We start from the raw sequence: 57,671 nt of genomic DNA, 5'->3' as shown, positions 1-57,671 counted from the left end.
GACAGACTCCGGCCACGTCGTAACGACGCCGCATCACGGTGCCGGATCACCCGTTCGGGTGATCCGGCACCGTCGCGTTCGGGGGTGCTGTGACCCCGACGGGCGACAAGTATCCTCACGTCGACTATGCAGCGCGACCCTGCTCGTCGGACGTCGCTCCGTACCCGACTCGGCATCATCGCCGTGGTGTTCCTGGTGATGGTGCTCGTGGCCGTCGGCTTGTCGGCGTTGATGATCCGCCAATGGGATCGGACGCTCGACGCACGCGGAGAGGCGCGGGCGGCCGTGGCCGATGTTGCCGAGCTCAGCCTGTCGCTCAGCGACCAGGAGACCGGCATCCGTGGCTACCTCCTCACCGCCGACGACGGCTTTCTCGAGCCGTACTACGAGGGAGCGACGATCCAGACCGACATCGTCTCCCGGCTGCTCGAACGCGATCTCGACCTGCCCGACTTCGTGGCGCTGGTCGACATCGCCGTCGACACCGGTGAGCAATGGCGGAACGACGTCGCGGAGCCGATCCTCGCCGACATCGAGGCCGCACCCGACGACGAGTTCGCCCAACAGCGCTTCGACCAGGTGCGAGACGCACTCGACGCACTCGACGCCGCAGTCGTCATCCATGTCGACGAGCTCGCCGAACGCGCTCGACAGATCCAACGCAACGTCATCGGCGTGCTGTTCCTCAGCGCCCTCGCCGCGATCCTCGGCACTGCGCTCGCCGCATCGCTGTTCCGACGCTGGGTGCTCCGGCCCCTCACCCGGATCGGCGATGCCGCACGGGCGCTGAGCCATGACGACACCGCGCCGCTGCCGGCCTTCGACGCTCCCGAACTGCAAGACGTCAGCGACGCCGTCGGGCAGCTGCAGCGCTCGCTGCGCTCGGCACGCGACGACGCCGTAGCGGCACTACGCGGCATCGAGCAGAGCGCCGTGTTGGCGATTCAGGTGCGCTCCGAACTCGCCGACGAGATCGGTGAGATGCCCGACGGCTGGGCGGCGCACACCTTGCTCGTCCCGGCCGAGGGCGTCGTCGCCGGCGATTGCTTCGACATCGGCCTCCTCGACGCCGCCCACCTCTACATCGTCCTGATCGACGTTACCGGCCACGGCGCGTCGGCGGCCCTCAACGCGCTGAAGGCCAAGTCGCAGCTCCGCGCCGCGCTCCGCACGCGGTTGTCGCCCGGTGCGTCGCTCGACTGGTTGTCACGAGAGATGTTGAAAGACGAGCGTGCCGATCTCCTCACGGCGTCGGTGGTCGTCATCGACCTCGACACCGGCCACCTCACGTACGCCAACGCCGGACATCCTGCTCCGATCCTGACCGACGGCGACGAGCGCCTGGTGCTCGACGGGTCGGGGCCGCTGGTCGGCGCCTTTGCGGCGACGTGGTCGACCTACGAGGCCGAGCTGCCGGCCGGCTGGACCCTGCTTACCCACACCGACGGCCTGACCGACACGATCGGTGCGGATCGAGAGCGGTTCGGAGACGAACGTCTGGCGACCTGTCTCTCCACGACCGATCCGGTCGAGTTGCTCGCGCAGATCCAGGACGCGACCGAAGCCTTCCGCGTCGGCGATCGATCCGACGATCTGACGGCGATCGCAGTTCGCCGCGCACCGGTCGCCGACACCACGAACAACCAGAATGACGACGCAGCAGCGTCCGACGACCACAGAAACGGTACGATCACGCCATGACCCAGCCCGAGGACCTCTTGACGATCGAGACGTCCGACCACGGACTCCGTGCCGTGGGCGAGATCGACGCACACACCGCTCCCACCCTGGCCGCCGCCATCGACGCTGCGGCACCGACGGTGCGACTCGACCTGTCCGGTGTCGAGTTCGTCGACTCGAGCGGGCTCCGGGTGCTCATCGACGCGCACCAGCGGCTGCAGGAAGCCGGCGGTTCGTTGACGCTCGCCACGCCCTCGGCAGCCGTTCGTCGACTCCTCGAGATCAGCGGCGTCGACGACTATCTCGTCGTCGAAGCCTGATCGTTCGCCGGCGACTCCGCCGGCGCGTCACGACGACAGCTGCGCCTGCAGTTCGGTGAGCGCCGCCACGAACGCGTCGGCCATCGTCGGGAACGGGAACATCGATTCGAGCAACCGGGCCACCGGCACCTCACCGTCGATCGCCACGACGATCGCGTGGACCAACTCGTCGAACGAGGGCCCGATGCCGTGCGCGGCGACGAGGCGACCGGTCGAACGCCGCGCCGCCACGGCCAGCGTGCCGCACCCTTCATCCGTCGCCGCCCGAGGTGCCCGTTCGGCGACGTCGACCACCGACCACACGACGTCTCGGTCGTCGGTGGTGTCGGCGTAGCTCGGTCCGACCGTCATCAGCGGTGGGTCGATGAACATGCACGCCGCGTCGACCACGTCGTCGAAGCGACGCCCACCGGCACCGGTGATCTGATCGGCGACGACACGCCCGTGATGGTTCGCCGCATGGGTGTACTGCGCCTCACCGACGACATCGCCCATCGCCCAGATCGAACCTGCACATCGGACGCGGCCGGTTCGGTCGACCGGGAGCTTCAGCTGCGGGTCGAGCCCGAGCGACTGGAGTCCGAGTCCGTCCAGACGAGGACGTTTGCCGGCGGCGAGCACGAACCGGTCGGCCCGCACCTCGCTGCCGTCGGCGACCGCGATCGCCACGCCGTCGCCGTGACGGGCGATCGACACCGGGCGCGCTCGGAGCCTGAGGTCGACGCCCGGGTCGCGGACGGTCTGCTCGACCGCGGCGATCACGTCGGGGTGCAGCGTCTCCATCAGGTGCTCGTTCGGTTCGAGGACGGTCACGGCACTCCCGAACGACGCGAACAGACGCGACAACTCGCAGCCGATGACGCCACCGCCGGCGATGACGAGTCGATCAGGGCGTTCACTCGCGCGGAGCGCGTCGGCGCTCGTCCACACACGGTCACCCACCTCGTCGAGGCATTCGATGTCGGGCGCGATGGGAACGGCGCCCGTCGCGATCACGACATGGGCGGCGTCGACCACGATCGACTCGGATTCGACACGGTGCTCGTCGACGAACGCAGCGTGTTCTCGGACGAGTTCGACGTCGCCGGACTCGAGGAGCGCCTCGGCGTGAGCGTCGTCGTCCCGGTGGGCGACCAACGATCGTCGGCGGTCTGACGCAGTGGCCCACGACCGGCCTCGCGAGCCGTCGTGGAGCAATCCCTTGCTCGGAATACAGGCGTCGAACGGGCACTCACCGCCGACGAGGGCGGGTTCGAACACGACGACCGATGGGTCGCCCACCAGTGCGTCGACGAAGGCGGTCGTCGCCGACCCGGCGCCGATGACCGCGATGTCGACGCTCCGTCGACGCCGCGACATCAGTCGGGTTCGACGTCGAGCGCCGCCACGACCAGGGCGTCGTCAGCCGACGCCTCGGGTCCGAAGCCCAGGACGACCGAGCCGTGCGCGCCACAGTTCGGGCACGCTGCGGCGACGACCCAGAGTTCGTCGGCGGGGTCGGACGCGCCTTCGAGGCGGCGGGTCTGCGACGGCTCGATGCGGGACGCAGGGGTGACCTCACGGCAGGTCGTGCACATCAGGTTCGCGTCGGGGCGGACGACGAACGAGCTGGTGAAGCCGTCGGCCTCCAGCTCGTCGAGCACGGCGGTCAGGGTGGTGTTGTCGGACGGAACACCGGCACCGGTGGGGGCGCTCGGCGTGTCGTCGACGATGGTTCGGTCGGGATCGGACATCGTGTCCTCCTGGAGATTGGGCCGCTGCCGACTCAGGCAGCGGTGACGGTGGTCTCGTGCGGGCCGATCGGGCCGAGCAGTTCCTCGACGGCGTCGCGACCCGCCCAGTCGTCGTGGGCGGCGAACTCGTACCGGTCGGCTCGGACCCACAGGGTCTTCAACGCCTCGGCGTTCGCGGTGCGTCGATCGTTGGCGATCGCCCACAACCCTTGGGCGAGATACCGGAGCCGCTCGGGGTCGAAACCGTTCTGCTGAATCTCGTCTCGCACCGAGCGGAACCACAGCATGAGTGTGTGACGGTTGAGCCAGACCAGCAGCGCGATCGCGGTGCGGCCCAGCGGGAAGATGAGCTTGCGAGCAGTGCGTGAGAACGCCGCCAATGTCGTGAACATGGTGATCGCGTACCCGGGTGACCGTGTCGACAAACCCAGCGGGCCGGTCGACGAACCCAGCGGGCCGGTCGACAATCCTCGGACGGCAACCGAAGCCGATCGTCCGGCGGCCGCCACGTACGCTTGACCGCATGACCCTCACGGTGAACGGCACCTGCCATCACGACTGTCCCGACTCGTGCGGCTGGACGGTCACGGTCGACGACACCGAGCCGACACCGGTCGCCGTGAAGATGCGCGGCAACCCCGATCACCCGTACTCGTACGGCGAGCTCTGCCCGAAGGTCAACCGCTTCCTCGACCGCGTCTACTCCCCCGATCGCGTGCTCCACCCGCTCCGGCGCACCGGCCCCAAGGGCAGCGGTGAGTTCGAGCAGATCTCGTGGGACGAGGCGCTCGCCGACATCGCCGACCGGCTGGGTCGCGTGGTCGCCGAGCACGGCGGTGACGCCGTGCTCCCGTTCAGCGACGCCGGCAACCAGAGCCTGCTCGCCACACAGGGCATCTCCGAACGGTTCTTCAACCAGCTCGGCGCCTGCCGTCTCGAGCGCAACATCTGCGGACCGACCGTCGGGGCCGGCATGTCGATGACGAACGGGACCGGCCACGGTGCCGACGCGCTCGACCTCGAGCACTCGAAACTGATCATCCTGTGGGCGACCAACACCCGGCTGACCAACCGACACCTGTGGCCCGTGATCGAGCGAGCTCGCGCGGCGGGCGCCGAACTCGTCGTCGTCGACCCGATCCGGACGCTGACCGCAGAGGCAGCCGATCGTTTCATCCAGCCGCTGCCGGGCACCGACATCGCCATGATGTTGGCGATGATGCACGTCATCATCCGCGACGACCTCGTCGACCGCGAGTGGGTCGACGCCCACACGACCGGTTTCGACGAGCTTGCGCTGGCCGTCGCCGATGCGACGCCCGCGTGGGCGGCCGGCCAGTGCGGCGTCGACGCCGCCGTCATCGAGCAACTCGCTCGCGACTACGCAACCGTCCGACCCGCCGCGATTCGCTCGTTGATCGGTGCCGAGCACCACGAGAACGGTGCGATGTTCTACCGCACGATCGCGTGTCTGCCGGCGCTGATCGGATCGTGGCGCGAGCGTGGCGGCGGGCTGATGCGGAGCGTCGGTTGCTTCCAGGACGATCTCGTCGACGAAGCCGCGCTCCACCGCCCCGATCTGCTCGCCGGCCGCGAGCCGCGCACGGTCAACATGAGTCGCCTGGGCGAAGCCTTACTCGACACCGACGACCCGGTGCGGGCGATGATCGTGTGGAACTCGAACCCGCTCGTGATCGTGCCCAACGCCGAGTCGGTACGCGCCGGGATGGAGCGCGACGACCTGTTCACCGTCGTGCACGAGCAGTTCGTCACCGACACGGCGCGCTACGCCGACATCGTGCTGCCCGCGACGACCCAGATCGAGTCGCTCGACGTGACGCTGGCATGGGGTCATCTCTGGATGGGATGGAACGAGCCGGCGATCGAGCCGCTCGGTGAGGCAGTCAGCAACACCGAGTGCTTCCGCCGGATCGCGGGTGCGATGGGTCTCGACGAACCGTCGCTGTTCGAGGACGACATCACCCTGCTCACACAGTCGCTCCCGTCGGTCGACCTCGACGCGCTCCGGCGCGACGGCTGGATGCGAGTGCCCTTCCCCGACGACGGTCGGCCGTGGGCGGAGGGCGGATTCCCCACCGAGTCCGGCAGGGTCGAGTTCGCGTCCGACCGGCTCGTCGAGATGGGCCAACCACGGGTGCCGACGTTCGTCCCGCCGACGGAGGGGCCGCAGGGCGAGGCGGCGCAACGCTTCCCGCTGCAGTTGATGACCCCGAAACACCACACCCGATTCCTGAACTCGGGCTACTCCCACCTCCCCAAGCACGGACCGGCGGAGGGCGCGCCGTTCGTCGAGCTCGACGCTGCCGACGCTGCGGCGCGAGGGCTGGCCGACGGCGACGCGGCACGCGTGTTCAACGACCGTGCGTCACTCGAACTGCCGGTGAAGATCACCGGACGACTTCGCCCGGGTCTCGCCTCGATCCCGTGGGGTTGGTGGCGCCATCAGCACCCCGATGGCAAGGTCGCGAACAGCTTGACGAACGACACGCTGACCGACTGGGGCGGTGGCGTGGCGTACAGCGACACGCTGGTCCAGGTCGAAGCGCTCTGACCCGCTCCGGCCCTTCGAAGCCCGGTCGTCGACGTCGGCGCCCGGGTTCGGACGCGAACGTGCCGGGCCCCGAAGAGCCCGGCACTCCCGCGTTCGTCGCGTCGGACCGCGACGCGAACGAGGTCAGCAGTCGTGGACGTCAGTCGCGATCGAGCTTGTCGCGGACGGCGTCGACGGCATCGTCGAACTTGTCCTTGATCTTGCCGCTCGTCTCGTCGGCCTGACCCTCGGCCTGCAGTTCCTTGTCGTCGGTGAGGTCACCGACGGCCTGCTTGGCACGGCCCTTCGCCTGGTCGAATTCTCCACTCATCAGCGTCGTTCCTTTCGTGGTGGACGGATGCCGTTTGGTACCCGCCGAGGCTCGAACGAAACTCGTTCGGGACTCGTTCGGGGCTGTCGTCGCCACGGTTCACCCGGTCGGGCGACACGGCCCGATGCACTCGCCGAGGCGCCGTGTCGGGGCAGCAGGGAGGTCACTTCGCACCCGCCAACACCCCCCTGCCGGGCGCGCTACAGTGCCGGTGCGCGTTGAGTGGGGCGGGATTCACACTGCGTGACAATTCGTGATCCTCGTGCTCGTTCCGTGAACCAACGCATGAACCAACGCATCCATCGCCTCGTCGAACCGCTGCGTCAGCCGGCGCCTCGCTCGCTCGCTGGCGCGCATCTGGTGTCGGGCCTCGGCGATTGGGCCGGACGGCTGGCACTCACCGTCGTCGTCTACGACCGATCGCAATCGGCCGCGTGGGCGGCCGCCGTCACCGTCGTTGCCCTCCTGCCATGGATCGGGCCGGGTCAGATGCTGGCGACCCTCGCCGACCGGTACGGCCGGACGACGGTCATGATCGTCTCCGATCTCGCGCGGGCCGTCCTCTTCTTCCTGATGGCGTTCACGACGTCGGTACCGATCCTGCTCGCCGCCGCGTTCGCCGCCGGTCTGTGCGTGCCACCGTTCGCCGGCGCACGCGCCGCCGCACTCGTCGACGTGTGCGACGACGAGACGTACCCCAAGGCACTGGCGCTGTTCGGCGTGTTGACCCAGGTCGAGGTGCTCGCCGGATACGCCGCCGGTGGCGTGCTCGTCGCAACGGTCGGAGCACGTCCGGCACTCGCCCTCAACGCCGTCACCTTCCTCGTGTCCGCCGTGTTCGTCGCCTCATTGAGGCGAACGGCTGCGGCGCAACCGAACTCGACCAGCCCGGTGGGCTGGGCGGGCGTGCGTTCCGGCCTGGCGATCTGGCGAACCGACCCCGTGTGCGGTCGTGCTCTGCTGCTGTTCGCCGGCACCAACATGTTCTCCGTCCTGCCCGAGACGCTCGTCGTCCCGTTCGCCGCCGACGTCGAGATCTCCGAGACCTGGATCGGCGCCCTCGCTGCGATCATCGCGATCGGGTCACTGATCGCCGTCGTGTTCGCACCGTCGGACGGCACGCACGAGGAGCTGCTTCGAGCGACGGCGTGGCGCGGCTTGGTCGTGGCCGCCGCGTCGGGCGCCCTGTTCACCGTTGCCTCGTGGCCGGTCGCCGCCTTCGCTGCCTACGCGGTCTCCGGCATGGTCGACGCGATCGCCGTGCCGACCAACCAGGTGGTCGGCGAACGACTACCCCAGGCGGGACGCTCCGCGGCGATGACCGTCGCCGCCGGCACGCAGAACATCACCCATGTCGTCGCCATCACCGTCGCCGGCATCACCGCCGACCGGTGGGGCACCCCGACGACCCTCGCCATCGCCATGGTCGCCGCCGGCTGCGTCTGTGTCTGGGCAGCCCTTCGGCCGGTCGCGCCGACGTCGACGAAGCCGGCCGCCGTCGCCGTTTCGGGCGCCGGCAACGAGGGAACACCCGGGTCATGACGACCCCCCCTGATCGCGCGCCCGTCGTGCTGGTGCTCGGTGCCACGGGTTACGTCGGCGGCCGCCTCGTCCCCGAACTCCTCGCACACGATCACACCGTTCGCTGTCTGGTGCGCACCCCGCCGACCGGCTTGCCGTGGACCGACGACGTCGAGCCCGTGCAAGGCGACCTCACCGATCCCGACTCGCTCGGAGACGCGTTCGATGGTGTCGACACCGTCGTCTACCTCGTCCACTCGCTCGACGAGGACGACTTCGAGCGCACCGAGTTGCGCTCTGCGTCGAACGTTCGTGAAGCCGCCGAGGCGGCTGGTGTCGATCACATCGTGTACATGAGCGGGCTCGGCGACGACCGAGAAGATCTCTCGCCGCACCTCCGTTCACGCCACGAGGTCGGTGTCGAACTCGCCCGAGGCGATGTCGCCGTCACCGAGCTTCGTGCCGCCATCATCCTCGGTGCCGGTTCGGCGTCGTTCGAGATGCTGCGCAGTCTGACCGAGGTGCTGCCGGCCATGATCGCGCCGACCTGGGTCACCACGACCGTGGTGCAGCCGATCGCGATCGGCGATGCGCTGCGCTATCTCCGCAAGGCGATCGAGCGTGGTCCGGGCGACGAGCCCCACGACATCGTCGAGATCGGCGGCCCCGACCAGCTCACCTACCGCGAGCTGATCGACCTGTACGCCAAGGTTGCCGGACTCCCCCGTCGCAGGATCATCCCGGTGCCGTTCGTGACGCCACGCCTGTCGACCCACTGGGTCAACCTCGTCAGCCCACTCCCCCGCCAGCTCGCGAAGTCGCTGATCGACAGCCTGCGCAACGACGTCGTCGTCACCGATGACAGCGCGTTCACGGTGAGCACGCACATCCCTCTCACGGCACGCGCCGCGATCGAGACGGCCATCTCGGCGATCCAGGACCTCGAGATCCCGACCCGCTGGTCGGGCGTCACCGCCGAGGAACGAGCGGGCCGGCCCCGACCGTGGGACCCCGACTGGGCGGGCGGCACGGTGTACGAGTACGTGACCCACACCGAGGTGCAGGCATCGCCCGCCACCGCACTGCGCACTGTGCAGGGCGTCGGTGGCGACCGGGGCTGGTACGGCTTTGCGTTCCTCTGGGCGATCCGAGGCGCACTCGACAAGATCGTCGGCGGCGTCGGGCTGCGCCGCGGCCGTCGACACCCCGACGACATCACCGTCGGCGAAGCGCTCGACTTCTGGCGCGTCGATGCCATGGAGCCCGAGCTGTTCCGGCTCCGAGCCGAGATGAAGGTGCCTGGCGAGGCCTGGCTCGAATGGACGATGCACGAGCGGCCCGGTGGCTGCACCTGCATCGAACAGAAGGCGCGATACGTGCCGCGCGGCTTGTTCGGTCGTCTCTACTGGTGGCCGCTGTGGCCGGTGCACGCCGTGCTGTTCCCGGTGATGCTGCGCCGGATCGGTCGCGAGGCCGAGCGCGTCGAAGCACTCGCCGCCGAGGGGCGACACGAACCCGACACGGCACTCGCCGGTTGACGTTTCGCTCCCTGCGTTGTGGGGAACCGGAATGAGCATGACGCCTGACGCCGGGAGCCGGAGCACCCCCTCGGACGACACCGCCGACCTGGCCGGGGGCAGCACGCCCAACCCGTGGAACCGGGTCCTCGGCATCCTCGTGCTCGGATCGTTCGCTGCTGCCGCCAAGACGGCGCGGCGTGGGAAGCGACCCCGATCTCACGTCGGGCCCGATCGGCGCGAGGTTGCGGCATGACGACGTTCACGAGCCGAGACGTGTCGACCGCGGTCGTACCCGCATCACGCGACGACATCTGGGCGATCGTCTCCGACCCGGCGGCACTCGCCGAACTCACGCCGCTGATCGACACGATCGAGCCGGCCGGCGACCTGTGGACCTGGCAGCTCAAGGGCATCTCGGCGCTCGGGGTCACCGTCGCCCCGTCGTTCACCGAACGGATGGTGCTCGACGCCCCGGCCCGGATGGAGTACGTGCACGAGCCACCGGCCGGCACCAACGAACTGGCCGGTGCGCACGGCACGTACGACCTGACCGAACTGTCACCCACGTCGACACGACTCGACATCGACATCACCCTGTGCGCCGACCTCCCGCTGCCCAAGTTCAGCCGACGCGCCGTCGAGAAGGTCATGGCGACCACGATGCGCCGGACCGGCGACGCGTTCGCCGAGCGACTCTACGAACGGTTGGGGATCGACGGCGCCGACTGGGTGGAGCATCGCGTCGACGGGGCCGAGGTCGTCGGATGACGACGCGCTTCGGTGCCGTGACCGTGCTCGGCTCGAACGGCTCGCCACCCCACACCACTCCCGTCGCGGCCGTCCGCATGGCCGGGCGATGGTGGTTCGCGACGTCCCGACACGCCGCCAAGGTCACGATGATGCGCCGCGACCCGGTCGCCTCGATCACCGTCGCCGCCGGACCCGGATGGACGACCGCCACCGGCGACGTCACCGTGCTCGATCCCACCGACCCGGCGTCGTTCGCTCGTCGGCCGGCCGCCTCACTGGCCGCGGCACCCGCCGCACTCCACCTCCTCACGAGCTACGCCCGCGACGTCGCCGGCTATCTCGGCAACGTGTCGGAGATCCCGAGCGCCTGGGCACCCCATCAACGCGTCATCGTCGCGATCGAGGAAACCATCGTCGAACGAGCGGTCGACCCCGACTCACGTCCGGTCGACGGAGTGCCGTGCATCGCCGGGTTCTCCGACGGCCGACGCCCCATTGCCGTGCCCGGATGGTTCGACGGCGATCGACTCGGGCTGGCTGCGACGTCCCGTCCGATCGATGCCGGAGCAGGCGTCGCCGTCATGCTCGACACCGCCCTGCTCGACCACGACCCCGGCAGTCCGGTCGACCAGCGCGGCGTCCTGATCCGCGGGCGAGTCGACCCCGGTCTCGAGCACGGCAACACCACCACCGACGTCGTTGCCGAGTCGATCACGACGTGGACGGGGTTCGAGACCGAGACGCGACGATTCGGTCACGCCGCAGCGAACGCCGCGTGACGACACAGTGACACCGGGCTCGTACGGGCGAGGCAGCCGGGTCGGCGGCACGGGCGACGAGTAGCCTGCGACGCATGGCCGCCGAGTTGATCTACGCCTATCGGATCATGCGGCTTCCCCTTCTCGACGCCGGCGGCTCCGAGATCGGCAAGGTCGCCGACATCGTCACCGTCGCCGGACGGCCCGGGCAACCGCCGCGCGTCGTCGGGTTCGTCGCGACGAGTCAGCGACGACGCATCTTCGTGCACTCGGCCCGGATCGCGGAGATGAACGTCGACGGCGTCCGGCTCCGCAGCTGGGACATCGACCTCAACCCGTTCAAGAAGCGGCCCGGCGAGACCCTGATCGGCGAACAGATCATCGACCATCCGCTGCCCGACCACGAGTACGTCAGCGACGTCGGTCTCGAAGAGGCCCACGACAGCCGGTCGCGTTGGTGGAACGTGTCGAAGGTGCGTGTCGCCAAGCGCAGCGTGCTGCGCCGGCGGCCGAGCTATCGCCTCGTCGACTGGCGCGACGTCGTCCAGTTGTTCGCCGGGTCGTCGGCGATGGCCGCCGAGGCCGCCCGCCTGCGCGACATGCACCCGTCCGACGTCGCCCACATCGTGCGGGCGATGCCGCTGACCCAACGCCGCCAGCTCGCTGCGTCGATGGACGACGAGCGACTCGCCGACGTGCTCGAGGAGCTGCCCGAGAAGGAACAGCTCCGACTCATCGAGGGCCTCGACCTCGAACGCATCGTCGGCGTGCTCGACGAGATGGAGTACGACGACCTCGCCGACCTGCTCGGTGAGATGCCGCAGCACCAGCGCGAAGCCGTGCTCGAGGCCATGGACGAAGAAGAGGTCGAGGTCCTGACCCGCCTCCTGTCGTACGAGGAGGGGACCGCGGGCGGCATGATGACGCCCGAGATCATCATCCTCGGCCCGACCGACACGGTCGCCCACGCGCTCGCCGAGATCCGCGACCCCGACTGGACGCCGAGCATCGCCGGTCAGGTCTTCATCACACAGCCACCGTTCAAGGCGCCGACCGGTCGTTTCCTCGGTGTCGTGTTCATGCAGCGTCTGTTGCGCGAGCAGCCGAGCACCGAGCTCCGACACTGCCTCGCCCGCGACGTCCCGACCGTGCGCCCCGACATCATCGACCGCGCCGTGTTCGAGGAGTTCGCCTCGTACGACATGATGGCGATCGCCGTCGTCGACGAGGCGCACCACCTGCTCGGCGCCGTGTCGGTCGACGACGTCGTCGACCGCATGCTCGGGTCGGGGTGGCGACTCCGGCACCGTCGTCAGGACGGCGCCGTCGCCGAACTGCAGGGTGTCGCCGACGCGCCGGCGGGAGACGCACCGTGAAGCGTCGGGGCGATCTCAGCCAGCCGCGCCAGCGGAGCCGGTTCGACGTCTCGTACGACCCGGAGACGTTCGGCCAGTTCAGCGAGTCGATCGCCCGGTATCTCGGCACCGCTCGGTTCCTGGTGTGGCAGACCGGCATCATCGTCGTCTGGCTGGCGCTCAACATCATCCCGCCCGAGGAGTACCAGTTCGACCCGTGGGATCGCGGCCTCGTGCTGCTCACCTTGGTGTTGTCGCTGCAGGCGTCGTATGCGGCTCCGCTGATCCTGTTGGCGCAGAACCGTCAGGAGCGGCGCGACCGGGTCGCCGCCGAGCACGACCGTGAGGTCGCCGAGCGGACCCAGGCCGACACCGAGTTCCTCGCCCGCGAGATCGCCGGCGTGCGGTTGGCACTTGCCGACGTGGTGACGGGTGAGGAGCTGCGCGACCAGCTCGAAGGCCTCACGAAAGCCATCGACGAACTCACCGCCCGCCTCGACGACCTCCAACCCGAATCCCCCTGACCCCCGCCCCACCGGACCAGCGGCCGGGCCCTCCGGGTCAGGTGTCACGCCACCCCCGACCACGCCCAGGCCACCCCGGATCAGCTGTCACACTCTCTCGGGTCAGGTGTCAGAGGTGACGGCGAGGAACGAGCCGTTACCGGCGATCACCTGACCCGGGATCGGTGCGCGAACGCACACGCAGCACCAACTTCTCGGCGGCTCACGTCCGGGGAACCGGACCACAGCCACCGAGAACCCCACCCGACAGGGTCAGATCGATGCGCGCTCGAGATGCCGTGCTCCGAAGCAACCAGCCGCCTCGGCGCACCGCTCCGGTGAACCCAGTCCGGCATCGAGAACCGACCCCACCCAGAACCCCGAACCCACCCCGACACCCGAGTTCTCGGGGGCTCTCGTTGCGCAGACCGCAACCAGATCAACCGAGAACCTCACCCGACAGGGTCAGACCGATGCGCGCTCGAGATGCCGTGCTCCGAAGCAACCAGCCGCCTCGGCGCACCGCTCCGGTGAACCCAGTCCGGCATCGAGAACCGACCCCACCCAGAACCCCGAACCCACCAGGACACCCACGATCTCGGCGGCTCACGTCCGACAAACCGGACCACAGCCACCCAGAACCCCGCCGACCTCAGACACCCACGATCTCGGGGGCTCTCGTTGCGCAGACCGCAACCAGATCAACCGAGAACCTCGGACTTCGCAGGACACCCGGGTTCTCGGGGGCTCACGTCCGGGGAACCGGACCACAGCCACCGAGAACCCCACCCGGATGGGTTCGGCTGGCACGATGGTGGGGTGAGCACGCTTCCGTACGGCACGTGGCCGTCGCCGATTTCGCCCGAGCATCTGACCAGTGGGGTCACCAAGCTGATCGACGTCTGGGTCGACGGCGATCGCACGGTGTGGCACGAGGGGCGGCCGAGCGAGGGTGGCCGCCAGACGCTCGTCGTCGCCGATGCCGACGGTACGACCCGTGATCTGCTCGACCCGCCGTTCAACGTGCGCAGCGGGGTGCACGAGTACGGCGGCGGCGCGGCGTGGGTCGAGTCGAACACGGCGTGGTTCGTCGATTGGGACGAGCAGCGGATCTGGTACGTCGACCTCGACGGCGGCGAACCGATTCCGCTCACCCCCGAACTCGAGCAGCCGCGCTCGGTGCGCTACGCCGACCTGCGGCCGTCGCCCGACGGTCATTGGCTCGTCGCTGTGCAGGAGGTGCACGACACCGACGACCCGCACCACGTCGTCAACCGGGTCGTCGCGCTCCCGGCTCGCACACCCGGCGTTCCGCACGTGATCCACGGCGAACACGACTTCGTGATGTCGCCCCGGTTCGTCGCGGCCGACCGGATCCGGTTCGTCGCCTGGAACCACCCGAACATGCCGTGGAACGACACCGACCTGATGGAGTGCTCGTTCGACCCGCAGCACGGCACGACCGGCACGCCGCGCCGGATCGCGACGGGATCATCGTTCATGCAACCCGACGGCGACGTCGTCATCGGTGACCGGGACGGGGTGTGGAACCTGTGGCGAGTCGACGCCGACGGAGAACACGCCGTGTCGTCCGGTCCCGACGAGGTCGGCGGGCCGGCATGGATCTTCGGGCTCCGCGACCACGCGGTGCTGCCGGACGGGCGGCGCGTGTGGGCGACCGGTGGCCGCCTCGTCGTCGACGGCGAACCGATCGACACCGGAGCGGCAGCCCTCGAGCAACTCGCGCCCGGCGACGGCACGTTGACGGCCATCGTCCGGTGGTCGGATCGACCGTCGACCATCACCCGCTTCGACGTCACGTCGGGTGAGTCGGTCGACGTGGTCGCAGCACCCGACACCCCGCTGCGCGACGGCGATGCGTCGACGCCCGAGCAGATCGCGTTCCCGACCGCCGGCGGGGCGACGGCGTACGGCTGGTTCTACGCGCCGGCGAACGCCGACACCGACGCACCCGTCGACGACCGTCCGCCGCTCGTGGTGATGATCCACGGCGGACCGACCTCGTGTGCCCGCCCGTGGTTCTCGCTCGCAACCCAGTTCTGGACGACGCGGGGGTTCGCCGTCGTCGACGTCGATCATCGCGGCTCGACCGGGTACGGCACCGAGTTCCGCAACATGCTCGACGGGAACTGGGGGGTGGTCGACGTCGAGGACTGCATCGCCGCGGCGACCTTCCTCGCCGACCAGGGCCGGGTCGACGGCGACCGGGTCGTCATCCGCGGTGGTTCGGCCGGCGGCTTCACGGTGCTCGCGTGTCTCGCCACGAGCGACGTGTTCGCAGCAGGCGCCTGCTCGTACGGCATCGCCGACCTGTCGGTGCTCGCCGCCGACACCCACAAGTTCGAGGCCCGCTACACCGACCGACTCATCGGACCGTGGCCGGAGGCACGTGACGTGTACGAGGAGCGGTCACCGATCCACCACCTCGACCGGTTCGAGACACCGCTCGTCGTGTTCCAGGGTCTCGACGACAAGGTCGTGCCACCCAATCAGAGCGAGATGATCGTCGACGCCCTGCGTGCGAAGCAGGTCGAGTGCGAGTACCACGCCTACGAAGGTGAAGGCCACGGCTTCCGGCGAGCCGAGACGATCGTGCACCAGATGAACGCCGAGCTCGCCTTCTACCGACGCATCCTCGGCCTGTAGCGATACCAGAAGGGGTCAGGCACCTTCTGGCAGGGACCCTGCACCCTCCCCGACGGCGAACGCCAGAAGGTGCCTGACCCCTTCTGGGGTGGAACCGTTCCGATCAGCGTTGCGGTATGCCGGTGAACTCCTGGAGACGGACCCCGGCGGACTCGACACGGGCGAGGAGCTCGACCGTCGGGAGTTCGGCGTCGCCGGCGACGACGATGCCCTCGTGGAGCAGGCCGTCGAGCAGCCCGGTCACGAACGCGGCAGCCGTCGCCGCAGCAGCGGTGCCGACGAGTTCGGCGATGCCGGCGATCGCGACGACGCGGGCGCCACGTTCGTCGGCGCCCCGCACCTCGACGCGGAGACCACCGACGCCACCTTCGGGGTGCGGTGGGCGGAGCATCGGCAGCCACGCCGTGAACCGGTCGCGGCGACGTGCCGAGCGTCGAGCCGAGATGCGCGACACGTCGTCGAAGGCGTGCTGCAACACGTACGGCGACGAGATTCGGGCGCGGTAGCAGTCCTTGGCACCGATCGGTTCGGGGAACCAGCAGAGCTCGCGTCCGCTGCCCCCGACGAAGTCGATCCACTCGCCGTCACGGAAGCCCGGCGAGAGGCCGCTGAGCGAACGGTGGTGCACGCGTGCGCACGCCGGGCCGGCGGTGCCGTGGATCGCGACGTGGATCTCGTCGACCGACGCCATCTGGTTGGCGAGGTGACGAGCGATCAGCCCCGACAGGCCCGGTGACAACGCGGCACCGAGGACGATGCTCGTGCCCTGGTGCTCGGGCGGATCGTCGAGGAGCGAGATCGTGTCGGGGAGCGCGTCGCCGACGGTGACGACGTGCAGCCCGCGCGCCGCCAGGCGACGAACCCGCTCGGCGACCGATCCGCCGTGGGCGAGCACGACCACGTCGCCGGGCGAGGTGCCCGAGATGTCGGGCCAGTACCCGTCGTGCAGCATGACCGGGCCGGTGTCGAGCAGGCGGCGGAGCCGCGTGCCGACGATGCCGCGGCCGACGATATGAACAGTGGTCATCGCGCGATGGTCATGGGTCGGTGGTCATCACTCTTGGGGCAACTCGAGTGGACGCCAACCGCCGTGTTGCGGCGGGACACCGCCGGTGCCCTTGATCCGGATGCCGCCCGCCGCGACGCCGGCGATCACGAGGGCGCCCACGATTCGGCGCAGCAGCTTCACGAACCCACCTCGTCGACGACCATCGCAGCATCCTAGGAGGAGCGAACGAACGAACAGGGTGGGGTCTGGGACACGGCGCGCGGGAGCGGCCAGAATGTCCGGATGCGTTCGTTGCGTCTGTTCGCCGTCGTGCCCTTGATCGCCCTCGCCGCCTGCTCCGGAGGTGACGACGAGGTCGACTCGACCGATGCACCCGATCCGACCGAGGCCGAGTCGACCGACACGACGGAGGCGAGCGAGACGACCGACGCCGGCGACGACGAGTCCGGTGCAGCGACGGACACCGCGCCAGCCGACACCACCGCGCCGGCCGACGACGGGTCCGACGACGAGTCCGACGACGTGGCAGTGACCGCCGCCGCGCTGGCACCGGCCGAGTTCGCACCACTCGCGGCCGAGGTGACCGTCGATCTCGCCGCACCCGCCCAGATCCGGCTCGTCGCCGTTGCGGACGACCACGAGATGTCGACCCCGTACACCGCCGCCAGCGACACGACGTTCGCGCTGCCGCTCGTCGGCCTGTACAGCGATCGGTCGTACGACGTGACGGTCCACGCCATGGTCGACGGCGAGGAGCTGACGCTCGACACCCCCGAGCCGTTGGTGTTCGACACGCCGCCGTTGCCGGAATGGATGCCGAACCACACCGTGGTCAGCGACCCCGAGCGTGTGTCACCCGGCTTCATCTATGTCGAGTCGAGCCCCAACCGCCCCCAGACCACGACGACGGACGACGACGCGACCGACGACACGGATGACGCGGCTGGGGACGATGCGACCGACGACACCGCTGACGAGGACGGCGTCGACGATGACGGGGCTGACGAGACCGACGGCGAGGCCGATGACGATGCGGCGAGCGACGACGGCACCGGCGTCAGTGCTGCGCCGTATCCGACGAACCTCGGCATCGTCTACGACGAGCGCGGCGAGATCGTCTGGTACTACACGAACCAGGGCCTCGGCGGTGTCGAGCAGACCGCCGACGGCACCTTCCATTCGCACTACGGCCCGTTCGGCGCCCGTGAGTTCGACGTGCTCGGCAACGTGATCGGGCACTGGCGACCGAACGTCGTCGCCGGCGTCGGCGTGACCACGCCCGGTGCCCTGCCCGACGGCAACCCGGGCGACGCCGAGCCGATCACGGTCGAGGCGCCGTGGACCGATCTGCAGTCGTTCCACCACGAGGTGCGAGCGCTCGACAACGGCAACCTGCTGGGGCTGTCGGCGGCCGTACACGACCTGACGCCCGAACAGCGGGAGGCGGTCTGCCCGGGCGACGAGCTCGAGTTCAAGGCGGTCAGCGACGTCATCGTCGAGTTCACGCCCGAGGGCGAGGTGCTGCGCACCTGGGACCTGTGGGACGTCGTCGACATCGTCGAGGTGCCCGGTTCCGACATGTGCTTCCTCGACGGCGGCTTGTTCGCGACGTCGATCAACCGTGACTGGACCCATGCCAACTCGGTCATCTACGACGAGACTCGTGATGCGATCGTGATCTCGGCCCGCCACACCGATCAGATCATCGCCCTCGACCACCTCGACGAGGAGGGTCCGCAGTCGCAGCTCCGGTGGATCATCGGCGCCGGCGGCACGATCCCGCTCGACGGCGACCTGCCGTACCATCAGCACGCCGTGGAGCTGATGGACAACGGCGACTACATCTTCTACGACAACGGCAACGCCCGTCCGGGCACGGCCGTCGACGACCCGGAGAACCCGACGTACAGCCGGGCGGCGGTCTACTCGGTCGACGATTCGAGCGACGATCCCGCCGAGTGGTCGGCGACGCAGGTGTGGGAACACATCGACTTCGAGGAGGACGGTTCGCCGGTGTACACCGCCTTCATCAGCGACGCCGACATCCTCGCCAACGGGAACGTGCTGATCACCCACGGCGGCATCGGACCGTTCCCGCCGCAGCCCGACTTCCCGCTGCGGGCGCTCGTCGTCGAGGTCGTCAAGGGCGGCGAGAACGAGGGCGACATCGTCTGGCAGTTCGACAGCGACCCGGTGCAGGGCCATACGGTCTACCGCAGCGAGAAGATCGAGTCGTTCTACGTCGGCGACCAGTGGGCCGACGAGGCCTGACCACTCCCGTCCTGGCGTCTCGACCTGGGTCCGGACGCGACACGAGGCGCCCTGCTGGGCGCCTCGGACCGGGTGGTGGGGCTACCTGGAATCGAACCAGGGACCTCCGCCTTATCAGGGCGGCGCTCTAACCGACTGAGCTATAGCCCCGGCAGGGATGCGAGGCTATCGCCCCGAATCGCAATTGCGACCACCTGATTCGCTCGACCCGCCTGACCAGGTTCGATGCGCCCGCGGACCCACCGTGGGAGGGATGGGCCGGTCAGTCGACCGACCAGGTGGCTGCCGGCTGTGCGCGGGTCGGCTCGGCACCGGATTCGCCGTTGCCGTTGCCGTTCTCGTGGTTGACCGGCGTGGCCCGGGTCGGGGCGTTGCCGGCTTCCCCGCCGGCGCCGTCGCCGCCCGGCTGATCCGACGTGTCGGCGGTCGGTGCGTCGTCGTCGACCGACCAGGCGGGAGCCGATCGCTGGACCGCCGCGTCGGAACTCGGGTTGCGGACCACGTAGCGACGCGTCGACGAGATCGTCCGTTCGACGACCTCTTCTTCGAGAACCGTCATGCGGATCCCGCCGACGATGTCGCTGACCAGGTTGAACAAGGTGACGAGCAGGACGGCGGCACCGGTGGCGAAGACCACCCCGAACAGTCCGATGATCCACGCCTGGCGGAAGATCTCACCGCCCTTCAGCTCGAACGTCTCCCAGCCGAACTGGGTGAACCAACGCTCGACGTTGGCGAGGGTGCCGGTGGCGTCGGCGACCCGCCACAGCAGGACGCCCGACGTGAGCGCAACCACGTACGCGACGCCGCTGAACAGCAACGCGATCTTGAACGTGCTCCACGGATCGATGTGGCGCAGCACGCGGGTGACGCGCCGAACGCGCGGACGACGACCGGGGGCACGGAGCTGGCTGGCCGCCGGCGTCGTGACCGTCGCCGTGGTGCTCGGCATGTGATCGCTCCACGACGTCACCGGCGGCGTCGGCGACGCAGCAGCTGCGGGAGCAGGCGCGGGCGCCGGTGCGGGAGCCGGGGCAGGTGCGGGCGCCGGGGCGGCGGTGGAGCGGGCCGGGAGCGCCGGGGCGGCGGTGGAGCGGGCCGGGAGCGCCGGGTCGACCGCCGGTGCCTCGGCCGTCGGCTCGGCGCGCTCGGGCAGGCTGGGCGCTTCGTCGGTGGCCGGGACGATCTCGGGTAGTTCGTACGGATCGGGTTCGTCGGCGGGCACGACGTCGACCGGCTGGGTCGGCTCGTCGGTGCGGCGGCTCGAGAAGATGTCGTCGAGCGCGTCGGACAGCCGCGAAGAGTTGTCGCCGGCGTCGTTGCTCACGTGGCCGATTGTACGAGGTGGTCAGGGTCCGTCCGTGGCGCGTGCCGAGGCGCGGTGTCCGTCGACTTCCACGGTGACGACCACGTCGTCACCGACGGTGCGCCACGCGACGAGCGTGGCGTCGTTGGCCGCGGCCAGCCGAACCGACCCGGCACGGCCGCTCGTGACCCCGGCCAGCGCGGCAGCGTCGGCGGCGGTCTGAGCGCTCTGGCGGGCGCCGAGATCGTGGACCCACGGCACCAGGGCCGTGAGCACCGCACTGGTGAGCGCCAACCCCACCAGCACCGTCACCACCGCCATCGAGCCACGGTCGCGGCGTCGGGCTTCATCGTCGCGTGTGTGCACGCCGGTCTCCTCTCGTCCGGAAACGGGAGGCAGCGGGTGCTGCGATCGGGTTCGACGGCGCTCCCGGCCCGCCGTGGGCCGGGAGCTGTCGATCAGGCGTCGTCGGTGGCGTCGTCGCCGTCGATGGCGATGTCGCCGTCGCCGTCGGCATCACCGACGCCGTCGACGGCGATGATGGGAGCGACGCTGGCGACCGTGTCACCGTCGTCGAGGTTCATGATCCGCACGCCGGTGGCGTCGCGTCCCTGCTCGGAGATGTCGCGCACACCGGTGCGCATCGTGATGCCCTGGCGCGACACGGCGACGATGTCGTCCTCGAGACCGACCATGAACGCAGCGGCGACGAAGCCCTTCTTGTCGTTGAGCTTGATGCCGCGCACACCTTGACCGCCACGGCCCTGACGGTTGAACTTGTCGAGCTGGGTCCGCTTGCCGTAGCCGGCGTCGGTCATGATCAGGATCTCGGTGTCGTCACGAGCCACGTCGCACGACACGACGGCGTCCTGGTCGTTCTTCAGCTTCATGCCGCGCACACCACCGGCGGTGCGACCCATCGCACGGACGTCGTCCTCGCCGAAGCGGATCGTCATGCCGCCCTTGCTCACCATGAAGATGTCGTCGGAGCCGTCGGTCTCGATGACCCGCACGAGCTCGTCGTCGTCACGCAGGTTGATGGCGATCAGGCCATCGCGGCGCGACGAGTCGTAGGCGTCGAACGCCGTCTTCTTGACGGTGCCCTGCTTGGTGGCGAAGAACAGGTAGCGGTCGCCGGCGAACTCGCGGGTGTCGATGATCGCCTGGATGAACTCGTCGGTCTGCAGCGGCAGCAGGTTGACGATCGGCATGCCCTTGGCGGTGCGTTCGCGTTCGGGGATGTCGAGCGCACGCAGTCGGTAGACCTTGCCCCGGTTCGAGAAGAACAGCAGGTGGGCGTGTGCCGTGGTGAAGATGACGTGGCGGACGATGTCGTCGGCCTTGAGCTTGCCGCCGCTGACGCCGCGGCCTCCGCGGCCCTGCGCCTTGAACGACGACGCCGGCACGGCCTTGACGTACTGGGCCTCGGTCATGACGATGACGAGTTCCTTGTCGTCGACGAGGTCTTCGATCGACATCTCGCCGTCGTCGTAGGTGAGCTCGCAGACGCGAGGCGTCGCGAACTCGTCCTTGATGGCGAGCATCTCGTCGCGGATGACGCCGCGGAGCTTCATCTCGTCGGCGAGGATCGACTCGAGTTCGGCGATCCGCTCGGCCAGGTCGGCGAGCTCCTGGTCGAGCTCGATGCGGGCAAGCCGGGTGAGACGACCGAGGGGCATGTCGAGGATGTACTCGGCCTGCACCTGCGAGAACTCGAACGGCTCGGCCATGAGGCGGGTGCGCGCGTCGGCGCGGTCGTCGGATGCACGGATCGTCGCGATGATCTCGTCGATGACGTTGAGGGCCTTGATGAGACCCTCGACGATGTGTTCGCGGTCGCGTGCCTTCTGGAGACGGAACTTCGACCGGCGGGTGACGACCTCGATCTGGTGATCGACGTAGCCCTCGAGCGCGGTCAGCAGGTTGAGCGTGCGGGGCACGCCCTTGACCAGCGCCACCATGTTGATCGAGAAGCTCGACTGGAGCTGGGTCATCTTGAACAGGTTGTTGAGCACGACGTTCGCGTTGGCGTCGCGCTTCAGGGTGATGACGAGGTTGGTCTTGCCGCCGGCGGAGCCGTCGTTGACGTCGCGGATGCCGTCGAGGTCGCCGTTGTCGACGAGTTCCTGGATGCGCTTGGCGATCGCCGAGCAGCTCGTCTGGTAGGGCAGCTCGGTGACGACGATCTCGTAGCCGCCGTTCTTGCTCTCCTCGATGCTGGCCTTGGCCCGCATCTTCACGCTGCCACGACCGGTGCGGTACGCGTCGTTGATGCCGCTGCGGCCGAGGATCTGGCCGCCGGTCGGGAAGTCGGGTCCCTTGACGTGCTCCATCAGCGCGTCGACGTCGGCGTCGGGGTGCTCGAGCAGGTGGACCGTGGCGTCGATGACCTCGCCGAGGTTGTGCGGCGGGATGTTGGTCGCCATGCCGACCGCGATGCCCTGGCTGCCGTTGACCAGCAGGTTCGGGAAGCGGGCCGGGAGGACCTCGGGCTGCTCGGTGGTCCCGTCGTAGTTCGGGATCATGTCGACGGTGTCTTCGTCGATGTCGGCGAGCAGCTGCATCGCCAGCGGGTGCAGACGGCACTCGGTGTATCGGGAGGCGGCCGGACCGAAGTCGGGCGAGCCGTAGTTGCCGTGGAAGCTGATCAGCGGGTGCCGCAGCGAGAACGGCTGGGCCATGCGCACCAACGCGTCGTAGATGGCGCTGTCGCCGTGGGGGTGGAAGCGGGCCATCGTGTCGCCCGAGACGCGGGCGCACTTGACGAACGGCCGGTCGGGGCGGAAGCCCTGCGTCTCCATGTCCCAGATGATCCGGCGGTGCACCGGCTTGAGGCCGTCGCGCACGTCGGGCAGGGCTCGCGACATGATGACCGACATCGCGTAGTCGAGGAAGGAGTTCTCCATCTCCTCCTGGAGCGCGATCGGCTGGATCGGGTCGATGCCGTCGCCGCCGTCGTCGGAGTCGGTCGGCGGGGTGGGCGGTGTGGGGGTGTCACTCATGGTCGGTCCTCCGTCGTTCGGATGCGTCTGTCGTCACCGTGCCGACTCAGAAGTCGAGGTTGCGGACGTCGCGGGCGTTGGTCGTGATGAAGTTGCGGCGCGACTCGACGTCGTCGCCCATCAGCACGCTCATGATCTGGTCGGCCTCGGCGGCCTCTTCGACCGTGACCTGCAACAGGGTGCGAGTCTCGGGGTTCATGGTGGTGTCCTTGAGCTCTTCCCAGTCCATCTCACCGAGTCCCTTCAGGCGAGCGAACTCCTTCTTGTGGTTGGGGCGCTCGGCCAGGAACTGCGCCTTCGCGACGTCGTCTTTGAGGTACACCTTCTCCTTGCCGACCTCGGTCGAGTACAGCGGCGGCTGGGCGATGTACACGTAACCGGCTTCGACCATGTCGCGCATCTGGCGGAAGAAGAAGGTGAGCAGCAGGGTGCGGATGTGGCTGCCGTCGACGTCGGCGTCGCACAGGGCGATGATGCGGTGGTAGCGGGCCTTGGTGACGTCGAAGTCTTCGCCGACGCCGGCGCCGATCGCGGTGATCAGCGCCTGGATCTCGGTGTTCTTCATCATCTTGTCGATGCGGGCCCGCTCGACGTTGAGGATCTTGCCGCGGATCGGCAGGATCGCCTGCGTGTGCGGGTCGCGGGCGTCGAGCGCCGTGCCACCGGCGGAGTCGCCCTCGACGATGAACAGCTCCGACTCGTCGGCGTTCTTCGAGGTGCAGTCCTTCAGCTTGTCGGGCATGCCGGCACCCGACAGCGCCGTCTTGCGGCGGATCGCGTTGCGGGCGTTCTTGGCGGCGACGCGGGCCTGGGCGGCGGCGAGTGCCTTCTTGATGACCTTGTTGCCCTCGTTCGGGTTCTCCTCGAACCATTCGGCCATGGCCTCGTTGGTCGCCTTCTGGACGAACGAGCGCATCGGCACGTTGCCGAGCTTGGCCTTGGTCTGTCCCTCGAACTGGGGCTCGCGCAGCTTCACCGAGATGATCGCGGTGATGCCCTCACGGATGTCTTCGCCCGTCAGGTTCGGGTCTTTCTCCTTGAGGAGGTTCTTCTCGCGGGCGTACTTGTTGGCGACCGACGTGAGTGCCGAGCGGAAGCCCTCGACGTGCATGCCACCCTCGATGGTGGAGATGCCGTTGGCGTAGCCGTGGATGCCCTCGTGGTAGCCGGTGTTCCACTGGATCGCGATGTCGAGCATCTGACCGTCTTCGTCTTCGTCCTCGTAGGCGCAGACCTTGCTGAAGAGCGGGTCTTTCGAGGCGTTGAGGTGCTTGACGAAGTCGACCAGGCCGCCCTTGTACTGGTAGGTGACCTGCTGTTCCTTCTCGGGGCGCTCGTCGGCGAAGTTGATCGTGAGGCCCTTGTTGAGGAACGCCATCGTCTGGAGGCGCTCGAGCACGGTGCGGGCGACGAACTCGACGCCTTCGGCCTGGAAGATCGCCGGGTCGGGCCAGAACGTGATGGAGGTGCCGCTGGTGCGACCGTCGGCGGGGGTGTCGCCGACGACCTTCATGTCGCCCTGGGGCTTGCCGCCCTTGGCGTACTCCTGGAAGTGGTGCTTGCCCCCGCGGTCGACTTCGATCGTGAGGCGCTCGGACAGTGCGTTCACCACCGACACACCGACGCCGTGCAGACCGCCCGACACCTTGTAGCCCTCGCCACCGAACTTGCCGCCGGCGTGGAGCACCGTGAGGACGACCTCGGCGGCGCTCTTGCCCTGGTGCTGACCGGACGTGTACGGGTCGACGGGGATGCCGCGACCGTTGTCGTCGACGCGGCAGCCGCCGTCGGCGGTGAGGGTGACCGAGATCTCGTCGCAGTAGCCCGCCATTGCCTCGTCGACCGAGTTGTCGACGACTTCCCAGATCAGGTGGTGCAGACCCTGCAGACCGGTGGACCCGATGTACATGCCCGGCCGTTTGCGGACCGGATCGAGCCCCTCCAGGACCTGGATGTCCTTGGCCCCGTAATCGGATGCTCCCTGCTTCGTCGTGGACACGTGTTACCTCGGCTTCGATGGATGGCTGGCGAACGATTCGAGTTCGTTCGCGAAGGCGTTCGCTCCGTCGATCGTACGTTCGGTTCCGGGTCGGATCCGGCAGGATCGGGTGGGTTTCGGAGGGCGAAAACGCAGTGCCTTCATCCTACCAGCGAAACGGCCCGCGACCGGGGCAATCGGCGACCACGAAACCCTTGTGATTTCTGGATTTGCGCCGGGTCGAACTCCCCGTTCGGCGGTGGTCGTGCGACCGCTCCGCGAGAGACCCTTCGATCGCCCTCGTGACGTCGTTCGCGATCGGGTGGACGGGGTCGTGTGGGCGGCCCCTGCCGGGGTCAGCAACCGCCGGTGATCGAGCCGTCGGGACGGTCGCAGATCTGGATCTTGCGACCCTCGCGGAACACCGTCACCGGGCCGTCCTCGCTCACCACGAGGGCGATCGTGTGGGTGTGGTCCCAGGTGTACCGGGCGGCCGACCGGTGGCGCATGCCGCCCTTCTGGGGCACCGCCTGCTCCGACTCGATCGACGACCGCAGGCCGACGCCGATCCGGTCGACGGTGCCGTCGGGCAGCACCCGGGCGGCGAGATCGGTCTGGCTGAGCGAGGCGAAGAGGGCGGGGAAGTGATGCCGCTTCGCGACCGAGAGGTGCGGCACCTCGATCGCGGCGTCGAGGTCGAGCGACGGCCCGTCGTCTTCGCGCGGGTCGAAGTCGTACAGGATCGTGGCGCCGATCCGCGCCGACGACAGCCAGTGCACGCACAGGTCGAGCAGCGCCGACAGGACGTCGCGTGGCGCGCCCTCGACCAGCGGGTCGATCACCTCGAGGAGCCGGTCGGCGCGTTCACGGACGTTCCAGGCGCGCCCCGACCACTCGACGACGCCTCGCCGGTCGTACAGCCGTGCGCGACCCATCAGGGTGCGCTGGACGATCTGGACGCCCGTCTGGCGTTGCACCTCGACCAGGTCGGCCTCGTACTGCACGCTGCGGCGGAAGCACGCCAGCTGGTTGCGGCCGTCGGTGCGCCGCACCAGGTACGTGAAGCGGCCGTCGGCGAACCGACGCGCCGCGTCGACGTCGCGGTCGAGCTCGATCAGCTCGACGAGATCGGACGCCGTCGTGAGGTCGTCGCCCGGCCCGACGACGAACGCGCCGTAGATCGGGCTGCGTCCTTCGTGGACCGGCGGGCGACGCACGTGATCGAGTTCCTCGACGACGAGTGCGATCTCGGCGTCGTCACCCTCGATCACCACCCCGTCGTCGTCGAGTTCGTCGAGGAGGCGCACCTCGGCTCGACTCAGCAACTCGACCAACGCCGGGGAGCGTCGAGCCGGCTCGAGCGGCGTGGCGGTCATCGACACCAAACTACCCGGTGCCGGGAGACGGCAGACTCGGCCCTCGGTGGGCCCCTGTCGTCGAGGAGGGGGAGGAGACTCGACGATCAGGAGCCGACCGCTGGGCTAGGTGGGGACCGGTACCGCCGACGACTCGTCGATCGAGGAGTCGGTGCGGTCGCACAGGCCGAGCGAGGAGACCGCCATCGAGAGCGCATCGATCAGTTCGGCGGCGATGGTTGCCGACCGGTCGACGGGCTCGTCCGTGAGATCTCCTCGATCACCCACGACCGCGACGCTACGGAGCGCCGGTGAACGACGTCCGCGCGCCGGTTGGCCGGCAGATGAATTCCGACGCGAGCGGGATCGGCTCGCTCAGATCAGGAACTGGACGAGGATCAACTTCACGACGATGCCGAGGGGGAACAGCAGGGCGTAGCCCTGATCGACGCGCTCGTCGCCGTTGGCCCGCTCCATCGCGAAGGCGAGCACGGCGGGCTGGGTCTGGAAGCCCGACAGTTGCCCGGCTGCCTCGACACCGTCGGGGTTGAGCCAGCGAATCAGCAGTCCGGCGCTCGCCGCCGTGATCACGGTGACGATCAGGGCACCGAGCGCGAGCTTGGCGCCCGTGCCGGTGCCGACCGAGTCGGCGAAGGTGGCCCCCGAGTTGACGCCGACCCCGCCGAGGAACATCAAGATGCCGAGCTGGCGCAGCGCCAGGTTGGCGGCGTGGGGGATCTGCCAGGTGACGGGTCCGGTACGCGACACGGTGCCGAGCACCAGGCCGGCGATCAGCGGCCCACCGCCGATGCCCAGTGCCAGTTCGCCGCCGCCGGGGATCGGCACGGTGATGGCACCGATCGCGAGCCCGATCGCCAGGCCGAGTGCGAACCCCATGGCGTCGACCTCACCGAGACCACGGTCGGAGTCACCGAACAGCTTCGCCATGTCGCCCATCCGGTCGCTCGGGCCGACGACGCGCAGGCGGTCGCCGAGCCGCAGCACGATGGCGGGGTCGGCGACGAGGTCGACGTCGCCGCGGCGTACCCGGGTCACGGTGGCACCGAACCGTCCCTCGACGTCGAGGTCGCCCAGGCGGACGCCGGCCAGTTCGCGATTCGACACCGCGATGCGACGGAAGTCGAGCTTGTTGCGGTCGAGCGCCAGGTGGCGGTCGCTGGGCCGCCCGATCCAGTCGGTGAAGTGGGCGACCGCTTGGGCGCTCCCGATCACCGTGCAGAGGTCGCCCGGTTCGAGCCGGACGTCGTTCGTCGCCAAGTCGACCTCACCCTGGTGCTCGACCCGGGAGAACGCCAGCAGCTCGCCCTCCCAGTGGCGGAGCTCGCCGAGCGTCGGCAGGTCGGCGCGGGTCACCTCGACGGTCGCGCTCGTCGCCGCCGAACCGGTGGTGCCGTCGGACATGCCACCCTCCGCAGCGGGCTTGCGCGATGCCCGGCGCAGCGATAGCCCGGCGGCGGTGATCATCGCCAGCACACCGAACGGGTAGGCGATCGAGTAGCCGACGACGGGGTCGGTGACGGCCCCCGATGCGATCTCGTCGGCCAAGGCGGTGATCGATGCCTGCAGCGCCGGCGTGTTGGTCTGGCTGCCGGCGAACAGGCCGGCCCGTGCTCCGTCGTCGAGGCCGAGCACCTCGATGACGGCCACGACCACACCGGCGATCAGCGCGAGCAGGACACCGCTCGCCACGACGATGCGTGCGCCGCCACCCCGGAAACCGGCGATGAACGACGGGCCCGACGCCAGACCGACGGTGTAGATGAACAGGCCGAGGCCGAGTGTCGGCACGATCGACGGCACGTTCGCGAGGTCGGCGTCGACCGCCGAGAACGCGAGCCCGACGAACAGCGCCGCGGCCGGCCCGAGACCGACGCCGCGGACCCGCACCCGTCCGAGTGCACCGCCGAGCCCGACGACGAGAAAGAGCACGAGCAGCGGGTTGTCCGCGAGCACACTCATCGGCTCCGGTCTACCTCACCGCCGGCACCCCTCGGAACGGCCCTTCGTCACCACGTCACGATCGGACGACGGTCGGTCCGCTTGCCGCGTCAGCCGGTGAGCTTCGACTTCACGAGTGCGGCGATGCGGGCACCGTCGGCGCTCGCACCGGCACGCTCGCGGACCGCCTTGATGACCATGCCCATCGCACGGCCGCCCTCGGCACCACCGGCGGCAGCATTGGCGACCTCCTCGTCGACGATCGCCTCGAGCTCGTCGTCGCTCATCGCCGCCGGCAGGTAGCGCTCGACGATCTCGAGCTCGGCGCGCTCCTTGGCGGCGAGCTCGGTACGACCGGCCTCCTCGTACACGGCGGCCGACTCGGTCCGCTTCTTGGCCTCCGACTGCAACACGGCGATCACCTCGTCGTCGGACAGCTCGGCGGCGGTGTCGCCGGCGACCTCGGCGTTGCTGATCGCGCTGCGCAGCATCCGGATCGTCGACAGCGCGACCTCGTCGCGGGCCTTCATGGCCGTCGTGAGGTCGGACTGGAGGCGCGCCTTGACCGTGTCCGTGCTGGTGGGGTCGGTGCTCATGGCCCCCATCATGCCGCCCGCGTCCCCGGTCAGCGCACCCGGTTCGCTCAAGACGCGGCGCTCCTGCGCCGATGACCAGGCATGAACCACCCGGGCGACGACCGTACCGACCTGTCCGCACCCTCGCTGCCCGCTCCCGGGCCGTCGGCCACCATGACCGCGCCCCAACCGGGGACCGCATCGCCGCTGCCGGTGCCGGGCGCGCCGGCTCCGACGCTCGACGGTGACGCACCGCGACTCGGTTCGTCGACACCGACGGTCGCGCCGGCGCCGCCCGCCGAGGCGCCCGAACAGCCGATGGCTCCGGAGATCCCGGCTGGTCTCGACCTGCCGTCGCTGCCGTCGCTGCCGACGGCCGCACCGGTGCTGACGTCGCCGACCGGCATCCCGTCGCCCGACGACGCACCGCAGCTCGCAGCGACGCCCGCCGCCGCGCCGTCGAGCGAGACGACCGACACCGGCACGACCGGGAGCGACAGCGACGAAGGCGACGACGAGCCGGCCGAGCCGGTGCACCCGATGGCGCACCTGATGCCCGAGAAGGCCGCACCGAGCGAGGCGTCGCGGAAGGCCGCCGAGATCCGTGCCGCCCGGAAGAAGAAGGCGAAGAAGATCAAGCTCGGCGTCGCCGCCGGGTTCCTGGTCGTCGCCGTCGTGGTCGGCCCCCCGCTGTGGAGCTGGCTCACGAACGCCATCAACGAGTCGGGCGGCGTCTCGACCGAAGAACCGGCCGACTGACCCGCTGCCGCGCTCAGTCGTACTTGGCGCCGCGGGCGTTGCGGCGGTCGACGCGGACCTCGATCTTGTCGACCTCGACGCCGGCCGTGGCGCGCAAGCGCTCGATGATCGTGGGCGTGAGGAACTTGACCTGCGTCGCCCAGGCCGGTTCGTCGACCTCGACGAGGAGCACGCCGGCATCGAGCTTGACCGGCCGCACGTGGTCGGCCACCTGCTGACCGACGGCGTCGGCCCACCGACCGAACACCCCGCTCACCGCCTGTCGACTCGGGCCGCGCAGCGACTTCACCACGCCGTCGAGTGACTGGGAGATCGGCACCGGCTCGTTCATCACCACCGACGCTAACCGGTGGGTGTCGCGGAGTTTTCGCGAGACATCGCCCTTGGGTCGCTCTGGACGTGTGTCACCAACCGACACATCGAAGGAGCACCACCATGAACACCAGCCGTCTCACCAGCCGCCAGATCCGCACCGCCGCAGCCGTCACGGTCGCCGCGCTGATCGGCACCGCCGGCCTCGCCGCCGCAGCCGCCTCGGGCGGAGGCACCTCGTCGAGTTCCACCGCACCGATCGAGATCGACCGGACCGACGCCGATCCCGACGACACGGCCGCGGCCACAGCGCCGGCATCCGACGACGTCCCCACGACGGATGCGCCGAGCGCCACCGTCGCGGCTCGTCCCGAGACGACCGCACCCGCCGACACCGTCGTCGACGTCGACGCCACCCCGGCGAACGACGACCCGTCCGACGATCACGACCCGTCCGGCGACGGTCACCTCGAACCCGGCGACCCCGGCGAAGAACCCGATCTGCCCGGCGTCGTGCCCGGCGCGATCGACGGCCCGGACGACCCCGAACCCGACCCACCGGCACCCGAACCCGGCCCCACCGAGTACCTCCTCCCGGTCGACAAGCCGTTGCCCCAGCCGACCGTGCCCGGCCCGACCGACCTCCTGCCCGGCATCGGTGGTGATCCCGACCCGACCCCCATCGACGGTCCGAGCGACTTCCGGGTCACCCCGCTGCCGCCACATCTCGGCACGATCACGAGCGGCCTCGAGGGTTGCCAGCTCGAGTGCGTCACCCGCGCCCAGCTGATCTCGAACGGCGTCACCCCGAACGTGGTCCTCGAGATCGACGCCACGCTGCCAGTCCACGCCGAGATCGAGATCACCGAGGTGGGGACCGACTCGTCGTTCCACATCGGCAAATCGGGCTACGACAGCGAGTGGGCGATCCCGATCTCGCCGCTCGAACCCGACACCCAGTACGAGCTCGAGCTGATCGTGATCGACCAGGACGGCCATTCGAAGGTGTTCGAGCACCACTTCACGACCGTCGACGTGATCGACGGGTTCGCGGGCAACGCGACCGGGTGTGCGCTCCACTGCATCACCGAGGGCTCGGTTGCCAAGACCGATCACCACTCGACCGTCGAGTTGCACGTCGAGACGAACACGCCGGCACGCCTCGACGTGTGGGTGTCGACCAGCGAGCCCGGCACGATCGGCGGCAACCCGCTCCTGCCGCTCGAGGCAAAGGTGTACGAGAACCCGAACCCGGCGACGAGCACGACGTTCGACGTGACCGGCCTCGCAGCCGACACGACGTACCACGTGGTCGCCCGAGCCGAGGACGACCACGGCGTCGACTACCGCGTCGGCACGTTCCACACCGACGACATCCCCTTGACCCAGCTCACGGTCGGCTTCGAAAAGATCCGGCTCACCTACGACGGCGACAAGTGGAAGAGCAACCGCGGTGAGGTCAGCTTCCGCTGGGGCGTCGACGGCTACACCGTCGGCAACCGCGCCGAAGAGAAGATGCACGCACCCAAGGACATCGTCCTGTCGAGCCACAACACGGCGTCGTTCCTGGTGCCGGCCGAGGGCTGGTCGATCCCGTGGATCGGCGTGTCCGCCGCCGAACGCGACTGGGACGGCAAGGCCGAGTTCTGCGCCGCCGGCCTCGGCGTGGCGAGCGAGCCGATCTACCTCCCCGACTGCGACACCCGGGTCAACGTCGCCCGCACACCGGGCGACGTCACCCAGGCCGACCTCGACACCGCACTCCCCTGCCACCAGTACGGCGTGACCGGCGACCGCGCCGACCTGCCCTGTCTGTTCCTCGAGGCGCCCTGGCAGAACGACGAGTACGCCACCTTCGTCGCCATGGTGTCGGTCGACGTCGGCTGACGAACGAGTCGCCCCGAGCGACCCGAGGCTCGGCCCACCCGGTTCTCCGGGTGGGCCGTGCCGCGTCCGGGCGTCAGTCGAGCAGCTCGATGTAGCCCGTGACGTCGACGATCAGATCCGTCGGCGTCGACGTGAACACACACACCGACCCCGACCCCGACAACTTCGCGATCACCTCATTCGGATTGTTCGAATCCAAGAAGTTCAACGACGACGCCACCGGCTTACGACCACACGGATACACCGTCACATGACCATCACCACGCGGATTCACCGCACCCACGTTCAACACCGCCGCAGCAACACCCGAACCCGGCACACCACCACGACCCACCACCGTCAGCTCGTACACATCACCAGCCGGACGAACACCAACACCCTCATCCTCACCATCCACCGTCGTCAACGACGCACCAACACGCGTCTCCATCAACCGAGCCGGCGTCAACGGCATGTAATCCGAACCATCCGGCACATACCCCGTGACGTCGACGATCAGATCCGTCGGCGTCGACGTGAACACACACACCGACCCCGACCCCGACAACTTCGCGATCACCTCATTCGGATTGTTCGAATCCAAGAAGTTCAACGACGACGCCACCGGCTTACGACCACACGGATACACCGTCACATGACCATCACCACGCGGATTCACCGCACCCACGTTCAACACCGCCGCAGCAACACCCGAACCCGGCACACCACCACGACCCACCACCGTCAGCTCGTACACATCACCAGCCGGACGAACACCAACACCCTCATCCTCACCATCCACCGTCGTCAACGACGCACCAACACGCGTCTCCATCAACCGAGCCGGCGTCAACGGCATGTAATCCGAACCATCCGGCACATACCCCGTGACGTCGACGATCAGATCCGTCGGCGTCGACGTGAACACACACACCGACCCCGACCCCGACAACTTCGCGATCACCTCATTCGGATTGTTCGAATCCAAGAAGTTCAACGACGACGCCACCGGCTTACGACCACACGGATACACCGTCACATGACCATCACCACGCGGATTCACCGCACCCACGTTCAACACCGCCGCAGCAACACCCGAACCCGGCACACCACCACGACCCACCACCGTCAGCTCGTACACATCACCAGCCGGACGAACACCAACACCCTCATCCTCACCATCCACCGTCGTCAACGACGCACCAACACGCGTCTCCATCAACCGAGCCGGCGTCAACGGGACGAGGAACGGAACCGGGTCGGGTTCAGACGACGTCGGTGTCACGGCGGTCGACGGTGCCGACCACGCGCCGGTACCCACGCCGTTCGTGGCTCGTACCCGGAACGTGTACGGCGTCCCGTTCGTCAGGCCCGACACGACGCAGGCGAGCGCGCCGCTCGTCGTGCAGGATGCGCCTCCCGGTGACGCGGACACGACATAGCCCGTGATCGACGAACCGCCGTCGTCGGTGGGGGCGGTCCACGACACGGCGACCGTGCCGTCACCGGGAACGCCGGTCGGCGCAGCGGGTGCCGCCGGGACGTCGGGTCCCGAGTCTGCGATCACGACCGACGCCGACGCCTGATCGCATCGGTCGGTCACGTCGCACACCTCCACCAACACGTCGAACGTTCCCGCTGTTGCGTACGTGTGCGACGGTTGCGCCGCGCCGACCGTGCGACATGCGAGCTGCACGCCCGGTGCCTCGTCGGCGTCTTCGCATCCTTGGCCGATCGACATGTCGAGTGGGCCGACACCCGATCCGTCACCCCAGTCGATCGTCGCGGTGTGGCCGTCGTCCTGGTCGAGGTCGGTGAAGCCGACCAGCACGTCGACCGGCTCGTCGACGTCGCCCTCGGCGTCGTCCGCGTCGGCCTCGGGTGCGTACTCGGTCGCGTCGACCGTGATCTCCCGGTCGTCGCAACCGGTGGCGCCGTGCTGGTCGGTGACGCACAGCTCGACCGTGTACGAACCCGTCGAGGCATAGGTGTGCGACCCGCTCACCACGCCACCACCACGTTCGTCGGTGATCAGTCCGGCCTCGACGGTGCCGTCGCCCCAGTCGATCGTCGCCGTGTGGGTGTCGGCCGAGCCGGGATCCTGGAACCCCATGTCGTCGAGATCGACGACGGCGTCGGCTGCCAGGTCGCGCCCGGCGTGCACCTGTGGTGCGGCGTTGGTGACGATCGCTCGGAACTGGCCGCAGTTCGAGAAGTCGCGCTGATCGGTGACGCACACCTCGCCGACGAACTCGCCGACCTCGTCGTACACGTGGTCGGCGGCGATCGAGAACTCGCCGGCGACGGCACCCGGCGCCACGACACCTTCGGCGCTGTTGGTGCCGTCGCCCCAGTGCACCACCGCCGTGTGCTCGTCGTGGGCGCCGTCGATCATCGACATGACGATGCCGTCCGGGTCGACGGGGTCGCCGGTGATCGGATCGGTGCGCCAGAATTCGCCGCCCTTGCCCTGCTCGAACGAGAACGTGGGCGCGGTCGTCGAGATCGACACCTCGAGTGAGTTCTGCGACGAGTAGAAGAAGGCGACGTCCGAGGGTCCGAAGGGGTCCTCGCCCTGGGGCTTGTCGTAGTGGAACTGTTCGACGCCGTCGATCCAGACGGTGAACGAGTACGGCTGGTAGTCGACCTCGACGAGGTACGGGTCGGGATTGCGGCCGTTCTGCGACGCGTCCCAACTGCGCACTTCCCACTTGTCGGCACCGACGAGGACGTCGGGGTCGACACCGGTCGGCACCGACGCGAACGGTGGCACCCCGTTCGGGCTGTCGTCGCAACCGGGGTCCTGTGGATCCTCCCCTTCGGCCGCGTCGTCGGACGGGTCGTACGGTTCGGCGAGGTCGATCAGCTTGCTCATCTCCCACCAGATCGGCTCGCCGACGAAGTGGAACGCGGTCAGCGGATCGGGGTGGAACCGCGAGCTGAGGTCCTCGTCGTCGTTGCACGGATAGTTGGTCAGTGACTGGGAGTCGTTCGACCATCGGACACCGTGGAACTCGCTGTTCGGCACGGCTTGGACGTGGGTGGCGAGAGTGTCGTGCGGCTCGGTGTCGTCGTCGGGGTCGAAGCCGAACAGCAGGCCGACGGTGTCGTCGTCACCGGTCGCGAGCACCGAGAAGATCATCGACACCCGTCCATAGCCGTCGACGCCGAGCTCGTCACCGGTGTCGGCGACGACGTACTCCGACGGGTTGCCGACCGAGCGGACGGCGTGGCCGTGCGGGTCGACCGGCGCCCAGTCGCCGACGGTCGACACACTGACACCGCGACCGAGCAATCGGTACACGTCGAGGTCTCGGAGGTCGTCGGCGTTGACGAGTGGCCGGTCGGGGTGGACATCGACCCGCTTACCGGTGTTGCAGAACGTCGCGTTCTGTGGGTCGGACGGGTCGCCGAGCCGTCGTCCGCACACCGCGATGGTCTGGCTCTGGACCGGGCGCTCGTAGATGTGGGACACGATGTCGATGTCGGTCTCGTCCTCGGGCGTGCCCGTGTCCTGGGCAACGGTGAAGGTGTCGACCGACTCACCCCAGTCGACGGTGAACTCGAACGTGTCGCCGGTGTTGCGACGTCCGTGCGTCCAGTTGACGACGTCGAGTTCGACCTCTGTGCCGACGGTGACTCGCGTGCCCGGCGCAGCGACGTTCGGGATCGAGATCGTCGCCGGGACCGGCTCGTCGATCTGCCCGTTGCAGTTGTCGTCGACACCGTTGCCGGTCACCTCGGATCGGTTGGGGTTGATCAGCTGGCCGAGAACGCCCAGATGCGTGGCATCGTGACAGTCGGGTCCGGGAGCCGCCATGTAGCCGTCGTTGTCGGCGTCGGCGGTGCGGGTCTCGATCAGATACAGGCGCCGGGTCGCTGCCTGTCCGTCGGAGACGACGACCTCGACCGCGTGGGTCACGAGACGATCGCTCGGCGTCGGGTAGTCGAACGTGGCGCCGGTTCCGGCCTCGACGCCGTCGACGAACCAGGTATACGTGAGCGGATCGCCGTCGGGGTCGGAGGCCAACGGATCGAAGCTGGCGGTGTCGCCCGGGGCACCGACGAACGACGTCGGCGTGTCGTCGACATCGGGCGGCCGGTTGCCGCCCGGTTCGACCACGAACAGCTCGGTTGCGACGCCGGCTTCTTTGAGGAAGCTGTACTGGGCGCTCACGAACAGCGGGGCCCCCACCATGGCGTCGCCGGGCACCGTCCACGTGACGGCGTCGCCGGTTGCGTCGTCGAACGCACCGTCACCGTCGAGGTCCCACTCGACGACGGATCCGGCCGGAACGGTGGCGCTCACTGCCACGTCGTCACCGGCACGCACGGCACCCGTCGCCGTGATCGTGATCGGTGAGTCGTCGACGTTGCCGTATGTCGGCGCGTCGGCAGCGAGCTCGGCGATCATCGGATCGAACTGCGCCACGAGACCGGGGAAGCTGTCGGCGAACTCGTGGAGGCTGTCGGTCGCGGCCTCGATCGGCGCCTGCCAGTCGGCCGTGCCGCCGGGGCGCTCGGAGCTGTGGACCTGGTCGAGCCAGTAGTCGAGCGTCGGGCGTGCCGCCGCCGGGTCGATGCCGGTGTTGAGCACGTCGGGTTGGAGCTCGTAGGTGTACGTGCTGTTCGAGTTCAGCGACTCGGCCGCCGTCTCGAGACGCAGCATGAAGATCGCGTGCTGGTAGTCCTGCGACGGCGGTCCGTCCTGGTGCTGGGCCTGAATCGCCCCGAGCAGCCTCGCCTCGGCGGCGTCGAGGTCGTCGAGCAGGTCGGTGTACAGCGTCGTCAACGCTTCGACCCGCTCGGCGTGGCGAATCGCCCATTGCCCGTCGCCCCGCAGATCGGCGCCCTGGTAGCGCTCGACGGCGTCGAGAATCGCGCCCGAGAGCCCCGACAGTGCATCGAGCATCGACGCGTACGCCATCGTGGCGGCGCCGTACTCGTCGGTTCGGTCTTCGAAGCTCGCCCCCGCCACGACGGGCACGGCGTGTCGGCGGAAGTCGGTTTGGGGCGGGTCGGCCGCCAGGCCCTTGGCCCGCTTCTCGAACTGGGTGAACATTGTCTTCAGGATCAGCTCGCCTTCCTTGAGGGTCGGCTCCTGGATCTTCGACAGCACCTCGGTGAGCACCATCGTCACCATCGCCTCGGGCGACACGGCCGCGGCTGCGAGCTTCAGGGTCTTCTGTGCCTTGTCGAGGGCCTCTTTGAACTTCAGCAACTGCTTCACGCCGTGCAGACTCGTCGCGAGGCGACCGGCCCTCGACTTCGCCGTGAGGAACGACGAAGCACCGGTCGACAGGCCCGGCACGTCCTGGTCGAGATCGACCCAGAAGGCGTCGTCGATGAAGGAGTCCTCGCCGGTGTCGAACACGCCGTTCTGGCACTCGTCGACGACCAGCGCATAGACCCCGGCGCCGATCTTGCCGCTCGGGAACGTGACCCCGAGTGGTTCGTACACGAACGAGCCGCCGAGCGACCCGATGACCGTGTTGGGTTGGCCGTTCAGATCACTGAGGGTCTCGCCGTTGCTCGGCTGCTGGCCGGCCGGAACCATGTAGATGTCGGCGAAGGGTTGCAGGTAGTCCTCGACGCCCTTCTTCGAACGCTTCCCCGACAGCACCGGATGCGCCTCGCACGCGCCCACCACCTCGCGGCCGACCGACACCTTGCCGCCCACGTAGTTGATGTTGCCGGCCATGATCTCGACCAGTTCGTTGGGTCCGTAGACCGCCGTCGCGCCCGGTCCGCTCATCAGGATGTTGACGGTGTTGAGCGCTCGCGGTGCCACCCGCGACGGCTCGACCGCCGGGGGTGGTGCTGCGTCGATCGACGCCGGCGCGATCGAGGTGGTGATCGCGATGGCGACCGCCCCTGCCAGGGAGAACCGTGTTGTAGCCCGCACGAGTGTCGAGTCTGATCCGAGCCGGTAACAGCGGGGTAACAGCGAGCCCGACAGCCCCGTTCCGGTTCAGGCGACGATGGCGCCCGACGCGATCTCGATGATGCGTTCGGGTTCTGCGGCCGGCGGCAGGGGTGACGCTGTGGTGATCACGATCTGGCCGGGCGGCAGGTTCGCGAGCAGGGCGGTCGCCCGGTCGGGGTCGAGCTCGGACAGCACATCGTCGAGCACCAGGACCGGGGTCGACTCGGTGCGCTCGGCCACGAGCCGGTGGGCGGCGAGGCGCATCGCGAGGGCGAGGGTTCGCTGTTCTCCCTGACTGGCGTGGGTGCGGGCCGGCAGACCGTTCAGGCCGATCTCGACCTCGTCGCGGTGCGGACCGACGGTCGACACCCCGCGGCGGACATCGTCGTCTCGAGACGCAGCGAGTGCAGCGCCGAGGCCGCTGTTGCGCCACGCCGGTTCGTACACCAGCTCGACCGGGGCGGCGGTGCCGGCGAGTTGTTCGTACGCCTCGGCCACCATCGGCTGACAGCGGGCGACGAGCGTCGCCCGCGCGTAGCCGAGCTGCTCACCGAGCTCGGCGAAACGGGCGTCCCACACGTCGAGGGTGACCGCGGCCTCGTCCGACAGGCGTCCGCCCGACTGCTTGAGCAGGGTGTTGCGCTGCCGGACCACCTTGTCGAGCTCGAGACGCAACGGGTCGTAGCTGGTGCGGAGCGCGACCAGGGCGTCGTCGAGGAAGCGGCGGCGGTCGCCGGGGCCGCCCTTCACGACGACGAGGTCGTCGGGCGCGAACACGGTCACCCGCATCACGCCGAGCAGATCGCGTGTGCGCTGCAGCTTCTGGCGGTTGACCTGCACCCGGTTGCGGCCGGTGCGCGGCAGCTCGGCTTCGATCAGGATCTCGCGGCCGTCGTCCTCGCGCAGCGTCGCCCGCAGGATTGCCGCCTCGGCGCCCGATCGCAAGAGCGCGTCGGCAGGGGCGCCGCGAAAGCTCGTGAGCGTGGCGAGGAACGCCAGCGCTTCGGCCAGGTTGGTCTTGCCCTGGCCGTTCTTGCCGATCACGGCGGTGACGCCCGCGGTCAGATCGAAGGCCGCGGACTCGTAGTTCCGGAAGTCGGTGAGTTCGAGCCGCTCGACGATCATCGCGGTCTCGACGCTAACGCTCCCCCGCCCGGTGACGACGGTCCCCTACGCACCGATGAGGGATTCGACGGATATCGCCGAGCGCCCGGATCGTTCAGCGTGGAACCCATGAACGCACTCCCGCCCCCGCCACCGTCCGCGACGCCCATGACGCCCGTGATCGAGCAGCCCGGTCGTCTCGACACCGGCGATCAGGGTCGGTCGATGCATCCCGTCGCGCTGTGCGTGTTGGCGGCCACGTTGGCCACCGGCATCGGTGGTGCGATCGGCACCGCGATCGGCGTGACGATCAGCCGGTCGGTCAACGCCGACTGCACTGCGTACGACGACTGGTGCGAGCTCGACGGCCTGGTGTCGGGGTTCCTGATCGGCGCCGCGGTCGGCATCGCCGTCTACCTCGTCGTCGGCATCGTCACGATCCGCCGCTATCGCCCCAGCGGACGACGAGCCGCCCACATCATCATCCACAGCACCCTGCCCCTCGCCGCCCCCACCGCCCTCGCCACCCTGCTCAGCACCCTCCCCGCTTGAGGCACGGCATTCCCAGAGCGACCCGGGGCCGAGCCCTCGACGAGGTGAGACCCGACCAAGCAGGTGGTCCGTCGACGCGCGACTGGGTCGCGCAAGTTCGAGAAATCGGACGTTACGGCACGCGGACGGGCATGAGGAGGTAGAGGTACTCGTCGTGGCCGACGCCGCGGAGCACTGCCGGCTTCATCGGGTCCATCGTCGCGAGGGTCACCTCGTCACCCTCGACCGCGTCGATGCCCGACGCCAGGTAGTCGGGGTTGAACGCCACGGTCATCTCGGCACCGTCGTAGCTGGCGTCGATCTCCTCGTGGGCGTTGCCGACGTCCTGGGTGATGGCGGTGAGCTGCAGGGTGTCACCGGCGAGGGTGAGCCGCACCGGCGTCGAGTCCTGGGCGAGGATCTTCACGCGTCGCAACGCCTCGAGGAGTGCCTCGCGGCCCACGGTGAGCAGGTTCGGGTACGCCGACGGCAACAGGTTGCGGTAGTTCGGGTACTCACCCTCGATCAGGCGGGTGGTGAGTCGGGTCTCGCCGGCTTCGAACACGGCCTCGCGGGTGCCGAGCCGAACGGTGAGTTCGTCGTCGCCGGAGGAGAGGATGCGCTGCAACTCGGCGAGGGCACGACCGGGGACGAGCACCTTCTGGCCCGAGCCGAGCATCGACGACTGGGGCAGGTCGCGCACGGCCAGTCGGTACGAGTCGGTGGCGACCATCTTCAGGCCCTCGTCGTCGGCAGCGATGAGCACACCGGTGAGCACCGCACGGGCGTCGTCGGTCGACGCGGCACGCACGACCTGGCGGAGTGCGTCGGACACCTCGCTCGACTGGAGGGTGACCGGCTCGGCGTCGGGCTCGGCCTGGGCCGGGTAGTCGCTGAGCGACAGCGGCCGGACCGAGAACTGCGACCGACCGGCGCTGATCGCCATCTCGTCGTCGCCGAGACTGATCTCGACGGCACCGGCGGGCAGTGCCCGGACGATGTCGCTGATCAGGCGGGCCGGCACCACGGCCGATCCGTCCTGATCGCTGTGGACCGGGACGGTCAGCCGGATCGTCAACTCGAGGTCGGTACCGGTGACGGTCAACTCGCCCCCGGCAACATCGAGTCGCACGCCCGACAGCACCGGCAACGTGCCGGTCCGACTGGTCGCTGCACGGCCGGCGGTCGTCAACGCCTCGGCCAGAATCTCACGCTCGCAACGGAACTTCACAGTGCGACCCTTCTCCTCACAATGTGGTGTGTATCGAATTAGTACTAGTAAGAGGTGCTGTGGATTGTGGACAACCCACGATTCGCCCAGCGTAGGGGCTACGCGCGGCCGCGCGCTGTTGTCCACCGTCGTCCCCACCGCGCGGATGACGGTGATGTAGTTCGGTGGATGACGTCGCGTTGTCCACGGGAACGACACGCGTTGTCCCGTGGCGCGTCCACAAGGTGTCCACGGGGCGAACGGGCGCCGTCGTCCGAGTGACGAGGCGATGGTCGGATCGGTGCCGACTCATGACGGGGACGCCATCTTGAGTTTCTGGATGACGTCGGTGACCTGTTCGTAGATCGCCTGGCGTTCACCCATCTGACGCTGGATCTTCTCGACGGCGTGGATCACCGTCGTGTGGTCGCGGCCGCCGAACAGGCGGGCGATCGACGGATAGCTCAGGTCGGTCTGCTCGCGGAACACGTACATCGCGATCTGGCGGGCGGTGACGAGTGGCCGCTGCCGGCTCTTGCCCTTCAGGGCTTCGACGTCGAAGTTGAGGATGCGGGCGATCTCGGCCAGCAGTTCCTCGTCGGTGCGTGGCTTGACCTCGATGTCGGTGAGGAGATCGTGGAGCTGCTGCTGGGCGAGCTCGGTCGTGATCGGTGCACCGCTCAGGCTGGCGTACGCGGTGACGCGGATGAGGGCGCCTTCGAGTTCGCGGATGTTGGTGGCGATCTTCGAGGCGATGAACTCGAGGGTCTCGGCGGGCACCCGCACCTTCTCGCGTTCGGCCTTGTTGCGGAGGATCGCGAGACGGGTCTCCATGTCGGGGGGCTGGATGTCGGTGATCAGCCCCCACTTGAACCGCCCACGCAGGCGTTCCTCGAGCGTCGGGATCGCGTCGGGCATGCGGTCGGAGCTGATGACGATCTGCTTGTTCGCGCCGTGCAGCGAGTTGAAGGTGTGGAAGAACTCCTCCTGGAGGCCTTCTTTGCCTTCGAGGAATTGGACGTCGTCGATGAGCAGGACGTCGATCTCGCGGTAGCGGCGACGGAGGCCGGCCATCGAGTTCGAGCGGATCGCGTCGACGTACTCGTTCATGAACGTCTCGGTCGACACATACCGCACGACGTGGTGCTGGTAGTTCGAGTGGACGTAGTGGCCGATCGCGTGCAGCAGGTGGGTCTTGCCGAGACCGGCCGAACCGTAGATGAACAGCGGGTTGTAGCTGCGAGCGGGTGTCTCGGCGACGCGCAGGGCAGCAGCCAGCGCGAACTGGTTGGATGCACCCTTCACGAACGTCTCGAAGGTGTACCGAGGATTCAGTCCGGCGTCGTCGAGGGCGGCGTTCGGGTCGGTTGTGACCCCGCTGACCTGGGGTGACTCGGTTTCGGCGACCGGTTCGGCGGTGGGGATCAGGGTGTTGATCACCGGCACCTCGCCCGTGTGTTCGGGTCGCTCGGCACCGCCGATGATGACATCGAACCGGCGATCGGAGAACCCGAGATCGGCCATCGCGTCGGTGATCAGGGGTTGGTAGCGGGTGAGGATCCGTTCCCGCGCCAGGGTGCTCGGCACCTGGATGACGAGCTGCTGATGGTCGTCGTCGAGCTGGGGGACGACCTCGGCGAAGGTGGAGTACCAGACCGATTCGGTGAGCTGGGAGCGCAGGATCTGAGCAACGGCGGTCCACACTTCGTCTTGATCGCTCATCCCACCTCCTGCGTGGTCTCCGGTCTGTGGATCTCGCGCCGTGACGACGCTCGAACCGGTGGTCGGACCCGATGCCTTCGGCGTCCACACGGTTGTCCACAGGTGTGGACAAGGGTCCTGTCACGGCAGGCGTCGCAACCTACCACGTTCCCCCACATCGTCGAAACGGCGCAGGCAATGGGATTGGGGAAATCCGCGGTCCGGCGGTGTCGCCCCTGGTCAGGGTCTCACCGGGCACCTCCTCGCGGCATCACCGCCGACGTCGCGGCCGGGGGCCAGGTGTCCCTGTGGACACATGGCACGACAACGGACACGGTGCGGGTCGACGGGCGGTTGGGAGCGGTCCCGGTGGTCGCCGGATGCGGTTGCAATGGGAATTCCCGGATGGTTGGCACTGGTCGGCGCGCGCCCGTAGCCTTGTCAGGTCGAAAGGGCGCGCCCGCGGGCGGGCCCATCAGTGCATCACAACGTGTCGGCCGGCCCTGCTGCCGCTCGGCCGACCAGGAGACGACCATGAAGCGTACTTTTCAACCCAATGCCCAGCGTCGTGCGAAGAAGCACGGCTTCCGTGCTCGCATGAGCACCCGCGCCGGACGGAACATCATCAAGAACCGTCGCGCCAAGGGCCGCGCCCGACTCTCGGCTTGATCCAACGGATTCACGGCCGTCACGCCTTCAGCACCCTGTCGCGTGACGGGCGACGAATCCGTCGATCGTCCCTCTGGTGCAGCTGGTGTCCGCAACCGAGTTCGAACGCGACACGCGTGGCGTACTCGATCGGGCGCGCCTGCGGTCCGGCGGTGACGCGGAATCGTCTGCGTCGCCGACTCCGGGAGATCGTGCGGCATCTCGATCAGCGAGAGCCGCTGCCCCCGGGACTGTTGCTGATCGGCGCGAAGCCGACAGCGACCGAACTGACGTTCGATCAACTGCGCACGGAGATCGAGCAGTTGCTCCGTGCTGCCACGAGCACACCGACGTCGTCGTGACGACGGTCGAGGGGTCCGATGTGACGACGGCACACGTCGATCTTCCGGACCACTCCCCCGCTCAACGCCTGCTCCTCCGCGGTATCGGTGCGTACCAGCGCGCCTTCGAAGGGCGCCCGTCGCCGTGCCGTTTCTTCCCGTCCTGTTCCGAGTACGGCGCCGAGGCGATCCACCTGCACGGTGCCGGTCGCGGGTCGTGGCTGACGATGCGTCGGCTGCTGCGTTGCCGCCCACTCGGCCCGTCCGGGTTCGACCCGGTTCCACCCCCGCACGATCATCTGGAGCACTGATCCATGCTCGCCATCGACTTCTTCGAGTACCCGGCCGCCCTCCTGGCGTGGCTGTACGCCCTGACCAGCAACTACGCGCTGGCGATCGCGTTGATCGCCGTGATCGTGATGCTGCTGGTGACCCCGCTGATCCTCAAGAGCACCAAGGGCATGCTCGAGATGCAGCGCCTGGCCCCCGAGATGCGCCGCCTGCAGGCGGAGTACAAGGACGACCGCCAGAAGCTCAACGAAGAGATGATGAAGCTCTACCAGGAGCACAAGGTCAACCCGATGGCCTCGTGCCTGCCCCTGGTCGCCCAGATGCCGGTGTTCATCATCATGTTCCGCGTCCTGCACGGCCTGACCTACAAGCCCGACGGCGGCAACGAGCTCATGGCCCAGACCGTGCTCAACGCCGCCGGTGACACCGGGCCGATCGGCTTCGTGCCCCGATACCTGTCGGAGGGCTCCGACATGTACCAGTCGCTGGTGCGTTCCGAGCACATGGAGTCGTTCGGGCTCGACCTGTCGGTCTCCCCCGCCGAGATGCTCGGCACCGACTTCACCCGAGGCCTCATCTACGCGGCGCTCGTCGTGGCGCTCGGTGCCCTCTACTTCGTCCAGCAGCGCATGGTGGCCGCTCGAGCCGCCGTGAGCCCGACCATGTCGCCGACCCAGCAGAAGCTGATGCAGTACCTGCCGGTCGCGTTCGCCGTGTTCCAGGTGTTCTTCCTGCTCGGCCTGGTCGTCTACTACATCGTGCAGTCGATCCTTCGGATCCTGCAACAGCTCTACATCACCAAGCGGTTCTACGCGGGCGACGAGTCGCTCGGCCGGCAGGCCCAGGCGGCGAGCGAGAAGGCTCGCGAGATGGCCAAGGCCGATGGCGGCGGCGGTGCACTCGCCAAGGCTCGCCGTGACCTCGCCGAGGCCAAGCAAGCTCAGTCGAAGGCCAAGGATCGTTCGAAGGACGCCACGTCCAAGTCGGCGAAGTCGAACTCGAACGATCAGGTCCGCCCGACCAAGCGCACCACAGCCCCGAAGAACCGACCCACCCCGAGCGCAAAGGGCGGATCGTCGTCGCGGCAGCGGCCGACGTCGACGAAACGCCACAAGAAGAAGTGACGCGCTCGTCAATCAGGCACAAGGAGCAACATGGAATGGGTCGTGACCACCGGCAAGACGGTGGATGAAGCCAAGGAGCTGGCACTCGATCAGCTCGGCGTGGCACGTGACGATGCCGAGTTCGAGGTCGTCGAAGAGGCCAAGACCGGCTTGTTCGGTCGGGTGAAGAGCGAGGCTCGCGTCCGGGCCCGCGTCAAGCCGGCGCAGGTGCGTCCGAAGCAGGACCGCCGTGATCGCCGCCGCGGGAACAAGTCGAAGCGCGGCGGTCGTGACCGCAACGACAACCGGAACGACAACCGGAACGACAACCGGAGCAAGCATCAGAACGACGCCGGCAACGACGACGGTGGTGCCGTCGCCACGGCGACCGACGACCAGGCCGACGCCAAGCAGGCCCGCACGCCTCAACAGGATCAGCAACGGTCGTCGAACGGCCAACGGGGGCGCTCGAAGCGCCAGCGGACAGACAAGGAGCATGCCGCCATGGAAGACAACGGAACCGAGACCGAGGTCTCGCCGCAAGAAGTCGGTGACGCCGCAGTGGCGTTCATGAGCGGGCTCGCCACGGCGTTCGGTGCCGAGGCCACGACCGACGTCGAGATCGACGGCACCGAGATCGACGTCCGGGTGTCCGGCGACGAACTCGGCCTGCTGGTCGGCCCCGGCGGCCGCACCCTCACCGCCGTCCAAGACCTGGCCCGTGTCTCGTCGCAGCGCCGCCTGGGCGATCACGAGACCCGCCTGCGGATCGACGTCGGCGGCTACCGCGAGAAGCGCAAGGGCGCACTCGAGAAGTTCGCCGTCGCCGTTGCGAACCAGGTGATCGAGGCCGGCAGCACCAAGGCGCTCGAGCCGATGTCGTCGGCCGACCGCAAGGTCGTCCACGATGCGATCACCGAGATCGACGGTGTGACCAGCCGGTCCGAAGGCGACGAGCCCAACCGCCGGGTGGTCATCAGCCCCGCCTGATCGTGGATCGTCACCCTGATCTGTTCGAAACGCTGCGCCAGGCGCAGCGTTTCGGCTTTTTCGGCGACCGCGCCATCGATGAGGCGGTCGCCCACGCCGAACAGTACGTCACCGCCATCGGCGATCGTTCCGGCCGACTCCTCGACCTCGGCAGCGGCGGCGGTTTGCCGGGTCTGGTGGTCGCCGACGCCCGGCCTGATCTGGAGATCGTGTTGCTCGACCGTCGGCAGAAGCGGACCGACTTCCTCGAGCGAGCGGTCCGGCGCCTGGGCTTCGAGCAGGTATCGGTCGCCTGTCGTGACGCCGACGAGGTCGTGCGTGAGGTGACCGACGGCGTCGACCCTGGGTTCGACATCGTGACCGCTCGTGGCTTCGGACCGCCCGAGTTCACGCTCCGAACGGCAGCAGGCTGTGTGCGGCCGGGCGGCTGCATCGTGATCAGTGAGCCGCCGACGGGTGACCGCTGGCCGGCCGAGCTCCTCGACGAGCTCCACCTCTCCCCCACCCGCACGGGCACAGTCATCCGCTTCGACGCCCCCTGACGAACCGTCGTTAGGTCTGGCTCGACGGCGTGTTCCGCCCCGGCTGGTACGACGCTCCGCCGGTGGTTCGGCGAACGCCACCGGGGTCTCTGGTCGGGTACGACGATTCGTTCCCGTGGCTGACACGCCGGGCAATGGGTCAAGTGATCTGCCGGTAGCGGCTCGTCCGTCGCCGTCGCCCGCGACACCTGTCCGGAATGCGCTGAACTGTTTCACGAGAAACGCGCCTCCGGGTCAGGTGCCAGAGGTGACGACTCGCCCTCTGGGCGAGTCGTTCCCGGCGGTCACCTGACTCCGGGGTCCTGTTGTGGGGTACGACGATTCGTTCCCGTGGCTGACGCGCCGGGCAATGGGTCAAGCGATCTGCCGGTAGCGGCTCCCCCTCGCCGTGCGTTTCGGTAGGACGAGGCTTCGCCGGCGGTACCTGTCCGGAATGCGCTGAACTGTTTCACGTGAAACGCGCCTCCGGGGTCCTGCGGTCGGATACGCCGGCTCGTTCCCGGTGGTTGACGCGCCGGGCTCCGGACCAGGTCATCTCCCGGGAAGCTCCGCCGCATGTTTCACGTGAAACGCACCACCTGACCCCCGGCCCCCATCGTCTGGCTCGCCGGCATGTTCACCGGTGGTTCGCCGAACGGTACCGGGTCAGGGTGATCCGCACGGTGTCGCTCCTTTCCCGTGACCGTGATGCCTGTCCGGAATGCGTTGACGTGTTCACGTGAAACGTCCTCGGCGCTGTTGGCCTGGCTCGACGGCTCGTTCTCGCACTGGTCGTCGATACGGATCCAGGTCAGCTGATCCGCGCGGCTCGTTCCTCTCCGGCACCTCCGAGAGCTGACCCGAAGGGAACGACATGTTTCACGTGAAACAGCCTGCGGTGTGGAGACCGCAGCTCGTTTGGTTTCACGTGGAACATTCCGGGGTCTATCCGCGGTTCTGCGGTCTGGAGCGGGCAGAATGGCGGGCGATGGATGCCGCAGCTGCTCCTCGGCCGCCGGTTCGAGAACTCCCCCGTGTCATCGCCGTTGCCAACCAGAAAGGTGGCGTCGGCAAGACGACGACGACGATCAACCTGGGTGCGTGTCTCGCCGAACTCGGACTCCGCACCCTGGTGATCGATCTCGACCCGCAGGGCAATGCGTCCACGGGTCTGGGCATCGAGAATCGTGGGCTCGAGGTCTCGATGTACCACGTACTCATGCACGACGAGCCGCTCGAGAACGTGATCGAGCCGACCGACGTCCGTGGGCTGTTCGTCGCGCCGGCCAGTCTCGACCTGGCGGGTGCCGAGATCGAGCTGGTCCCGGCGTTCTCTCGCGAAACACGGCTCCGTCAGGCGATCGCGGCGGTGATCGACGATTACGACTATGTCCTCATCGACTGCCCGCCCACGCTCGGCCTGCTGACGGTCAACGGACTGGCGGCGGCGAGTGAGGTGCTCGTCCCGATCCAGACCGAGTACTACGCGCTCGAAGGACTCGGTCAGTTGCTGCGCAACGTCGACCTGGTGAAGCGCAATCTGAACCCCGATCTCGATGTCTCGACGATCGTGTGCGTCATGTACGACGCTCGTACCAAGCTCTCGGAACAGGTCGTCGCCGAAGTGCGTGACCACTTCGGCGAGAAGGTGGTCCGTCCGGTGGTCCCTCGTTCGGTCCGCCTGTCGGAGGCGCCGTCGTTCGGCCAGCCGATCATCGTCTATGACCCCCGCTCGAACGGCGCCGTCGCGTATCGCGACGTCGCGAAGGAGGTGCACCATGGCCCGGCGTAGTGGAGGACTCGGCAAGGGCTTGAGTTCGCTGATCCCACCCGGTGAGGCGACACCGGGCGGTGGTGACGACACGGCGGTGCTGCGTGAGATCCCGATCGCCGACATCGTCCCGAACCCGCATCAGCCACGCGTGCACTTCGACGAGGAGTCGCTGGCCGAGTTGACGGCGTCGATCCAGCAGATCGGCGTGCTGCAGCCAATCCTCGTGCGCGAGGTCGAGGACGGGTTCGAACTCGTGGCGGGGGAGCGGCGCTGGCGTGCTGCGACCCGTGCCGGCTTGGCGGCCGTCCCGGCCGTCGTGCGGACGACCGACGATCTGTCGTCGGTCGAGCAGGCGTTGGTCGAGAACCTGCATCGCCAAGATCTCACCCCGCTCGAAGAGGCGGCGGCGTATCAGCAGCTGATCGAGGACTTCGAGCTCACCCACGAGGATGTCGCCGATCGCGTCGGCAAGAGCCGCTCGGCCGTGACCAACACGCTGCGGCTGCTCGGTCTCCCACCGACGATCCAGCATCTGCTGGCGGATGGTCGGCTGTCGGCCGGGCATGCCCGCGCCCTGCTCGGCACGCCGGACCGTGCCCTCCAGGCCTCGATCGCCGAGCGCGCGGTCGACGAAGGGTGGACGGTCCGGATGGTCGAGCTCGCCGTCAAGAACGGGGGACTGCCGCAGGCACCGGTCGCCGACGAACCCGAGCCGCGACCGTCCGACGCACCGTCACCCGAGCCGTCGCTCGATGGCGCCGGCGTTGCGCCGACCACTCGGTTGCGACCGCCCGGCTTGCTCGAACTCGAGGAGTTGCTGGCCGATCATCTGGCGACGCGTGTCCAGGTGCAGATGGGTGCGAAGAAGGGCAAGATCGCGATCGAGTTCGCGGATCTCGAAGATCTGGAGCGGATCTACCGCCGGATGACCGAGCCCGACACCGACGCTGAGTGACGCGCTGAACGCAGCGGGCAAACAGCACCTCAATGCGGCGTCGCCCGTCTTGTGGACAACCTTCGACCCGCGCGTGAGGTTGTCCCCACGACTCTCAACATCATCCACAGACGCGACGTGAGACTTGCTGTCATTGTGTGACGCTCGACACACCAGATGTGAGAAATACGGCGGTTATGCACACAGATCGCGCGCAAAGCGTGGATCCGGGGCTCAACGTCAACCACAGGCAGGGGACAACCTTGTGGATAACGCAGTTCGGCGGTGGAGGACGACGTACGCCGACCGAGCGACCGGATCAGTCGTCGAGGGGGGTGGCAGCCCAGCGCTCGAGTGCCTCGACCACGGCTTCGACGAGGCGCGGCGCGTCGTCGAGGGCGCGATGGGCGTCGCCGACGGTGAACAGCACCGCCGGCATCCGGGTCTCTCGCAGGATCGGGAGTCGCATCCCGTGCACCGAGGGGGTGACGGCGGCTGTGGTGGCGCACGCGTCGGCGATCCGGGTCGCCAGGGCTCGTCCCCCGACCGATTCGAACTGGGGCACCTGGTAGAAGTGCACCGTCGGGTCGGACTCGGGCGTCGCCTCGAAGCCGATGTACACCGTGGCGGCAAAACGGTTGGCGGCCACGGCCTGGGCACTCGCGTCGGGCTCGTCGCTGGCCACCACGGTGGCGCTGCGGTGGCGGAGCGCCTGGATCAGCTGCCGGCTGAGGCCGCTGAGCCCGCCGAACTGGCCGACGACGACCCGCAGGTCGGCCAGGCTCCGTGCCGTGGCCGTGAGAGAGGCGAGCTCGCGGACGGCGGTGATGCCGGGGCCGGTGCCCGTCTGGCGTGCCAGGACGTTCAGGGCCCGCACGGTGTCGGGGCCACACACCCCGTCGACGTACAGACCGCAGTTGTGCTGGAAGTCTTCGACGGCATGCGCCGTCGAGGGTCCGAAGATGCCGTCGACCCGACCGGAGTCGAAGCCGAGGCGGGCCAGCGAGGCCTGGAGCTCACCGACGTCGTCGCCACGCAGGTTGGGGGCGACGTGCATGAGCAGCCGGTCGCCGAGCTTCCATGTCGCTTCCACGAGGGCACGCCACGTCTCGTCGTCGCACTCACCGGTGGTGCGGACGCCGCGATGGGCTTGGAAGTCACGCAGGGCCTGTTCCGTGGACGCGCAAAAAAAAACCCGCCTCGGCGCCGTCGGGAGCGAACCCGGCGGCACCGAGGCGGCGTTGCAGGTCGCGCACGGCCTCGCCGCGCTGACCCGGCGTCAGTGGGAGGTCGCCAGGAATTCGTCGAGCTCCTGCAGGAGGGCGCCCTTGCCCTTGGCGCCGACGATCTTCTTCTTCACGTCGCCACCGTCGATGACCAGGAGCGTCGGGATGCTCATGACCTGGTAGCGCATGGCGATGTCGGGGTTCTCGTCGACGTTCAGCTTCGTGATCTGGAGCTGCCCGTCGAGTTCGCCGGCGAGCTCTTCGAGGATCGGGGCGATCTGCTTGCAGGGCCCGCACCATTCCGCCCAGAAATCGACGAGCACCGGGGTGCTCGAACCCGCGACGGTCTCGTCGAATGTCGCGGTGGTGAGGTTGGTGATGCCGTTGGCCATGTCACGTCCTTTGGATCGGTCGCCGGTACAGCGAGTGTAGTGAGGAGAAACCCCACGACCGACCGATCCATTCCCGACCGATGTGATCGGGAATGGTGCGATCGGGGATCGGCTGACGCGCTGTTCGAGCCAGCGCCGGGGTCGAGAGGGGGTCGGAACGAGCGCCGAGATCAGGCGTCGTGCTGGGCTTCGAGCCAGCGTTCGGCGTCGATCGCCGCCATGCAACCCGAACCGGCGGCGGTGATCGCCTGGCGGTAGGTGTGATCCTGCACGTCGCCGCAGGCGAAGACACCCGCGATGTTGGTGTAGCTCGAATCGGGCATCGTCGTGAGGTAGCCGTTGTCCTCGAGCTGCAGCTGGCCGGCGAACAGGTCGGTGTTGGGACGGTGGCCGATCGCCACGAACACGCCGGTGACGTCGAGATCGCTCACCGTGCCGTCGACCGTGTTGGTGACCTGCACCCCGGTGACCGAGCCGTCGCCGTGGATGTCGGTGACGGTGTGGTTCCACAGGAAGTCGATCTTCGGGTTGGCGAAGGCTCGCTCCTGCATGATCTTGCTGGCGCGCAGCTCGTCGCGACGGTGGATGATCGTGACCTTGTCGGCGAACTTCGTGAGGAACGTGGCTTCTTCGATCGCCGAATCGCCACCGCCGACCACGGCGATGTTCTGGCCACGGAAGAAGAAGCCGTCGCAGGTGGCGCAGGTGGACAGGCCGTGTCCGAGCAGGCGCGTCTCGGCCTCGAGGCCGAGCATGAGGGAGCGGGCGCCGGTGGACACGATGATCGCATCGGCCTGGTACAGGTCGTCGCGGACCCACACCTTGAAGGGGCGTTCGCTGAGATCGACCTTGGTGACCTTCTCGGTGAGGAAGTCGGCACCGAAGCGCTCGGCCTGCTTGCGGAAGTTCATCATGAGCTCGGGGCCCATGATGCCCTCGGGGAACCCGGGGAAGTTCTCGACCTCGGTGGTCAGCATGAGCTGGCCGCCCGGCTGGTCGGAGGTGGACGACGGCTCACCCTCGATCACGAGGGGGGCGAGGTTGGCGCGGGCGGTGTAGATCGCGGCCGTGAGGCCGGCGGGACCGGACCCGACGATGATGACGTTGCGAACGTCGGACATGCTTGGACTCCGTGGATGCTGGGGGCGTTCAGAACGCGCTGGTGCGCTTCTTCATGAGCAACAACCCGACGATCGACAAGATTCCCCCGAGCACGAAGTAGCTCACGTACACCGCTCGTTCCCACGACAGGAACAGGTTGAACAGCGACTGCAGGCCACGCGTGGCGAAGATGAGGAACAGGATCAGCAGGGCGAACCCGATGAAGGCTGCCAGGAGGCCGAACACCACACCACGAACGACGACGATCGCGTTGTCGGTGGTCTTCTGACGGACCGTCCCGACGAACTCGGTGATCTGGTCGGTGACCTCGTTGGCCCAGTTGTCGTCGGTCAGCGGATTGCCCGGCATGACGACGAGACTAGCCGCGCCGGTACCCGGCCCGGCCAGATCCGTTCGGGTGATCCGCATCGGGCTCGTCGGGTCCGATGGCGTTCGTCGGCGAGTCAGCGTTCGTCGAGGTCGACGCTGAGCACGACGATGCACTCGTCGCGATCGACGGCGTGGACGACCCGCTCGATCTCGTCGATCTCGATGAGGACCTCTCGGATCTCGCCGTCGTCGTCGAGCAGCGCGGCACCGAGCACGTTGTAGAACTCGCAGCGGTACTCGGGTGTGGGGCCGAGTGCGCCCTCGGCGCGCTCGGCGAGCAGGTACCACCCGGCAGCGCGGAGCTGGAGCGGACCCATGATGGGAACCTCGAACTCGAAATGGAGCGAGGGGTCGTCGAGCGCCGGCGGGCCTGCTGCTGCGCCGGTGGCGTCCTCGCCGTCGCTCGCTGGTTCGTCGGCCATCTCGGCGTCGCCCGAATCCATGTCGTCGCCCTCGGCGACGTCGGCCGACTCCTCGGCCGGTTCCTCGGCGGGCTCTTCCGCGGGTTCGTCGGCCATCTCCATGTCGTCGGCGCCCATGTCGTCGCTCTCGGCCTCGGCGGCGAACACCTCGTCGGCCATCTCCGACTCGGTCATCCGGTCGGCATCGGCGTCGGGAAGATCGAGCGCGTCGTCGGCCGGTTCGTCGGCGAGCACCATGTCGGCCGTCTCGTCGCCGGCAGTGTCGAGGCTGTCGTCGTCGCCCCCGCTGCGGGTGACGATCACGCCGACACCGACGACCAGCACGAGCGCCGCGGCTGCGGTGCCGAGCCACTGCGGGCTGGCGAAGCGCTGCCACAGCGGCACCACGACGGCGTCGGGTTCGGCCGGCACGGCCGGTTCCGGCGCTGCTGCGAACTGCTCGTGGAAGGCCGCCATGGCTGCGCCGATCGCCGCCTCACGGGCGCCGTCCGATGGCGGTTCGACCTCGGCGATGCCGGCCCGGAGTGCGCGCAACTGCTCGACCTCGGCCATCACTGCCGGGTCGGCCTCTGCGGCTCGCCGTTCGTCGTCGGTCAGTTCACCGTCGAGATAGGCGCTCGCAAGCGTGTCGGGATCGTGCATCATGTCGTGTCAGGTGGTCGTGGGGGAGGGGGCCCGTCGCGACGTTCAGGAGTTGGACGTTCCGGGTCGGGTGTCCGGTTCCCGAGTCGTTCGACGAGCATCTTCCGGCCTCTGGCGATGCGGGACTTGACGGTACCGACCGGCACGCCGAGTTCGTCCGCGATCTCGGCGTAGTCGAGGTCGCCGACGTCGCGCATCACCACGGGGATGCGGAAGTCGTCGGGGAGTTCGGCGAGGGCATCGTCGATCGCGAGGCGATCCGCGACCGACTCCACGACCCGGTGCGACAGCTCGTCGGCCTGCTCGGGCATGCCGTGCTGCTCGTCGTCGTCGGGCACGCTGTGCAGCTGCGGTCGGCGCTTGCGCTTGCGGAGTTCGTCGAGCGAGGTGTTCGTGGCGATCCGGTACGCCCAGGTGCCGAACGCGGAGCGGCCGTCGAACTTGTCGAGATTGCGGACGATGCGGATCATCGCCTCCTGCGCCGCGTCGTCGGCGTCGCGGGTCGACCCGGCGATGCGGCGGCACACCGCGTGCACCCGGTCGTAGTGACGCCGGAGCAAGGCGTCCATCGCGGCCGCGTCACCCTGGCGGGCGGCCGAGACGAGTTCGTCGTCCGACCGTTCGAACGCGGTCACGGCTGGTAGCTGACTTCTCCGAGCCGACCCCGATAGGGGTTGGCATTGCTGCACGCATCGTCGGGCCCGAGCTCGGTGAGCCAGAGCAGGAGGTGCGTGGCGGCCACGTCGACGTCGGTGGTCACCGTCGCCGGGTCGTCCCCGAAGTTGTTGTCGCCGATCCGCGTCCAGCCGTCGAGATCGGCGGGTGCCGCCTCGTCGGTGCTGGCGTAGACCTCGAGCTGGTACGGGCCGTTGAGGGCGTCGACGCTGAGTCGACCGGCCGAGGGTGCGGACAGGCTGAGGATCAGGCCCACACCCCGCTTGCCGCCCAGGTACTTGTCGCTGTAGCACTCGGTCGGCCAGGCGGTCGAGGTGCTGCCGTCGGCCAGCGCGAGTGACGCCTGGCCGTTGTTCTCGGTGCCGTTGGTGCCGTCGGGGTCCCAGGCCAGGACGTCGACGATCGACACCGGGCCGGCAGCGACGTCGCCTGCCTCGTCGGTGGCGTCGTCGATCTGCTCGTCGGCGACCGCGTCGGGTTCGTCGGCGGGCACGATCGTCTCGATCGTGAGGTCGTCGGCCGAGTCGCCCTGGTTGAGCCCGACGAACAGCGCACCGGCGACGACGAGCGCGATCACCACGAGACCGCCGACGACCACGAGTGACGGCGTCCACCGCTGGGCGTCCTGTCGGGCCGGCGTCCCGACCGGCACCGGGCCGGCGGGTGTCGGGTCGCGCTGCTCGGTCTCGGGTGCGGGAGCAGTGGCCGGGGTGCGGTCGTCGGTGCGCGTGACGGGAACGGCACCGCTGATGTGCGGGTCGCCCGGCACGCCGGGACCGGCGCCGAGGGCACGCGTCGGCGGGTTGGCGATCCGCGGCGGAGGTTCGGCCGGGGTGCCGTCGATCGGTGGGGGAGAGGTGTCGACCGCGAGCAGGGCCGCTCGCAGGTCGCTGCCGGTCTGGGGCCGGTGGGCCGGGTTGCGGGCCAGCGTCTTGTGGATCAGGTTGACGAGGCCGATCGGCAGGGTGGGCCGCAGGTGCCCGAGATCGGTGGGGTCGCGCTGCAGGCGGGCCAGGGCCGTGTCGGCGTCGGTCTCGCCCAGGAACGGGACGCGCCCGGCGAGGCATTCGTAGAGCACGAGCGCCAGCGAGTAGAGGTCGGCGCGACCGTCGAGTCGGCGGCCTCGCACCTGCTCGGGCGACAGGTACTTGGCCGTACCCATCATCACGTTGTCGCTGGTGAGGTCTTCGTCGCCCGGCTGCAACCCCTTGGCGATGCCGAAGTCGGTGAGCAGCACGCGACCGTCGGAGGTGACGAGGATGTTGCCGGGCTTGACGTCGCGGTGGACGAACCCGTTGCGATGCGCCTCGTCGAGTGCACCGGCGATCGCGGCGCCGATGTGGATCGTGAGTTCGGGCCCGAGCCGCTTCTGGCTGTCGAGCAGTTGGCGGAGGCTCTTGCCGTCGACCAGTTGCATGACGACGGCCTGGCGACCCTCGTGGGCGACGACGTCGTGCACGCCGACGATGTTCGGGTGGTTGAGTCGTGCGACGGCGATCGCTTCGCGACGGAACCGTTCGGCGACGATCGGATCGCTCGCCAGGTTGGTCTTCAACCACTTGACCGCGACGCGGCGATCGAGGTCGGTGTCGGTGGCGACCCACACCTCGGCCATGCCGCCCTGGCCGATGCGACGCTCGAGCCGATACCGGCCCGCGAGCAGTTCACCTACCGGTGCGCGAGGAGGAGGTGCTGCCGACGACGCCATGATCGTCCGCCACGCTAGTGGGCGAGTCCTGCGGTATCAGGGCAATGTCGGATGATGTCTGACATCATCCGAGACATCAACCGGCGTTCAGGAGCTGAAGGCGACGCCGATCGTGCCCTGGCCGGTGTGGGTACCGATGACGGGGCCGATGTCGCCGATCACGATCTCGCCGTCGTACAGGGGCTGGAGCATGGCGACGAACTCGTCGACGTCGTCGCAATCGGCGTGGAGCACCGCGAGGTCGTTGACGTCGTCGCCGTACGACTTCACCTTGTCGACGAGGAACTTCAGCGCCTTGCTGCGCGTGCGCTGCTTGCCGGCCTGGGCGACCTCACCGTCGACGACCTCGACGATCGGCTTGATGGCGAGGGCCGTCGCGAGCAGTGCCTTGGCGCCACCGATGCGGCCGCCCTTCTTGAGGTTCTCGAGGGTGTCGAGGGCGCCGAACACGTGCGTGCGGTTGGCGCGGTCGGTCGACATGTTCTCGACCTCGTCGAGCGAGGCACCCTCGCCGGCGGCGCGTGCAGCGGCGATGACCATGGTGCCGACACCGAGCGTGACGCTGCGGCTGTCGACGACGCGGACGTCGATCGTCTCCGACACCGAGCGGGCGGCGAGCTCGGCGCTCTGCATGGTCGCGGACAGCTTGCCCGACAGGCTGATGACGACGATGCCGGTGGCGCCGTCGTCGGCGAGCTCGCGGTAGACCTTCTCGAACTGGCCGGGCGCGGGCGCCGCGGTCTCGGGAAGGGCGTCCTGCGCTGCGCACTTCTGCCAGAACTGTTCGGTGGACAGCTCCTCGCGATCGATGAACTCGTCGTCGCCGAAGCGGATCGAGAGCGGGACGACGCGCACGCCGAGGTCGGTGACGACGGACTCGGGCAGGTCGCAGGACGAATCGGTGACGATACGGACACTCACGGGGTCCGGATCTTACTCCGGTTCGGCCGGTGCTGTCTCGGGGACGCCGTCGTTGCTGCCGGTCGGGGTGTCGGTCGTGGTATCGGTTCGGCTGCCGGTGCCGGTGCCGGCGCGGTGTGAACCGTTGGCCCCGAGGCGGCCCGGCCACGCCGGGGCCCGCTCGTCTGCTCCGGTCGTGTCGGTCGCTCCCGTCGACTCGCCGTCGTGCTGGTCGCCGTGCTCGTCGCCGGCGTGGACTCCCGCGTCGCCGTTCGACGGGTGACGGCTCGACGCTGCGGCCATCGTCTCGGCGCGGCGCCGACGGAAGTAGCTGTACCACCAGCTCAGCAGCACCAGGAGCGCGCCGACGGTGACGACCCGACCGAGGCCGCTCAGGCTGGTGACCCGGGCGGTCATCTCGACCGGTTCGGTGAGCAGGTTGCCGACCGGGGTGCGCACCTCGACCATGACCGGGAACAGGCCGTTCGATCGCGTCTCGACCGGGACCACCACGTCGGTGACGTCGCCAGGGGCCAGCACGGCGGTCACGTCGCCGCCGGGCACCGACAACTTGTCGGAGGTGAGCCGCACGACGACGGTCATCGGTGTCGACCCGGTGTTCTCGATCCGGACCGGCACGTCGGCCTGGCGACCGGCGATCGTGAACTGGTACGCCTCGGGAGGCAGGATCGCGGCGCGGACCGATGCGATGTCGTCGTCGACCGCCGTGATGATCGAGTCGGCTTCGACCGATGTCAGCCCGGTCGACATCGCCAGCTGTAGCGACGTCTCCCATTCGGTCGGACGCTCGTCGTCGGTCGGCAGCATCGAGGTCGTGTCGTCGGCGAGGAGCCGCGAGGCGCCGGCACGGTCGACACGGGGCTCGAGTTCGACGGGTGGTTCGGCGTCGAGCTGCACCGTGTGGGGTTCGTGGTCGACGAAGAACGTGTTGATCTGGGACAGCCGCGAGATCGCGTCGAAACCGAGTTCGGGATGGGAGCCGACGAAGCGTTCGACCTCGGCGAGTGTCGCACCGTCGGGGGCCGACAGGTCGGGGGCC

The 57,671-nt window shown here is 68.7% G+C and carries 51 protein-coding genes, 1 tRNA gene and 1 pseudogene (1 of these 53 running past the window's edge); 23 read left to right on the top strand and 30 right to left on the bottom strand.

Going from position 1 to position 57,671, the window contains the following annotated elements:
- Positions 1-126: 126 nt before the first annotated feature.
- Together BDK89_RS21280 and BDK89_RS21275 are read left to right on the top strand one after the other, a co-directional pair.
- The gene (locus tag BDK89_RS21280) at positions 127-1,701 is read left to right on the top strand and encodes a PP2C family protein-serine/threonine phosphatase (protein ID WP_133870873.1); all 1,575 of its coding nucleotides are present in this window, start codon (positions 127-129) and stop codon (positions 1,699-1,701) included.
- On the top strand, positions 1,698-2,000 hold the full coding sequence (locus BDK89_RS21275; RefSeq protein WP_133870872.1) for an STAS domain-containing protein: 303 nt from the start codon (positions 1,698-1,700) through the stop codon (positions 1,998-2,000). The genes BDK89_RS21280 and BDK89_RS21275 overlap by 4 nt, the downstream gene beginning before the upstream one ends.
- A gap of 27 nt (positions 2,001-2,027) precedes the next feature.
- Here BDK89_RS21275 and BDK89_RS21270 read toward each other — a convergent pair whose 3' ends face one another.
- From BDK89_RS21270 to BDK89_RS21260, 3 genes are read right to left on the bottom strand one after another with little or no spacing between them, the layout of a single operon-like run.
- The gene (locus tag BDK89_RS21270) at positions 2,028-3,359 is read right to left on the bottom strand and encodes a dihydrolipoyl dehydrogenase family protein (RefSeq protein ID WP_133870871.1); all 1,332 of its coding nucleotides are present in this window, start codon (positions 3,357-3,359) and stop codon (positions 2,028-2,030) included.
- Positions 3,359-3,733: a hypothetical protein gene (locus BDK89_RS21265; RefSeq protein WP_133870870.1), complete on the bottom strand. Its 375-nt coding sequence runs from the start codon at positions 3,731-3,733 to the stop codon at positions 3,359-3,361. The genes BDK89_RS21270 and BDK89_RS21265 overlap by 1 nt, the downstream gene beginning before the upstream one ends.
- A 32-nt stretch (positions 3,734-3,765) precedes the next feature.
- The gene (locus BDK89_RS21260) at positions 3,766-4,125 is read right to left on the bottom strand and encodes a hypothetical protein (protein WP_133870869.1); all 360 of its coding nucleotides are present in this window, start codon (positions 4,123-4,125) and stop codon (positions 3,766-3,768) included.
- A gap of 131 nt (positions 4,126-4,256) precedes the next feature.
- Between BDK89_RS21260 and BDK89_RS21255 the strand changes: the two genes are divergently transcribed.
- Positions 4,257-6,305, top strand: coding sequence for a molybdopterin-containing oxidoreductase family protein (locus BDK89_RS21255; RefSeq protein ID WP_133870868.1), 2,049 nt, complete (start codon positions 4,257-4,259; stop codon positions 6,303-6,305).
- Positions 6,306-6,444: 139 nt separating this feature from the next.
- Here BDK89_RS21255 and BDK89_RS21250 read toward each other — a convergent pair whose 3' ends face one another.
- On the bottom strand, positions 6,445-6,615 hold the full coding sequence (locus tag BDK89_RS21250; RefSeq protein WP_133870867.1) for a CsbD family protein: 171 nt from the start codon (positions 6,613-6,615) through the stop codon (positions 6,445-6,447).
- A gap of 285 nt (positions 6,616-6,900) precedes the next feature.
- Here BDK89_RS21250 and BDK89_RS21245 point away from each other — a divergent pair, with 285 nt between their 5' ends.
- The 8 genes from BDK89_RS21245 to BDK89_RS21210 all read left to right on the top strand — a co-directional run bounded on the left by BDK89_RS21245 (position 6,901) and on the right by BDK89_RS21210 (position 15,689).
- A complete protein-coding gene (locus tag BDK89_RS21245; protein WP_133870866.1) occupies positions 6,901-8,157 on the top strand; it encodes an MFS transporter in 1,257 nt (418 codons plus the stop codon).
- A complete protein-coding gene (locus BDK89_RS21240; protein ID WP_133870865.1) occupies positions 8,154-9,674 on the top strand; it encodes an SDR family oxidoreductase in 1,521 nt (506 codons plus the stop codon). Before BDK89_RS21245 ends, BDK89_RS21240 begins: the two co-directional genes overlap by 4 nt.
- A gap of 31 nt (positions 9,675-9,705) precedes the next feature.
- Complete coding sequence (locus BDK89_RS21235) at positions 9,706-9,909, top strand: hypothetical protein (RefSeq protein ID WP_166657760.1); 204 nt, start codon at positions 9,706-9,708, stop codon at positions 9,907-9,909.
- A complete protein-coding gene (locus BDK89_RS21230) occupies positions 9,906-10,424 on the top strand; it encodes an SRPBCC family protein (protein ID WP_133870863.1) in 519 nt (172 codons plus the stop codon). The genes BDK89_RS21235 and BDK89_RS21230 overlap by 4 nt, the downstream gene beginning before the upstream one ends.
- Positions 10,421-11,185, top strand: a complete 765-nt coding sequence (locus tag BDK89_RS21225; protein ID WP_133870862.1) for a pyridoxamine 5'-phosphate oxidase family protein — start codon at positions 10,421-10,423, stop codon at positions 11,183-11,185. The genes BDK89_RS21230 and BDK89_RS21225 overlap by 4 nt, the downstream gene beginning before the upstream one ends.
- A gap of 74 nt (positions 11,186-11,259) precedes the next feature.
- On the top strand, positions 11,260-12,540 hold the full coding sequence (locus BDK89_RS21220; protein WP_133870861.1) for a magnesium transporter MgtE N-terminal domain-containing protein: 1,281 nt from the start codon (positions 11,260-11,262) through the stop codon (positions 12,538-12,540).
- Entirely contained in the window at positions 12,537-13,043 is a 507-nt protein-coding gene (locus BDK89_RS21215) for a DUF1003 domain-containing protein (RefSeq protein ID WP_133870860.1), read from the top strand. The genes BDK89_RS21220 and BDK89_RS21215 overlap by 4 nt, the downstream gene beginning before the upstream one ends.
- A gap of 798 nt (positions 13,044-13,841) precedes the next feature.
- Positions 13,842-15,689: a S9 family peptidase gene (locus BDK89_RS21210; RefSeq protein ID WP_133870859.1), complete on the top strand. Its 1,848-nt coding sequence runs from the start codon at positions 13,842-13,844 to the stop codon at positions 15,687-15,689.
- Positions 15,690-15,792: 103 nt separating this feature from the next.
- Here BDK89_RS21210 and BDK89_RS21205 read toward each other — a convergent pair whose 3' ends face one another.
- Together BDK89_RS21205 and BDK89_RS22615 are read right to left on the bottom strand one after the other, a co-directional pair.
- Positions 15,793-16,716 carry a saccharopine dehydrogenase family protein gene (locus BDK89_RS21205; RefSeq protein ID WP_133870858.1) on the bottom strand — a complete coding sequence of 308 codons (924 nt, stop codon included), beginning with the start codon at positions 16,714-16,716 and terminating at the stop codon, positions 15,793-15,795.
- 27 nt (positions 16,717-16,743) lie between these two features.
- A complete protein-coding gene (locus tag BDK89_RS22615) occupies positions 16,744-16,878 on the bottom strand; it encodes a hypothetical protein (protein ID WP_279586805.1) in 135 nt (44 codons plus the stop codon).
- A gap of 102 nt (positions 16,879-16,980) precedes the next feature.
- Here BDK89_RS22615 and BDK89_RS21200 point away from each other — a divergent pair, with 102 nt between their 5' ends.
- Positions 16,981-18,969: an aryl-sulfate sulfotransferase gene (locus BDK89_RS21200; protein WP_133870857.1), complete on the top strand. Its 1,989-nt coding sequence runs from the start codon at positions 16,981-16,983 to the stop codon at positions 18,967-18,969.
- 73 nt (positions 18,970-19,042) lie between these two features.
- Here the strand turns inward: BDK89_RS21200 and BDK89_RS21195 are convergent.
- The 9 genes from BDK89_RS21195 to BDK89_RS21160 all read right to left on the bottom strand — a co-directional run bounded on the left by BDK89_RS21195 (position 19,043) and on the right by BDK89_RS21160 (position 29,165).
- A tRNA-Ile gene (locus BDK89_RS21195) sits at positions 19,043-19,119 on the bottom strand.
- Between the two features lie 112 nt (positions 19,120-19,231).
- Positions 19,232-20,296: a DUF3566 domain-containing protein gene (locus BDK89_RS21190; protein ID WP_133870856.1), complete on the bottom strand. Its 1,065-nt coding sequence runs from the start codon at positions 20,294-20,296 to the stop codon at positions 19,232-19,234.
- A 21-nt stretch (positions 20,297-20,317) separates the two neighbouring features.
- Positions 20,318-20,641 (bottom strand): hypothetical protein, encoded by a 324-nt coding sequence (locus tag BDK89_RS21185; protein WP_133870855.1) that lies wholly within the window; start codon positions 20,639-20,641, stop codon positions 20,318-20,320.
- Between the two features lie 92 nt (positions 20,642-20,733).
- Positions 20,734-23,277 (bottom strand): DNA gyrase subunit A, encoded by a 2,544-nt coding sequence (gene gyrA, locus BDK89_RS21180; RefSeq protein ID WP_133870854.1) that lies wholly within the window; start codon positions 23,275-23,277, stop codon positions 20,734-20,736.
- A gap of 46 nt (positions 23,278-23,323) precedes the next feature.
- Complete coding sequence (gene gyrB, locus BDK89_RS21175; RefSeq protein ID WP_133870853.1) at positions 23,324-25,276, bottom strand: DNA topoisomerase (ATP-hydrolyzing) subunit B; 1,953 nt, start codon at positions 25,274-25,276, stop codon at positions 23,324-23,326.
- Positions 25,277-25,611: 335 nt separating this feature from the next.
- The gene (locus BDK89_RS21170; RefSeq protein WP_133870852.1) at positions 25,612-26,631 is read right to left on the bottom strand and encodes a diadenylate cyclase; all 1,020 of its coding nucleotides are present in this window, start codon (positions 26,629-26,631) and stop codon (positions 25,612-25,614) included.
- Positions 26,632-26,736: 105 nt separating this feature from the next.
- Positions 26,737-26,898, bottom strand: coding sequence for a hypothetical protein (locus tag BDK89_RS21975; RefSeq protein WP_166657759.1), 162 nt, complete (start codon positions 26,896-26,898; stop codon positions 26,737-26,739).
- Positions 26,899-26,985: 87 nt separating this feature from the next.
- A complete protein-coding gene (locus BDK89_RS21165; RefSeq protein ID WP_133870851.1) occupies positions 26,986-28,590 on the bottom strand; it encodes an aspartate:alanine exchanger family transporter in 1,605 nt (534 codons plus the stop codon).
- 89 nt (positions 28,591-28,679) lie between these two features.
- On the bottom strand, positions 28,680-29,165 hold the full coding sequence (locus BDK89_RS21160) for a GatB/YqeY domain-containing protein (RefSeq protein ID WP_133870850.1): 486 nt from the start codon (positions 29,163-29,165) through the stop codon (positions 28,680-28,682).
- A gap of 153 nt (positions 29,166-29,318) precedes the next feature.
- Between BDK89_RS21160 and BDK89_RS21155 the strand changes: the two genes are divergently transcribed.
- The gene (locus tag BDK89_RS21155) at positions 29,319-29,903 is read left to right on the top strand and encodes a hypothetical protein (protein ID WP_166657758.1); all 585 of its coding nucleotides are present in this window, start codon (positions 29,319-29,321) and stop codon (positions 29,901-29,903) included.
- Positions 29,904-29,916: 13 nt separating this feature from the next.
- On the opposite strand, the gene BDK89_RS21150 is transcribed toward BDK89_RS21155, so the two are convergent.
- The gene (locus tag BDK89_RS21150) at positions 29,917-30,234 is read right to left on the bottom strand and encodes a DciA family protein (protein WP_133870848.1); all 318 of its coding nucleotides are present in this window, start codon (positions 30,232-30,234) and stop codon (positions 29,917-29,919) included.
- A 104-nt stretch (positions 30,235-30,338) separates the two neighbouring features.
- Here BDK89_RS21150 and BDK89_RS21145 point away from each other — a divergent pair, with 104 nt between their 5' ends.
- Positions 30,339-32,102, top strand: coding sequence for a hypothetical protein (locus BDK89_RS21145; RefSeq protein WP_133870847.1), 1,764 nt, complete (start codon positions 30,339-30,341; stop codon positions 32,100-32,102).
- A gap of 73 nt (positions 32,103-32,175) precedes the next feature.
- On the opposite strand, the gene BDK89_RS21140 is transcribed toward BDK89_RS21145, so the two are convergent.
- The gene (locus tag BDK89_RS21140; protein WP_133870846.1) at positions 32,176-37,986 is read right to left on the bottom strand and encodes a fibronectin type III domain-containing protein; all 5,811 of its coding nucleotides are present in this window, start codon (positions 37,984-37,986) and stop codon (positions 32,176-32,178) included.
- Between the two features lie 66 nt (positions 37,987-38,052).
- Positions 38,053-39,132, bottom strand: coding sequence for a DNA replication/repair protein RecF (recF, locus tag BDK89_RS21135; protein WP_133870845.1), 1,080 nt, complete (start codon positions 39,130-39,132; stop codon positions 38,053-38,055).
- 147 nt (positions 39,133-39,279) lie between these two features.
- On the opposite strand from recF, the gene BDK89_RS21130 reads away from it, so the two are divergent.
- Positions 39,280-39,663 (top strand): hypothetical protein, encoded by a 384-nt coding sequence (locus BDK89_RS21130; protein ID WP_166657757.1) that lies wholly within the window; start codon positions 39,280-39,282, stop codon positions 39,661-39,663.
- 112 nt (positions 39,664-39,775) lie between these two features.
- Here BDK89_RS21130 and dnaN read toward each other — a convergent pair whose 3' ends face one another.
- Complete coding sequence (gene dnaN, locus BDK89_RS21125; protein WP_133870843.1) at positions 39,776-40,873, bottom strand: DNA polymerase III subunit beta; 1,098 nt, start codon at positions 40,871-40,873, stop codon at positions 39,776-39,778.
- A gap of 288 nt (positions 40,874-41,161) precedes the next feature.
- Positions 41,162-42,574 (bottom strand): chromosomal replication initiator protein DnaA, encoded by a 1,413-nt coding sequence (dnaA, locus tag BDK89_RS21120; protein ID WP_133870842.1) that lies wholly within the window; start codon positions 42,572-42,574, stop codon positions 41,162-41,164.
- Between the two features lie 513 nt (positions 42,575-43,087).
- Here dnaA and rpmH point away from each other — a divergent pair.
- The 8 genes from rpmH to BDK89_RS21080 all read left to right on the top strand — a co-directional run bounded on the left by rpmH (position 43,088) and on the right by BDK89_RS21080 (position 49,176).
- Positions 43,088-43,222 carry a 50S ribosomal protein L34 gene (gene rpmH / locus BDK89_RS21115; RefSeq protein ID WP_133870841.1) on the top strand — a complete coding sequence of 45 codons (135 nt, stop codon included), beginning with the start codon at positions 43,088-43,090 and terminating at the stop codon, positions 43,220-43,222.
- The gene (rnpA, locus tag BDK89_RS21110) at positions 43,219-43,563 is read left to right on the top strand and encodes a ribonuclease P protein component (RefSeq protein WP_133870840.1); all 345 of its coding nucleotides are present in this window, start codon (positions 43,219-43,221) and stop codon (positions 43,561-43,563) included. The genes rpmH and rnpA overlap by 4 nt, the downstream gene beginning before the upstream one ends.
- A 20-nt stretch (positions 43,564-43,583) precedes the next feature.
- Positions 43,584-43,853 carry a membrane protein insertion efficiency factor YidD gene (gene yidD / locus BDK89_RS21105; protein ID WP_133870839.1) on the top strand — a complete coding sequence of 90 codons (270 nt, stop codon included), beginning with the start codon at positions 43,584-43,586 and terminating at the stop codon, positions 43,851-43,853.
- Between the two features lie 3 nt (positions 43,854-43,856).
- Positions 43,857-44,957, top strand: a complete 1,101-nt coding sequence (locus BDK89_RS21100) for a YidC/Oxa1 family membrane protein insertase (RefSeq protein ID WP_133870838.1) — start codon at positions 43,857-43,859, stop codon at positions 44,955-44,957.
- 30 nt (positions 44,958-44,987) lie between these two features.
- Positions 44,988-45,926: an RNA-binding cell elongation regulator Jag/EloR gene (gene jag, locus BDK89_RS21095; protein ID WP_133870837.1), complete on the top strand. Its 939-nt coding sequence runs from the start codon at positions 44,988-44,990 to the stop codon at positions 45,924-45,926.
- Positions 45,927-45,928: 2 nt separating this feature from the next.
- Positions 45,929-46,468 carry an RsmG family class I SAM-dependent methyltransferase gene (locus BDK89_RS21090; protein ID WP_208294158.1) on the top strand — a complete coding sequence of 180 codons (540 nt, stop codon included), beginning with the start codon at positions 45,929-45,931 and terminating at the stop codon, positions 46,466-46,468.
- Between the two features lie 967 nt (positions 46,469-47,435).
- A complete protein-coding gene (locus tag BDK89_RS21085; RefSeq protein ID WP_133870835.1) occupies positions 47,436-48,239 on the top strand; it encodes a ParA family protein in 804 nt (267 codons plus the stop codon).
- A complete protein-coding gene (locus BDK89_RS21080; protein WP_133870834.1) occupies positions 48,226-49,176 on the top strand; it encodes a ParB/RepB/Spo0J family partition protein in 951 nt (316 codons plus the stop codon). The genes BDK89_RS21085 and BDK89_RS21080 overlap by 14 nt, the downstream gene beginning before the upstream one ends.
- 298 nt (positions 49,177-49,474) lie before the next feature.
- Here the strand turns inward: BDK89_RS21080 and BDK89_RS21075 are convergent, their stop codons facing one another.
- From BDK89_RS21075 to BDK89_RS22280, 10 genes and pseudogenes are all read right to left on the bottom strand, one after another.
- Positions 49,475-50,248: a peptidoglycan-binding protein gene (locus BDK89_RS21075; RefSeq protein WP_166657756.1), complete on the bottom strand. Its 774-nt coding sequence runs from the start codon at positions 50,246-50,248 to the stop codon at positions 49,475-49,477.
- Positions 50,249-50,260: 12 nt separating this feature from the next.
- A pseudogene (locus BDK89_RS22755) lies at positions 50,261-50,386 on the bottom strand (peptidoglycan-binding domain-containing protein); the annotation flags it as partial.
- Between the two features lie 48 nt (positions 50,387-50,434).
- Positions 50,435-50,773, bottom strand: a complete 339-nt coding sequence (trxA, locus tag BDK89_RS21070; RefSeq protein ID WP_133870832.1) for a thioredoxin — start codon at positions 50,771-50,773, stop codon at positions 50,435-50,437.
- Between the two features lie 170 nt (positions 50,774-50,943).
- Positions 50,944-51,894 carry a thioredoxin-disulfide reductase gene (gene trxB, locus BDK89_RS21065; protein ID WP_133870831.1) on the bottom strand — a complete coding sequence of 317 codons (951 nt, stop codon included), beginning with the start codon at positions 51,892-51,894 and terminating at the stop codon, positions 50,944-50,946.
- A 28-nt stretch (positions 51,895-51,922) separates the two neighbouring features.
- On the bottom strand, positions 51,923-52,243 hold the full coding sequence (locus tag BDK89_RS21060) for a hypothetical protein (protein WP_133870830.1): 321 nt from the start codon (positions 52,241-52,243) through the stop codon (positions 51,923-51,925).
- 95 nt (positions 52,244-52,338) lie between these two features.
- Positions 52,339-53,331: an anti-sigma factor family protein gene (locus BDK89_RS21970; protein ID WP_166657755.1), complete on the bottom strand. Its 993-nt coding sequence runs from the start codon at positions 53,329-53,331 to the stop codon at positions 52,339-52,341.
- Positions 53,328-53,963 carry an RNA polymerase sigma factor gene (locus BDK89_RS21050; RefSeq protein WP_133870829.1) on the bottom strand — a complete coding sequence of 212 codons (636 nt, stop codon included), beginning with the start codon at positions 53,961-53,963 and terminating at the stop codon, positions 53,328-53,330. The genes BDK89_RS21970 and BDK89_RS21050 overlap by 4 nt, the downstream gene beginning before the upstream one ends.
- On the bottom strand, positions 53,960-55,711 hold the full coding sequence (locus tag BDK89_RS21045) for a serine/threonine-protein kinase (protein WP_133870828.1): 1,752 nt from the start codon (positions 55,709-55,711) through the stop codon (positions 53,960-53,962). Before BDK89_RS21045 ends, BDK89_RS21050 begins: the two co-directional genes overlap by 4 nt.
- Positions 55,712-55,798: 87 nt before the next feature.
- Entirely contained in the window at positions 55,799-56,632 is an 834-nt protein-coding gene (locus BDK89_RS21040; protein ID WP_133870827.1) for a DegV family protein, read from the bottom strand.
- A gap of 12 nt (positions 56,633-56,644) precedes the next feature.
- On the bottom strand, positions 56,645-57,671 hold the final stretch of the coding sequence (locus BDK89_RS22280) for a DUF6049 family protein (protein WP_208294157.1). Its footprint extends 1,427 nt past the window's final position; the window shows 1,027 of its 2,454 coding nt (coding positions 1,428-2,454); its start codon lies beyond the right edge, outside the window; its stop codon occupies positions 56,645-56,647.

This window comes from Ilumatobacter fluminis, assembly GCF_004364865.1.
Lineage (GTDB): Bacteria > Actinomycetota > Acidimicrobiia > Acidimicrobiales > Ilumatobacteraceae > Ilumatobacter > Ilumatobacter fluminis.
Note: the sequence above shows the minus strand (reverse complement) of the source record. Positions and strands in the feature narration are given on the sequence as shown.

Excerpts from the sequence above, each read along its gene's own strand:
- BDK89_RS21280 (WP_133870873.1), top strand. The coding sequence starts at position 127 with ATGCAGCGCGACCCTGCTCGTCGGACGTCGCTCCGTACCCGACTCGGC.
- BDK89_RS21275 (WP_133870872.1), top strand. The coding sequence starts at position 1,698 with ATGACCCAGCCCGAGGACCTCTTGACGATCGAGACGTCCGACCACGGA.
- BDK89_RS21270 (WP_133870871.1), bottom strand. The coding sequence starts at position 3,359 with ATGTCGCGGCGTCGACGGAGCGTCGACATCGCGGTCATCGGCGCCGGG.
- BDK89_RS21265 (WP_133870870.1), bottom strand. The coding sequence starts at position 3,733 with ATGTCCGATCCCGACCGAACCATCGTCGACGACACGCCGAGCGCCCCC.
- BDK89_RS21260 (WP_133870869.1), bottom strand. The coding sequence starts at position 4,125 with ATGTTCACGACATTGGCGGCGTTCTCACGCACTGCTCGCAAGCTCATC.
- BDK89_RS21255 (WP_133870868.1), top strand. The coding sequence starts at position 4,257 with ATGACCCTCACGGTGAACGGCACCTGCCATCACGACTGTCCCGACTCG.
- BDK89_RS21250 (WP_133870867.1), bottom strand. The coding sequence starts at position 6,615 with ATGAGTGGAGAATTCGACCAGGCGAAGGGCCGTGCCAAGCAGGCCGTC.
- BDK89_RS21245 (WP_133870866.1), top strand. The coding sequence starts at position 6,901 with ATGAACCAACGCATCCATCGCCTCGTCGAACCGCTGCGTCAGCCGGCG.
- BDK89_RS21240 (WP_133870865.1), top strand. The coding sequence starts at position 8,154 with ATGACGACCCCCCCTGATCGCGCGCCCGTCGTGCTGGTGCTCGGTGCC.
- BDK89_RS21235 (WP_166657760.1), top strand. The coding sequence starts at position 9,706 with ATGAGCATGACGCCTGACGCCGGGAGCCGGAGCACCCCCTCGGACGAC.
- BDK89_RS21230 (WP_133870863.1), top strand. The coding sequence starts at position 9,906 with ATGACGACGTTCACGAGCCGAGACGTGTCGACCGCGGTCGTACCCGCA.
- BDK89_RS21225 (WP_133870862.1), top strand. The coding sequence starts at position 10,421 with ATGACGACGCGCTTCGGTGCCGTGACCGTGCTCGGCTCGAACGGCTCG.
- BDK89_RS21220 (WP_133870861.1), top strand. The coding sequence starts at position 11,260 with ATGGCCGCCGAGTTGATCTACGCCTATCGGATCATGCGGCTTCCCCTT.
- BDK89_RS21205 (WP_133870858.1), bottom strand. The coding sequence starts at position 16,716 with ATGACCACTGTTCATATCGTCGGCCGCGGCATCGTCGGCACGCGGCTC.
- BDK89_RS21200 (WP_133870857.1), top strand. The coding sequence starts at position 16,981 with ATGCGTTCGTTGCGTCTGTTCGCCGTCGTGCCCTTGATCGCCCTCGCC.
- gyrA (WP_133870854.1), bottom strand. The coding sequence starts at position 23,277 with ATGAGTGACACCCCCACACCGCCCACCCCGCCGACCGACTCCGACGAC.
- BDK89_RS21170 (WP_133870852.1), bottom strand. The coding sequence starts at position 26,631 with ATGACCGCCACGCCGCTCGAGCCGGCTCGACGCTCCCCGGCGTTGGTC.
- BDK89_RS21165 (WP_133870851.1), bottom strand. The coding sequence starts at position 28,590 with ATGAGTGTGCTCGCGGACAACCCGCTGCTCGTGCTCTTTCTCGTCGTC.
- BDK89_RS21160 (WP_133870850.1), bottom strand. The coding sequence starts at position 29,165 with ATGAGCACCGACCCCACCAGCACGGACACGGTCAAGGCGCGCCTCCAG.
- BDK89_RS21155 (WP_166657758.1), top strand. The coding sequence starts at position 29,319 with ATGACCGCGCCCCAACCGGGGACCGCATCGCCGCTGCCGGTGCCGGGC.
- BDK89_RS21150 (WP_133870848.1), bottom strand. The coding sequence starts at position 30,234 with ATGAACGAGCCGGTGCCGATCTCCCAGTCACTCGACGGCGTGGTGAAG.
- BDK89_RS21145 (WP_133870847.1), top strand. The coding sequence starts at position 30,339 with ATGAACACCAGCCGTCTCACCAGCCGCCAGATCCGCACCGCCGCAGCC.
- recF (WP_133870845.1), bottom strand. The coding sequence starts at position 39,132 with ATGATCGTCGAGCGGCTCGAACTCACCGACTTCCGGAACTACGAGTCC.
- BDK89_RS21130 (WP_166657757.1), top strand. The coding sequence starts at position 39,280 with ATGACGCCCGTGATCGAGCAGCCCGGTCGTCTCGACACCGGCGATCAG.
- dnaA (WP_133870842.1), bottom strand. The coding sequence starts at position 42,574 with ATGAGCGATCAAGACGAAGTGTGGACCGCCGTTGCTCAGATCCTGCGC.
- rpmH (WP_133870841.1), top strand. The coding sequence starts at position 43,088 with ATGAAGCGTACTTTTCAACCCAATGCCCAGCGTCGTGCGAAGAAGCAC.
- BDK89_RS21100 (WP_133870838.1), top strand. The coding sequence starts at position 43,857 with ATGCTCGCCATCGACTTCTTCGAGTACCCGGCCGCCCTCCTGGCGTGG.
- jag (WP_133870837.1), top strand. The coding sequence starts at position 44,988 with ATGGAATGGGTCGTGACCACCGGCAAGACGGTGGATGAAGCCAAGGAG.
- BDK89_RS21085 (WP_133870835.1), top strand. The coding sequence starts at position 47,436 with ATGGATGCCGCAGCTGCTCCTCGGCCGCCGGTTCGAGAACTCCCCCGT.
- BDK89_RS21080 (WP_133870834.1), top strand. The coding sequence starts at position 48,226 with ATGGCCCGGCGTAGTGGAGGACTCGGCAAGGGCTTGAGTTCGCTGATC.
- trxA (WP_133870832.1), bottom strand. The coding sequence starts at position 50,773 with ATGGCCAACGGCATCACCAACCTCACCACCGCGACATTCGACGAGACC.
- trxB (WP_133870831.1), bottom strand. The coding sequence starts at position 51,894 with ATGTCCGACGTTCGCAACGTCATCATCGTCGGGTCCGGTCCCGCCGGC.
- BDK89_RS21060 (WP_133870830.1), bottom strand. The coding sequence starts at position 52,243 with ATGCCGGGCAATCCGCTGACCGACGACAACTGGGCCAACGAGGTCACC.
- BDK89_RS21970 (WP_166657755.1), bottom strand. The coding sequence starts at position 53,331 with ATGATGCACGATCCCGACACGCTTGCGAGCGCCTATCTCGACGGTGAA.
- BDK89_RS21045 (WP_133870828.1), bottom strand. The coding sequence starts at position 55,711 with ATGGCGTCGTCGGCAGCACCTCCTCCTCGCGCACCGGTAGGTGAACTG.